Annotated in this window: 39 protein-coding genes; 29 read left to right on the top strand and 10 right to left on the bottom strand. The window is 66.3% G+C overall.

The window, feature by feature from the left end; genetic code table 11:
* Nucleotides 1–92 precede the first annotated feature (92 nt).
* From AC5JDC_RS00735 to AC5JDC_RS00720, 4 genes are all read left to right on the top strand, one after another.
* Nucleotides 93–3,188, top strand: coding sequence for a sarcosine oxidase subunit alpha (locus AC5JDC_RS00735; RefSeq protein WP_495838192.1), 3,096 nt, complete (start codon nt 93–95; stop codon nt 3,186–3,188).
* A complete protein-coding gene (locus AC5JDC_RS00730; RefSeq protein ID WP_106773118.1) occupies nt 3,181–3,750 on the top strand; it encodes a sarcosine oxidase subunit gamma in 570 nt (189 codons plus the stop codon). The genes AC5JDC_RS00735 and AC5JDC_RS00730 overlap by 8 nt, the downstream gene beginning before the upstream one ends.
* Nucleotides 3,751–3,904: 154 nt before the next feature.
* Nucleotides 3,905–4,507 carry a cupin domain-containing protein gene (locus AC5JDC_RS00725; RefSeq protein WP_495838190.1) on the top strand — a complete coding sequence of 201 codons (603 nt, stop codon included), beginning with the start codon at nt 3,905–3,907 and terminating at the stop codon, nt 4,505–4,507.
* A 30-nt stretch (nt 4,508–4,537) separates the two neighbouring features.
* Nucleotides 4,538–4,708: a hypothetical protein gene (locus tag AC5JDC_RS00720; protein ID WP_495838188.1), complete on the top strand. Its 171-nt coding sequence runs from the start codon at nt 4,538–4,540 to the stop codon at nt 4,706–4,708.
* A gap of 97 nt (nt 4,709–4,805) precedes the next feature.
* Here AC5JDC_RS00720 and AC5JDC_RS00715 read toward each other — a convergent pair whose 3' ends face one another.
* The 4 genes from AC5JDC_RS00715 to AC5JDC_RS00700 form a co-directional block, all read right to left on the bottom strand.
* A complete protein-coding gene (locus tag AC5JDC_RS00715; protein ID WP_495838186.1) occupies nt 4,806–5,279 on the bottom strand; it encodes a MaoC family dehydratase in 474 nt (157 codons plus the stop codon).
* Between the two features lie 417 nt (nt 5,280–5,696).
* The gene (locus AC5JDC_RS00710; protein WP_495838184.1) at nt 5,697–8,825 is read right to left on the bottom strand and encodes an efflux RND transporter permease subunit; all 3,129 of its coding nucleotides are present in this window, start codon (nt 8,823–8,825) and stop codon (nt 5,697–5,699) included.
* A gap of 12 nt (nt 8,826–8,837) precedes the next feature.
* Nucleotides 8,838–10,016: an efflux RND transporter periplasmic adaptor subunit gene (locus AC5JDC_RS00705; protein ID WP_495838182.1), complete on the bottom strand. Its 1,179-nt coding sequence runs from the start codon at nt 10,014–10,016 to the stop codon at nt 8,838–8,840.
* 185 nt (nt 10,017–10,201) lie between these two features.
* The gene (locus AC5JDC_RS00700) at nt 10,202–11,029 is read right to left on the bottom strand and encodes a MurR/RpiR family transcriptional regulator (RefSeq protein WP_495838180.1); all 828 of its coding nucleotides are present in this window, start codon (nt 11,027–11,029) and stop codon (nt 10,202–10,204) included.
* 151 nt (nt 11,030–11,180) lie between these two features.
* Between AC5JDC_RS00700 and AC5JDC_RS00695 the strand changes: the two genes are divergently transcribed.
* The 14 genes from AC5JDC_RS00695 (at nt 11,181) to AC5JDC_RS00630 (ending at nt 25,596) form a co-directional block, all read left to right on the top strand.
* Nucleotides 11,181–11,969 (top strand): N-formylglutamate amidohydrolase, encoded by a 789-nt coding sequence (locus tag AC5JDC_RS00695; RefSeq protein WP_495838178.1) that lies wholly within the window; start codon nt 11,181–11,183, stop codon nt 11,967–11,969.
* 80 nt (nt 11,970–12,049) lie between these two features.
* Nucleotides 12,050–12,589, top strand: a complete 540-nt coding sequence (locus AC5JDC_RS00690; protein ID WP_495838176.1) for a TRAP transporter small permease subunit — start codon at nt 12,050–12,052, stop codon at nt 12,587–12,589.
* Nucleotides 12,586–13,911 carry a TRAP transporter large permease gene (locus AC5JDC_RS00685; protein WP_106773126.1) on the top strand — a complete coding sequence of 442 codons (1,326 nt, stop codon included), beginning with the start codon at nt 12,586–12,588 and terminating at the stop codon, nt 13,909–13,911. Before AC5JDC_RS00690 ends, AC5JDC_RS00685 begins: the two co-directional genes overlap by 4 nt.
* Nucleotides 13,912–13,946: 35 nt before the next feature.
* Nucleotides 13,947–15,008, top strand: a complete 1,062-nt coding sequence (locus AC5JDC_RS00680; protein WP_495838174.1) for a TRAP transporter substrate-binding protein — start codon at nt 13,947–13,949, stop codon at nt 15,006–15,008.
* A gap of 116 nt (nt 15,009–15,124) precedes the next feature.
* On the top strand, nt 15,125–16,495 hold the full coding sequence (locus AC5JDC_RS00675) for a glutamine synthetase family protein (RefSeq protein ID WP_495838172.1): 1,371 nt from the start codon (nt 15,125–15,127) through the stop codon (nt 16,493–16,495).
* A 50-nt stretch (nt 16,496–16,545) separates the two neighbouring features.
* On the top strand, nt 16,546–17,055 hold the full coding sequence (locus AC5JDC_RS00670; protein ID WP_495838170.1) for a helix-turn-helix domain-containing protein: 510 nt from the start codon (nt 16,546–16,548) through the stop codon (nt 17,053–17,055).
* A gap of 19 nt (nt 17,056–17,074) precedes the next feature.
* A complete protein-coding gene (locus AC5JDC_RS00665; RefSeq protein ID WP_495838168.1) occupies nt 17,075–17,476 on the top strand; it encodes a type II toxin-antitoxin system VapC family toxin in 402 nt (133 codons plus the stop codon).
* 19 nt (nt 17,477–17,495) lie between these two features.
* Entirely contained in the window at nt 17,496–18,881 is a 1,386-nt protein-coding gene (locus tag AC5JDC_RS00660) for an aldehyde dehydrogenase family protein (RefSeq protein ID WP_495838166.1), read from the top strand.
* Nucleotides 18,882–18,969: 88 nt separating this feature from the next.
* Nucleotides 18,970–20,142 carry an iron-containing alcohol dehydrogenase gene (locus AC5JDC_RS00655; RefSeq protein ID WP_495838164.1) on the top strand — a complete coding sequence of 391 codons (1,173 nt, stop codon included), beginning with the start codon at nt 18,970–18,972 and terminating at the stop codon, nt 20,140–20,142.
* Between the two features lie 226 nt (nt 20,143–20,368).
* The gene (locus AC5JDC_RS00650) at nt 20,369–21,475 is read left to right on the top strand and encodes an ABC transporter substrate-binding protein (RefSeq protein ID WP_495838162.1); all 1,107 of its coding nucleotides are present in this window, start codon (nt 20,369–20,371) and stop codon (nt 21,473–21,475) included.
* Nucleotides 21,476–21,539: 64 nt separating this feature from the next.
* Nucleotides 21,540–22,412, top strand: a complete 873-nt coding sequence (locus tag AC5JDC_RS00645; RefSeq protein ID WP_106773132.1) for an ABC transporter permease — start codon at nt 21,540–21,542, stop codon at nt 22,410–22,412.
* A complete protein-coding gene (locus AC5JDC_RS00640) occupies nt 22,409–23,194 on the top strand; it encodes an ABC transporter permease (protein WP_106773133.1) in 786 nt (261 codons plus the stop codon). Before AC5JDC_RS00645 ends, AC5JDC_RS00640 begins: the two co-directional genes overlap by 4 nt.
* A 16-nt stretch (nt 23,195–23,210) precedes the next feature.
* Nucleotides 23,211–24,275: an ABC transporter ATP-binding protein gene (locus AC5JDC_RS00635; protein WP_495838159.1), complete on the top strand. Its 1,065-nt coding sequence runs from the start codon at nt 23,211–23,213 to the stop codon at nt 24,273–24,275.
* Between the two features lie 76 nt (nt 24,276–24,351).
* The gene (locus tag AC5JDC_RS00630; protein ID WP_106773135.1) at nt 24,352–25,596 is read left to right on the top strand and encodes an adenylate/guanylate cyclase domain-containing protein; all 1,245 of its coding nucleotides are present in this window, start codon (nt 24,352–24,354) and stop codon (nt 25,594–25,596) included.
* Nucleotides 25,597–25,634: 38 nt separating this feature from the next.
* Here AC5JDC_RS00630 and AC5JDC_RS00625 read toward each other — a convergent pair whose 3' ends face one another.
* Both AC5JDC_RS00625 and AC5JDC_RS00620 read right to left on the bottom strand, forming a co-directional pair.
* A complete protein-coding gene (locus AC5JDC_RS00625; protein ID WP_495838157.1) occupies nt 25,635–25,949 on the bottom strand; it encodes a type II toxin-antitoxin system RelE/ParE family toxin in 315 nt (104 codons plus the stop codon).
* Nucleotides 25,946–26,227: a type II toxin-antitoxin system ParD family antitoxin gene (locus AC5JDC_RS00620; RefSeq protein WP_495838155.1), complete on the bottom strand. Its 282-nt coding sequence runs from the start codon at nt 26,225–26,227 to the stop codon at nt 25,946–25,948. The genes AC5JDC_RS00625 and AC5JDC_RS00620 overlap by 4 nt, the downstream gene beginning before the upstream one ends.
* 347 nt (nt 26,228–26,574) lie before the next feature.
* On the opposite strand from AC5JDC_RS00620, the gene AC5JDC_RS00615 reads away from it, so the two are divergent.
* From AC5JDC_RS00615 to AC5JDC_RS00590, 6 genes are all read left to right on the top strand, one after another.
* Entirely contained in the window at nt 26,575–27,321 is a 747-nt protein-coding gene (locus AC5JDC_RS00615) for a FadR/GntR family transcriptional regulator (RefSeq protein WP_495838153.1), read from the top strand.
* Nucleotides 27,322–27,359: 38 nt separating this feature from the next.
* Complete coding sequence (locus tag AC5JDC_RS00610; protein ID WP_495838151.1) at nt 27,360–28,334, top strand: sialic acid TRAP transporter substrate-binding protein SiaP; 975 nt, start codon at nt 27,360–27,362, stop codon at nt 28,332–28,334.
* A gap of 82 nt (nt 28,335–28,416) precedes the next feature.
* Nucleotides 28,417–28,992: a TRAP transporter small permease gene (locus AC5JDC_RS00605; RefSeq protein ID WP_106773140.1), complete on the top strand. Its 576-nt coding sequence runs from the start codon at nt 28,417–28,419 to the stop codon at nt 28,990–28,992.
* A 4-nt stretch (nt 28,993–28,996) separates the two neighbouring features.
* The gene (locus tag AC5JDC_RS00600) at nt 28,997–30,403 is read left to right on the top strand and encodes a TRAP transporter large permease (RefSeq protein WP_106773141.1); all 1,407 of its coding nucleotides are present in this window, start codon (nt 28,997–28,999) and stop codon (nt 30,401–30,403) included.
* The gene (locus AC5JDC_RS00595; protein WP_495838148.1) at nt 30,400–31,452 is read left to right on the top strand and encodes an L-idonate 5-dehydrogenase; all 1,053 of its coding nucleotides are present in this window, start codon (nt 30,400–30,402) and stop codon (nt 31,450–31,452) included. Before AC5JDC_RS00600 ends, AC5JDC_RS00595 begins: the two co-directional genes overlap by 4 nt.
* A gap of 59 nt (nt 31,453–31,511) precedes the next feature.
* Nucleotides 31,512–32,363, top strand: coding sequence for a DMT family transporter (locus AC5JDC_RS00590; protein WP_495838215.1), 852 nt, complete (start codon nt 31,512–31,514; stop codon nt 32,361–32,363).
* Between the two features lie 30 nt (nt 32,364–32,393).
* Here AC5JDC_RS00590 and AC5JDC_RS00585 read toward each other — a convergent pair whose 3' ends face one another.
* Together AC5JDC_RS00585 and AC5JDC_RS00580 are read right to left on the bottom strand one after the other, a co-directional pair.
* Nucleotides 32,394–32,651, bottom strand: coding sequence for a type II toxin-antitoxin system Phd/YefM family antitoxin (locus AC5JDC_RS00585; protein ID WP_495838146.1), 258 nt, complete (start codon nt 32,649–32,651; stop codon nt 32,394–32,396).
* A gap of 65 nt (nt 32,652–32,716) precedes the next feature.
* Nucleotides 32,717–33,379, bottom strand: coding sequence for a YggS family pyridoxal phosphate-dependent enzyme (locus AC5JDC_RS00580; RefSeq protein WP_495838144.1), 663 nt, complete (start codon nt 33,377–33,379; stop codon nt 32,717–32,719).
* Between the two features lie 137 nt (nt 33,380–33,516).
* On the opposite strand from AC5JDC_RS00580, the gene leuS reads away from it, so the two are divergent.
* The 5 genes from leuS to AC5JDC_RS00555 all read left to right on the top strand — a co-directional run bounded on the left by leuS (nt 33,517) and on the right by AC5JDC_RS00555 (nt 40,690).
* Nucleotides 33,517–36,165 carry a leucine--tRNA ligase gene (gene leuS / locus AC5JDC_RS00575; protein ID WP_495838142.1) on the top strand — a complete coding sequence of 883 codons (2,649 nt, stop codon included), beginning with the start codon at nt 33,517–33,519 and terminating at the stop codon, nt 36,163–36,165.
* Nucleotides 36,152–36,712, top strand: coding sequence for an LPS assembly lipoprotein LptE (lptE, locus tag AC5JDC_RS00570; RefSeq protein WP_495838140.1), 561 nt, complete (start codon nt 36,152–36,154; stop codon nt 36,710–36,712). The genes leuS and lptE overlap by 14 nt, the downstream gene beginning before the upstream one ends.
* A 232-nt stretch (nt 36,713–36,944) precedes the next feature.
* Complete coding sequence (locus tag AC5JDC_RS00565; protein WP_495838138.1) at nt 36,945–39,125, top strand: primosomal protein N'; 2,181 nt, start codon at nt 36,945–36,947, stop codon at nt 39,123–39,125.
* A 333-nt stretch (nt 39,126–39,458) separates the two neighbouring features.
* Nucleotides 39,459–40,202, top strand: coding sequence for a DUF2272 domain-containing protein (locus AC5JDC_RS00560; RefSeq protein ID WP_495838136.1), 744 nt, complete (start codon nt 39,459–39,461; stop codon nt 40,200–40,202).
* A 17-nt stretch (nt 40,203–40,219) separates the two neighbouring features.
* Nucleotides 40,220–40,690, top strand: a complete 471-nt coding sequence (locus tag AC5JDC_RS00555; protein WP_495838134.1) for an SH3 domain-containing protein — start codon at nt 40,220–40,222, stop codon at nt 40,688–40,690.
* Between the two features lie 69 nt (nt 40,691–40,759).
* Here AC5JDC_RS00555 and AC5JDC_RS00550 read toward each other — a convergent pair whose 3' ends face one another.
* Both AC5JDC_RS00550 and urtE read right to left on the bottom strand, forming a co-directional pair.
* A complete protein-coding gene (locus tag AC5JDC_RS00550) occupies nt 40,760–41,173 on the bottom strand; it encodes a nuclear transport factor 2 family protein (RefSeq protein ID WP_495838132.1) in 414 nt (137 codons plus the stop codon).
* Nucleotides 41,174–41,580: 407 nt separating this feature from the next.
* Nucleotides 41,581–42,276 carry an urea ABC transporter ATP-binding subunit UrtE gene (gene urtE / locus AC5JDC_RS00545; protein WP_495838130.1) on the bottom strand — a complete coding sequence of 232 codons (696 nt, stop codon included), beginning with the start codon at nt 42,274–42,276 and terminating at the stop codon, nt 41,581–41,583.
* Nucleotides 42,277–42,302 lie beyond the last annotated feature (26 nt).

Here is a 42,302-nt window from a genome sequence, read left to right as displayed (position 1 = left end):
CTGCCAATCTCCCCCCTTGCGGGGGAGATGTCCGGCAGGACAGAGGGGGGTGCGACAGGGCGCCGTCCAAGCACGATTTTCACGGGTGCCGCATGACCCAGCCCTTCCGCATTCCCGGCGCCGGGCGCCTGACGCCGGCGCGCAGCCTGCGCTTCACCTTCGACGGCAAGCATTTTTCCGGCGTTTCCGGCGACACGCTGGCCTCGGCGCTGCTGGCCAACGGCGTGCACCTTACCGGCCGCTCGTTCAAGTACCACCGGCCGCGCGGCATCATGTCCGCGGGTGCGGAGGAGCCGAATGCGCTGGTCGGCGTCGAGCGCGATTCGGCGCGCAGGACGCCCAACGTGCGCGCCACCGTGCAGGAGCTCTACGACGGGCTGACGGCGGTCTCGCAGAACCGCTGGCCGTCGCTGTCCTTCGATGTCGGCGCGATGAACGATTTTGCTTCGCCGCTGCTCTCGGCTGGCTTCTACTACAAGACTTTCATGTGGCCGAAGGCGGCGTGGAAGAAGGTTTACGAGCCGAAGATCCGCGCGGCGGCAGGGCTGGGCGTGGCGCCGGACCAGCCGGACCCGGACCACTATGCCTCGCGCTTCGCCCATTGCGAGGTGCTGGTCATCGGCGGCGGCGCGGCGGGCATCGCGGCGGCACTCGCGGCGGCCGAGAGCGGGGTGGGGGTGATCCTCGCGGACGAGCAGGCGGAATTCGGCGGCGCGCTGCGCTACGAGGCGGGCGCGAAGATCGACGGCACGGACGGCTGGGCCTGGGCGCAGCAGAGCGCCGCCAAGCTGGCGGCAATGGACAACGTCCGGCTGCTGCCGCGCACCACTGCCTTCGGCTATTATGCGCAGAACTTCGTCGGGCTGGTCGAGCGCGTCACCGACCATGTCGCGAGGCCGGACAGGCATGCGCCGCGCGAGCAGCTGTGGCAGGTACGCGCCAAGCGCGTCGTGCTCGCCACCGGCGCGATCGAACGGCATATGGTGTTCGCCGACAACGACCGGCCGGGCGTCATGCTGGCGTCGGCGGCGCGTGCCTATCTCAACCATTACGGCGTCGCCGTCGGCAGGACGGTAGGCGTCTATACGGCGAACGATTCCGCCTATTACGCGGCGCTCGACCTGAAGAAGGCCGGCGTCAATGTCGCGGCGATCGTCGACCTGCGCGACAACCCGTCGGGTCCGGCGGTCGAGGAGGCGCGGGCGCTCGGCATCGAGGTCAATCACGGCCGTGCGGTGACGAAGGTCGGCGGCAAGCTGCGGGTGTCGTCGATGACCATCGAGCCGAAGGGCGGCGGTGGTGGGCGCACGGTGGCCATCGACGCGCTGCTGACTTCGTCGGGCTGGACGCCCTCGGTTCACCTGTTCTCGCAGTCGCGCGGGAAAGTGGCCTTCGACGAGGCGACGAAGCGCTTCCTGCCCGGCACCTATGCGCAGGACTGCGTGTCGGTCGGCGCCTGCAACGGCACGGACGGGCTGGAGGCGACGGTCGCCGAAGCGTTTGATGCCGGGGAGAAGGCGGCCAGGGAGGCCGGTAGAACTCGTGCAAAGGCACCCCCACCCCTTACCCCTCCCCTAAAGGGGGAGGGGGATTCTGAGGCGTTCACGCCCCCCTCCCCCTTTAGGGGAGGGGTAAGGGGTGGGGGTGCCTTGAGCAATCCTCCGAAGGTCGATGCCTCTGAATCCTGGGCCGGCGGCATGCTGGGCAGCGGACCCGGTGCCGGCGCCGGCACGACCGTAAAGGCGTTCATCGACTTCCAGAACGACGTGACGGCCAAGGACATCCGCCAGGCGGTGCATGAGGGCATGCGCTCGATCGAGCATGTGAAGCGCTTCACCACCAACGGCATGGCGACCGACCAGGGCAAGACGTCGAACATGCACGGGCTGGCGATCGCCGCCGAGACGCTGGGCAAGCCGATCCCCGCGGTCGGGCTCACCACGTTCCGCGCGCCCTATACGCCGGTGACCTTCGGCTCGATCGTCGGCCACGCCAAGGGCAAGCTGTTCGACCCGACGCGGCGCACGCCGATCCACCCCTGGGCCGAACGCCACGGCGCCGTGTTCGAGGATGTCGGCCAGTGGAAGCGCGCCTGGTATTTTCCACGCGCCGGCGAGGACATGCACGCCGCCGTCAACCGCGAATGCGTCACGGTGCGGCAGGCCGCCGGCCTGTTCGACGCCTCGACGCTCGGCAAGATCGAGGTGGTCGGGCCGGACGCGGCGAAATTCATGGAACTGCTCTACACCAACCCGTGGGAGAAGCTCGACGCCGGACGCTGCCGCTACGGCATCATGCTGCGCGAGGACGGGTTCATCTATGACGACGGCGTGGTGGGAAGGCTGGCGCCGGACCGCTTCCACGTGACGACGACCACCGGCGGCGCGGCGCGGGTCATGAACATGATGGAGGATTATCTCCAAACCGAGTTCCCGCATCTGAACGTCTGGCTCACCTCGATCTCCGAGCAGTGGGCGGTGATCGCGGTGCAGGGGCCGAAAAGCCGGGAGATCATCGCACCGCTGGTGGAAGGGATCGACCTTTCCGACACGGCATTCCCGCATATGTCGGTGCGCGAGGGAAAGATTTGCGGGCTGCCGACACGGCTGTTCCGCATGTCGTTCACCGGCGATCGCGGTTTCGAGGTAAACGTGCCGGCCGACTACGGCGAAGCCGTCTGGGAGGCGCTGTGGGCGGAGGGCCAGAAACACGGCGCCTGCGCCTACGGCACGGAGGCGATGCATGTGCTGCGCGCCGAAAAGGGCTACATCATCGTCGGCCAGGACACCGATGGCACGGTGACGCCGGCCGATGCCAGCGTCGACTGGGCGATCGGCAAGAAGAAGAAGGATTTCGTCGGCATACGCGGGCTGTCGCGGCCCGACCTCGTGGCAGCGGGCAGAAAACAGCTTGTCGGGCTGAAGACGCGCGACCCGAAGATCGTACTGGAGGAAGGCGCGCAGATCGTCGGCGATCCCAAGCAGCCGATCCCAATGAAGATGATCGGTCACGTCACCTCGAGCTACTGGTCGGAGAATTGCGGCCATTCGATCGCGCTGGCGCTGGTCGTCGACGGCAAGTCGCGTTTGGGCGACACGCTCCATGTGCCGATGCCGGACGGCACGGTCGAGGTCGAGGTGACGGGCATGGTGTTCTACGATCCGAAGGGAGAGCGCCTCAATGGCTAAGGCCGCCGCGAAGACCGCAACCACGGGAACCCTCCGCCGGCCGGCATTGGCCGGGCGCGAGGTGCTGGCGGGCGGCGCACGCCTGTCGGTGCTGCCGCCGGCCGAGCGCATGTCGCTGCGCGCGCCGGCCGCCTCGGTGGCGGCGCTGTCCAGGGCGCTCGGGCTCGACCTGCCGGTGAAGCCGAAGACGTCGGCGTCGTCGGGCGCGCGCACGGCGCTGTGGCTCGGGCCGGACGAATGGCTGGTGATCGACCAGACCGGCGATCCGCTCGCCGACTGCGCCAAGGTCAAGGCGCTGCATTCGGCCGTCGGCATCTCGCACCGCAACGTCGCCATCTCGGCGTCTGGGCCGGGTGCGGAGGCGACGCTCGCCGCCGGCTGCCCGCAGGATCTGTCGCTGCAAACCTTCCCGGTCGGCGCCTGCTCGCGCACCATTCTGGGCAAGGTCGAGATCGTGATTCTCAGGACCGCCGAGGATGCGTTCCGAGTCGAGTGCTGGCGGTCGTTTTCGGACTATGTGCTCGATTTCCTGACGGAAGCGGCGGGGGATGCGGCTGGCTAGCACCGTCAAGAACCGAACGGCTCAGCGAGTTGCGGCAGCTCGCGAGGGCTGACCTGCCAGCCATTCGACCGCGCCACATTCTTTGCTAAGATATGGCGACGGCGCCAAGCGGTGCCGCCGAATGCGTTCGCCCATGTGCCGCATGGATTTCGCAATGCAATCGCTCCCGCCCGCCGGTACGCGTATCCGCAACGATTTCAACGGTGAAACCTTCATCTTCACCCATATGGACGACGGGGCGGACGAGGTCCGGTTCGAGGTTTTCCTCGAGCGCGGCGGCATGCTGACGGGCACCGGGCGGCAGCATCTCCATCCAAATGCCGACGAGGAATTCATCGTGCACACCGGCATGCTGCGGATCATGGTCGATGGCTCCTGGCACACGCTCGGGCCGGGGGAGGGCCTGGTGGTGACGCGCGGCACGCCGCATCTGTTCCGCAACGGCCATGACGGCGAGACGCTGTTCACCGCCAAATTCCGGCCCGCCCACGATTTCCTGCGCCTGTTCCTGAACATGTCGATGAACATCGCCAACAACCCGTCCTGGTACGACGCCAAGGGCGAACCGCCACTGCTTCTGCAGGCCCTGGCGCTGCATGCCTTCCGTGGACATGCCTACGGACACGGCATCCCGATCTGGGTCCAGAAGCTGTTGTTCGCCGTGCTGGGGCCGGTCGCGTTGCTCAAGGGCTATCGGCTGGCGATGCCGCCGCGGAGCCGGCGGCAACCGCAGGCAAAGCCGCGGGCGAAATCTTGATGTTGCCGTTGGGCATGTCATAGTGCCGGGATGAGTGCGCCCAGACCACCCAAGGACGAACTGCCGCCGAAAGACCGGCCGGACGAAGACGAGACTCTTGAACAGGAACTCGACGAGGGCCTGGAGGATTCGTTCCCGGCGAGCGATCCGGTCTCGGTGACCTCGACGGCCATTCCCGGCGGGCCGGGCAAGAAGCGCTGAGCGCGGGAACTCCGGGGGGACAGTTTACGTTGTTTCCGCCCGCGCCACCCTTGAAGCGCATCTGCCTTTCCGCGGAAAAAGTAACTATCCCCAGCACTTATCCCTCCTCCGGCTGAATGAACGCCAGCGTCAGCCAGCGCGCCGTGAGCGCCGGTTTCTGCGATCCCTCGATCTCGATCGTCACGTCATGGGCGATCTCGATCCAGCCGGACGGGCGCGCCTTGAGCTTGGCCAGCACGAAGCGGGTGCGGATGCGCGATCCGGTCTTGACGGGGGCGACGAAGCGCAGCGTGTCGAAGCCGTGGTTGATGCCGATGTCGGCGCCCGCGATGCGCGGGATCGTCTCGAATGCCATCGCCGACAGCAGCGACACGGTGAGGAAGCCGTGGGCGATGGTGCCGCCGAACGCCGTCTCCCTGGCCGCCCGCTCGGGGTCGCAGTGGATGAACTGGTGGTCGTCGGTGGCGTCGGCGAACTGGTCGATCATATGCTGCGTCACGACGCGCCAGGGCGAGACGCCGGCTTCCTGGCCGACGCCGGCGATGGCCTGTTCGAGGGTGATGGTGTTCAATGGCGCTTCCTTCCGGATGCCGTCGGCAAGATGTCGAAGCCGGCAGTTTCGGCCGGGCAGTGATACTGAATAGGAAGGTGGATGTCACCGGGAGAGCCGACGCTCAAGATCTGCGCGAAAGGTCGCGCTCGTCCGCTTGGATCCCATCCGCCTCGCTTCGCCCGGCACCCTCCCCTCAATAGGGGGAGGGGAATCGCATATGGCAAACAGCGATGAATTTCGCTGCTTCGTACCCCCACCCCTAACCCCTCCCCACAAGGGGGAGGGGGACTTTGTGGCCGCCATGTCGCACGAAACCGTCGACGATTGGCGCCTGGCGGAGAGGCCAGCCAGTCCCCCTCCCCCTTGTGGGGAGGGGTTAGGGGTGGGGGTGAACCCATATGCGATAGCCCTGCCTCAATAGGGGAGAGCGGCCGCCTACTCCGCCGGCTCGACGCCGGTATAGGCGGCTTCCTGCAGCTCGCGCTTCAGCCGCGCCTGCTCGTCGGCATGCGGGGTGACGAAGCGGCCGAGCAGCAGATAGGCGACCGGGGTGAGGAACAAGGTGGACAGGGTCGCCAGCCCCAGCCCGCCGACGATGACCCAGCCGAGCGCGATGCGGGCCTCGGCGCCGGCGCCGGTGGCGAGGATCAGCGGCAGGCCGCCGAGCACGGTGCAGATCATGGTCATCATCACCGGCCGCAGGCGGATGAGCGAGGCCTGCTCGATCGCCTCGCGCACGCCGAGGCCCCGGTCGCGCAACTGGTTGGCGAATTCGACGATCAAAATGCCGTTCTTGGCCATGACGCCTACCAGCAGCACCAGGCCGATCTGGCTGTAGGCGTTGAGCGAGGTGCCGGTGATCAGCAGCGCATAGACGGCGCAGGCGAGGCCGAGCGGCACGGTCGCCATGATGATGATGGCGCTGATGAAGCTCTCGAACTGCGCGGCGAGCACCAGCAGGATGATCACCAGCGCGAAGCCGAAGATGGTGAGCATGCCGCTCGACGTCTCGGTGAGCGTCGCCGCCTCGGCCAGCGGGATGATGCGGCTGCCGGCCGGCAGCAGCGGTTTCGCCACCTGCTCGGCCGCCCGCAACGCGTCGCCGAGGGCGAAGCCGGGGGTAAGGCCGGCGGTGATGGCGACGGCGCGCAGCTGCTGCTCGCGCTGCAGCGACGGCGGCACGGCGCGTTCGGTCAGCGTCGCGAAGGTCGACACCGGCACGTAGCGGCCGTCGGTCGCCTTGGCGAAGACGTTTTCGAGGTCGGTCGGGTCGTTGACCGGATTGCTGGTGGAGATCAGCTTCACCGGATAGCTGCGGTCCTCGATGAAGACCTCAGCCACCTCGCGGCCGTCGAGCATGGCCTGGATGGTGTCGGACAGGCCGGTGATGTTGATGCCGAGGTCGGAGGCGCGCTCGCGGTCGATCTCCACCTGGAGCTGCGGCTGCGTGGCGTCGGTCGACAGCCGCGGCTGGTCGAAGCGCGGATCCTTCTCCAGCTCGGCGATGATCCGGTTCGCCACCTCGCCGAGCTCGGCATAGCTGTTGCCGACGACGGCGAATTGCAGGCCGCTGCCGGCACCGCGAATGCCGAGGCTGTTGGGCGAGAACGGGAAGGCGCGCACGCCCGGCACCTGCTTGGCCAGACGGTCGATGTCGGCGACGATCTGCTGGGCACCGCGCTCGCGCTCGTCCCACGGCGCCAGCGCCATGACCATGAAGCCGCTGTTGGTCGTGTTGTTCATGCCGGCATTGGCGAAGATGCTGACGATCTCGCCGCGGTCGCGCAGCGGCTGCACGAGCTCCTCGATGCGGCGTATCTGCTGGGTGGTGTAGTCGAGGCTGACCCCCTGCGGGGTGGTGATGCGCAGCATCGCCATCGAGCGGTCCTCGGGCGGCGTCAGTTCCTGGCGGATCATGCCGAAGACGCCCCAGGCGCCGGCGGCGAACAGCACCGAGACGAGAATGACGATCAGCGGTGCGTTGAGGCAGGAGATCAGGCAGCGCTTGTAGAGGGCGGCGAGCCCGCTGCCCAGCCGGCCGATCGGGCCGTGGTGATGCGCCTCGCCGCTGTGGGCTCTCAGCATGCGCGAGGCGAGCATGGGGCATAGCGACAGCGCCACCACCGACGACAGCAGCACCGCCATCGCCAGCACGAAACCGAACTCGCGGAACAGTCCGCCGGTCTGGCCGGGCAGGAAGGAGAGCGGGACGAAGACGGCGGCAAGCGTGGCGGTGGTGGCGACCACCGCGAAGAAGACTTCCTGCGTGCCGAGCACGGCGGCCGCACGCGGGCCCATGCCCTCGTTGCGGCGGCGCACGATGTTCTCCAGCACGACGATGGCGTCGTCGACCACCAGGCCGGTGGCGAGCACCAGCGCCAGCAGGGTGAGGATGTTGATCGAGAAGCCGGCGAGATAGATCGCCGCGATCGTGCCGATCAGCGCCACCGGCATGGCGAGGCCGGGGATGAGCGTCGCGCGCCAGTCGAGCAGGAAAAGGTAGATGACCAGCAGCACGATGGTGACCGACAGGCCGAGTGCGATCTCCACCTCGTGAATGGCGCCGTTGACGAAGATGGCGTCGTCGCTGTTGACGCGGATGTTCATCCCTTCCGGCAGCGTCTGCTGGATGCGCTGCGCGGCGGCGCGCACGCCGTCCGAAATGTCCAGCGTGTTCGACTGCGCCTGGCGGATGATGCCGAGCCCGATGCCGGTCTTGCCGTCGGAGCGCAGCGACGTCGTGTTGGGATCTCCGCCGAGCGTCACGGTGGCGACGTCGCGCAGCTTGGTGCGGCCGGCGATGACGATGTTCTCGAAAGCCTCGGGCGTGGTGACGTTGGCGGTGGCCCGGACGATGAGGTCCTGGTTGGTGGTTGTCAGCGAGCCGGCCGGCGTGTCGAAGGCGACGGAGGCCAGCGCGTCGCGGATGTCGACGACGGTCAGGCCGTAGCTGGCGATCTTGGCCTGGTTGATGTCGACGCGGAAGATCTTCTCGCGGTCGCCGTAGACCTGCACGTCGGCGACGCCGGGGACGGCGGCGAGCACGTCGGAAATCTCGTCCTCGACCAGGATCGTCATGTCCTCGACCGACATGGTGTCGGAGGTGATGGCGAGCCGCATCACCGCGTCGGCATTGGCGTCGGCCTTGACGATGCGCGGCGGGTCCATGTCGGTGGGGAGCTGGTTCTGGATGCGGCTCACCGCGTCGCGCGCGTCCGAGGCTGCGACGTCGAGGTCGACGCCGTCGTTGAACTCCATGGTGACGCGGCTGCGGCCATAGGAGGAGGTCGACGAGATCGCCTTGACGCCGGAGACGCGCGCCACGGCGCCCTCGATGACGGCGGTCACCTCGCGGTCGATGGTCTCGCCGGCGGCGCCCTCGAAATCGGCGTTGATGGTGATCACCGGCCGGTCGACGTCCGGCAGCTCGCGGATCTCGACGCCGTAGAAGGCGGCCAGGCCGGCGACGACGATCAGCGTGTTGAGCACGAAGGCGAGCACCGGGCGGCGCACGAACAGGGCGGTGATGCCCTTGCCGCCGGCTTCGCCCGTGGTCTCGCTCATCGGCCGCCGCTCCTACGACCCGCTGCGCCGCGTCGCCGGCGCGGCGGGGCCGCCGTCTCCGGCCGACTCGGCGCCGGCGATCAGCAGCTCGGCGCCCTCGCGGACGAGGTGGATGCCTTCGGTCACGACCTGGTCGCCGACGGCGAGACTGCCGGCGACCAGCACGTTCTCGGTGTTGCGCTGGACGATGCGCACGGGCACGCGCGTGCCGAGGCCGGCGCGCACCGTCCACACGAAGGCGCCGTCGGAACCCCATTGGATCGCCAGGGGGTTGACGGACGGGTAGCTGTCGCCGGGAAAGCGCATGGATACCTGGAACGACATGCCGGCGCGCAGCGTGTCGTCCTCGTTGGCGATGCGGGCGCGCACCAGCAAGGTGCGGCTCTGCTCGTCCAGCCGGTTGTCGACGGCGCTGACGACGCCCTCGAGCAGGTCGCTCGGGCGGGCGATCGAGGTCGCGGTGAGCGGCTCGCCGACTGCGATGAGGCCGGCATAGCGCTCCGGCACCCAGAAATCGACGATGATCGACGAGCGGTCGTCGACCATGGCGATCTGCGTCTCGGCGGTGACGTAGTTGCCGACCTCGACCGGCAGGATGCCGACGATGCCGGCGATCGGCGCGACGATGGCGCGCCTGTCGAGCGCGAGCTCGGCGTCGCGCAGGGCAAGGCGCGCGTTGTCCACGGCGAGCTGCGCCTCGGTGACCTGGACGGTGGAGGCGGCGTTGGACGAGCGCAGCGCGGTGACGCGCGTAACCCGTGCCTGCGCGTCCTCGAGGGCGATCCTGGCGCGGTCGACGGCGATCTCCTCGCCATCCGAGTCGAGCCGTGCCAGTACGTCGCCGCGCGCCACCCGGGCGCCGGGCTCGACCAGGAGCTCGGTCAGCCGGCCCGAGGAATAGGGTTTTATGGAAACGGAGGCGTTGGCGCGGCCGGTGCCGATCGCCGACAGCTTGTCGTTGATGGTCGCGGCCGTCACCGGCGCGGTGACGACGGTGGCCGGCCGGCGCGCGGCCTGGCCGGCCGCCTGACCGCCTGCCTCGTCCGATCCGGACGTGGCGGCGCGGGCCCAGTCGGCCTCGATGCCCCAGCCGGCAAGGATATCCGGCGCGCCCGGATAGTAGCGGACCCAGGCGAAGGCCGCCGCGGCGAGCAGCACGATCGCGATCACCAGTTGTTTCCAGGCCGCCATCGGCGCTCCGCAGGTTAGATGCTACCCGGTCGGCAGAACGGCAGACATTGTGCCGGCGTGCAGACAGCACCGCACGCATCATAGCCGATTTTGTCAGCGACGCTTATGTCGTTTTCCGGGCGCCTTGGCACCTAAATTATCCGTAAGGTAAGCGCCGACGCCTGGGGTCGGCGCGCCTTGCCCGATCAGCGCAGGCTTTCCATGTCGCGGATGCGGCGGCCCGCTTCCGGCTCCAGCGCCTGGGTGAGGCCGCCGATCAGCGTCTCGGCCACCACCATCAGCGCCGCCGAGGAATCCCAGGGCGACGGCATGCCGGTGCGGCCGGCGACCACGTGGCGGGCGAAGCGGGCGATCGGCGACAGCCACTGGTCGGTGAACAGCACGATCTGCACGCCGCGCCGGTTCGCCGTCTCGGCGAAACGCAGCAGACTGTCCTGGTAGCGGCGGATGTCGAAGACCAGCAGCACGTCGCGCCTGCCCATGTCGATGAGACGGTCGCGCCAGTTGCTTTCCTGGCCGGCGAGATGGAAGACGCCGGGCCGGACGATCGCCAGATGCGCCGCCATGTAGCGGGCGAGCGGGTCGGTGAAGCGCCCGCCGATCAGATAGATGCTCGACCGCCTGCCGGCGAGCAGCGCCACGATGTCGTCGAGCTGGCGGGCCGAGACGTGGCGGAAGGTCTCGCGGATGTTGTCGAGCGTCGCCTCCACGGCCGGCGAGGCGCCGCCGGCGTCGGTCCGCCTTGGTGCCGCGGCGCGCGATGCCGGCGACTGCAGCTGCTCGGCGAGCTCGTCCTGGAGGGCGGCCTGGAACTCCGGATAATTCTGGAAGCCGAGGCGCGAAACGAAGCGCAGGATCGTCGGCGAGCTGACGCCCGCGGCTACCGAGAAGTCGGCGACGGTCTTCAGGCCGATCAGCGGGTAGTTGGCGACCAGCGTCTGCGCGGCACGGCGCTCGCCCGCCGGCATGCCGTCCATCCGCTCGGCGATCCGCTCGGCGACGCTGGCTTCCAACTGCTTACCTCCCAAGGCTCGCCTCGACTTTCCCGCACGATGCCAAAAGCCGTTTGACAAACTCCGGCGAAGTGTATGAAATCATCCGCGATGGCGCAATGACAAGCTGGAACGTATCATTCGTTACAGCGCCGCGGGGAACGGGGAAGCAATGCACGATCGTCCGGCGGCCGTCGCGGGCCGCTTCGAACCCGTAAGTATCAGCAACGAAAGCGGTGCCAGCCGCTTCGTGCTGCTTTGCGATCACGCCTCGAATTTCCTGCCGCCGGAATTGGCGTCGCTCGGGCTTCCGGCCGCCGCGCTCGACTCCCATATCGCCTGGGATCCCGGAGCCCTGCCCGTTGCACGCCTGCTTTCGCGGAAACTGGACGCGGCGCTGGTCGAATCGCGGGTGTCGCGGCTCGCCATCGACTGCAATCGTGCGCTGGACGCACCCGACCTGGTCCCGACGATCAGCGAGACCACAGCCATTCCGGGAAACGAAAATCTTTCCCCTGCACAGCGGGAGGCGCGCATCGCGTTATCCTGGCAACCATTTCACCAGGCGGTGGGCGGCCTCGTCGATGAACGGCTCAAGGCCGGCCGGGAGACCTGGCTGGTTTCGCTGCATTCGTTCACGCCGGTCTACAAGGGGGTAGGCCGACCCTGGCAGATCGGCATATTGCACGACGACGACGTCCGGCTCTCCGCAGCGATGGCCGATGCTCTTCAACGGCGAGGCGACATCGTGGTCGGCGACAACCAGCCCTACTCACCGGCGGACCGCGTCTACTTCACGCTGGAGCGCCATGCGCGGTCGCGCGGGCTGCCGTGCGCCATGATCGAAATCCGCAACGACGAGATCCGGGACGAAGCCGGACAAAGGAAGTGGGGGGATCTGCTCGCGGGCATTCTTGCGCAGGTAGAGCCGACGATCGATGCCTTGCAGGTTGCCGGATGACCGGATGGAATGTCACCATCGGCCTCCGTCCGGCCTGTACGGCCGAGATGTCCGGCCTCAAGTTCCCCGGAGGCAGATGAATGCCGAATGCGGTAAAAACCTATGTCCGCGTCATCGACGCGCTGAGCCGGTACTCCGGCCTTTTTGCCATGTATCTCGTTTTCCTGATGATCGGCATCCTGTCCTACGCCTCGATCATGAAGGTGTTCTTCCTGCCATCCATCTGGACCGTCGAGATGGCGCAGTTCGTCATGGTCGCGTATTTCACGCTCGGCGGCGCCTATACGCTGAAGGAAGGCGAGCATGTGCGCATGGACCTGCTCTACAGCGGCTTCACCATGCGCGGGAAAGCGAAGATCGATCTGGTCACCTCCTTCGTGCTGATCGGCTTTCTGGTCATGCTGCTGATCGGGGGAATCTCCTCGCTGATCTACGCCGTACAGTATGGCGAGAAGAGCTTCTCGGCCTGGGCGCCTCTGATGTGGCCGATCAAGGTCGTGCTTAACATGGGGATCTTCCTGACGCTGCTGCAGGCGATCGCGATCTTCTTCAAGGACTGGGCGTTTCTCCGGGGCGAGTCGCTTGGAACCGAGTCGCTGAGAGAGGGGCCCCGGGTATGAGCTACGGCCTGATCGCGACCCTCCTTTTCTCGTCGATGATGCTCCTGCTGCTCACGGGGCAGCGCATCTTCGCGGTCATCGGTTTCGTAGGCGCGGCGGCGGCGGCGCTGCTGTGGGGCACCGGCGGCATCGAGATACCCTTCACGGCCATCATCAAGGTGATGAAGTGGTATCCGCTGCTGACGCTGCCGCTGTTCGTCTTCATGGGCTACATGCTGGCGGAATCGAAGATCGCCGACGACCTCTACAAGATGTTCCACGTCTGGATGGGCGGCCTGCACGGCGGTCTCGCGGTCGGGACGATCTTCATGATGGTCATCATCTCGGCCATCAACGGCCTGTCGGTGGCGGGCATGGCGGTCGGCTGCACGATCGCGCTGCCGGCGCTGCTCAGCCGCGGCTACGACAAGGTGATGGTGACCGGCGTGATCCAGGCCGGGTCGACGCTCGGCATCCTGATTCCGCCCAGCGTGGTGCTCGTGCTCTACGGCATGATCGCGCGCCAGCCGGTGGGCAACCTCTGGATGGCGGGGGTGTTCCCCGGCCTGCTCATGGCGTCGCTGTTCATCCTCTACGTGGTGGTCCGTTGCTGGTTGCAGCCGAACCTCGGACCGCCGCTGACGAAGGCGGAGCGGGACGAGTACACATTCGCCCAGAAACTCGCCCTGGCACGCGCGGGCGTGGTGCCGCTGGTGATCTTCATCACCATGACCGGGCTCTTCCTGACCGGCGTCACCAGCCTGGTGGAGAGTTCGGCGGTCGGCGCCGTGTCCTCGATCCTCGCGGCATGGTGGCGGGGCGGGCTCAACTGGAAGATCATGCACGATACGGTCAAGAAGACGCTCGGCATCTCCTGCATGTTCTTCTGGATCATCACGGCGGCGTTGTGCTTCGGCGCGGTTTTCGACGGGCTCGGGGCAGTGAAGTCGATCGAAGGACTTTTCCTCGGCGAACTGGGGCTGGAACCCTGGCAGGTGCTGGTGCTGATGCAGCTTACCTTCCTCGGGCTCGGCATGTTCCTCGACGACACGGCGATGCTGGTGATCGTCGCGCCGCTGTTCATCCCGCTGGCGGGCGCGCTCGGTTTCGACCTCGTATGGTACGGCGTTCTCTACACGATCACCTGCCAGATCGCCTATCTGACGCCGCCCTTCGGCTACAATCTGTTTCTGATGCGCGCCATGGCTCCGCCGGAGGTCACGCTTCCCGACATCTATCGGTCCGTGCTTCCGTTCGTCGGAATCATGCTGCTGACATTGCTGATCATCGGTATGTTCCCCGGGATCGCGACGTGGCTGCCGAACTACGTCTACTCGAAGTGACCTGCATGAAGTCCAAACCAGAGGGAAAAGAAGCGATGACGACGATCCACAGCAGACGCAATTTCCTGAAAAAGGCCGGCCTGGTGACCGCCGGAGCGGCAGGCGCGACGACGCTCGCCGCCCCCGCCGTGATCGCCCAGACACCGATCAAGTGGCGGCTCCAGACCTATGCCGGCGCGGCACTCGGCCCTCATGTCACCAAGCCGGCGGTCGACATGTTTAACAAGGCCGCCAAGGGCGAGATGGAAATCGAACTCTACTACGCCGACCAGATCGTCCCGACCGGCGAACTGTTCCGCGCCATGCAGGCCGGCACCATCAACGCAGTGCATTCGGACGACGATTCGATGGCGGCGCCGGTCGAGATCTCGCTGTTCGGCGGCTACTTTCCCTTCGCCACGAAGCACATTCTCGACGTGCCGGTGCTGTTCAGCCAGTATGGCCTGGCCGACATCTGGCGCGACGCCTACGCCAAGGCGGGCGGCGTGGTCTGGCTCTCGGCCGCGGGTCAGGACCCCTGCCACTTCAACACCAAGAAGGCGCTGAATTCGCTCGCCGACCTGCAGGGCCTGCGCCTCTACACGTTCCCGACGGCCGGCCGCTTCCTGGCGCAGTTCGGCGTGGTGCCGGTGTCGATCCCCTACGAGGACGTCCAGGTTGCCGTGCAGACCGGCGAGCTCGACGGCATGAGCTGGTCGGGCATCACCGAGGACTACACGGTCGGCTGGGCCGACGTGACCGACCACTTCACCACCAACAACATCTCTGGCGCCTGGATCGGCTCGTGGTTCGTCAACGAGAAGAGCTGGGCCGATATTCCGGACCACCTGAAGCAGCTATGGATGGCATGCGTCGACGCCGGACACACCTACCGCAACCAGTGGTACTGGGGCGGCGAGGCGAAACTGCGCGCCACCGGCGAAAAGCTGAAGCTGACCACCATCCCCGCCGCCGAATGGGCCGAGGTGGAGAATGCCGCCTTCAAGTTTTGGGACGAGGTCGCCGCCGAGGGCGAGCTGAAGGCGAAGGTGGTCGGCATCTTCAAGCAGTACAACGAGATCCTGAAGAAGGCCGGCGGCGTCTACACGCAGGGCTGACCCTTCAGGGGTGCACATGGGGCCCGGCCTATCCTGGGCCGGGCCTGGTGCGATCATCGGCATCGATGCATGACGGCGACGTGAAGCATGGCGCGATCGCGCCGGACGAGGGAAATATGGCTGGAAACCTGACTTTCGACGAATTGAAGCAAGCGGTCGCCGCGGGCGAGATCGACACGGTGCTCGCCGCCGCCGTCGACATGCAGGGCCGGCTGGTCGGCAAGCGGTTCCTGGCGAAGTATTTCGTCGAATCCGCCTATGACGAGACGCATGGCTGCAACTACCTGCTCGCCAACGACATCGATATGGAGCCGGTGCCCGGCTACAAGGCGGCGAGCTGGTCGAAGGGCTATGGCGACTTCATCATGAAGCCCGACCTTTCCACGCTGCGGAAGATACCGTGGCTGGAGAAGACGGCGCTGGTGCTGAACGACCTCAAGGACCACCATACGCATGAGGATCTGGCGCACTCGCCGCGCGCCATCCTGCGCAAGCAGGTCAAGCGGCTGCAGGAGCGCGGCTGGCTCGCCTATTTCGCCTCGGAACTCGAATTCTACCTGTTCTCCGAAAGCTACGATTCGGCGCGGGCGAAACACTGGCAGAACCTCGAGACCGCCTCGCCCTATATCGGCGACTATCTGATCGGCATCACCACCAAGGAAGAAGGCGTGATGCGCCGCCTGCGCAACGAGATGGAGGCGGCGGGCATCCCGATCGAGAACTCCAAGGGTGAGTGGGGGCCCGGCCAAGAGGAGATCAACGTCCGCTACGCCGAAGTGCTGGAGATGGCGGACCGCCACGTCATCCTGAAGAACGGCGCCAAGGAGATCGCGACCAGCGAGGGCAAGGCGATCTCCTTCATGGCCAAGTACAATTACGGGCTGGCCGGCAATTCCAGCCACATCCACAATTCGCTGTGGAGCGCCGACGGCAAGACGCCGCTGTTCTTCGACCGGGAAGGGCCCTACGGGCTGACCGAGCTCGGCGGCCAATGGTCGGCCGGGCAGCTCAAATACGCCAAGGAGTTCACCTGGTTCCTGGCGCCCTACATCAACTCCTACAAGCGCTTCCAGTCCGGCACCTTCGCGCCGACCAAGATCATGTGGAGCGAGGACAACCGCACCGCCGGCTTCCGCCTGTGCGGAGAGGGCACCAAGGGCGTGCGCATGGAGTGCCGCATCGGCGGCGCCGACCTCAATCCCTACCTCGCCTTCGCGGCGCTGATCGCCGCGGGTCTGGCCGGCATCGACGAGAAGCTTGAGCTAGAGGCGCCGTTCGTCGGCGACGCCTACCAGGCCGCGCAGCTGCCCGAGATTCCGAAGACCCTGCGCGAGGCGACCGAGACGCTCGCCGGCTCGGCCATGCTGAAGACGGCGCTCGGCGAGGAGGTGGTGGAGCACTACGTGCACACCGCCCGCTGGGAGCAGCTCGAATACGACCGGCGGATCACGGACTGGGAGCTGCACAGGGGGTTTGAGCGGTATTGAGAATTTTGCAACGTTGAGATATGTTGTGATTTCCGGAATAGGAGATCGCTATGGGTCAGAACCGGGGTAAGCAGTGGTTTATAGATCGGATGGATGCATTAGGCTTCAGTCAAAGTGAGATGGCCAAGCGGTTGGGCGTCGACAAAGGCGGATTGTCTCGTGCGCTGGGTGGCGAGCGTCAGTTCAAACTCTCGGAAATTGACAAAATCGCAACAATCTTGGGTGCGACGCTTGAGGAGGTGACCTTTCACGCGAAGAGCATTCCCGCAAAAAAAGTCGGCCCACCCAAAAAGGATCGCAAGGGAGGAGGCGCGTCAATGGACCCCATTGCAACATCGGGTCAGTCGGGAGCTGCATTACCGGAGGGGATTGGTTTCATGGAAGAACAGACCGAGTTCCATGGAGCAGTCAATCTCGGACGATCTGCGCACCCTCATCCTTTGTTCGGCTGCTTGAAGGGGGTGATCACCTTGCTCCCGGACGTCGATCTTACGGAGCCGGCTGATCCGGATTTGGCCGACTATCTCGACCGGAAATACGGCCCAGAGGTCAGAGACTGACCACATGCCTGGAAACATATTGCTCGACACCTGTGCGGCCATCTGGATCACCGAAGGAGCGAAGCTCAGTGCGGAAGCCCAGATGGCGCTCGACGAGAGCGCCGGGATGCGGACACCCGTAATGATTTCGCCAACAAGCGCCTGGGAGATGGGAATGCTAGTCGCAAGACGCAGGGTGTTGTCGGCAATGTCGGCAAAATCGTGGTTCGACAGCCTGATCATTCCTCCATTTTCGGAGCTGGCAGCGCTCACGTCCGAAATTCTGATCAATTCGTCATTTCTTCCTGGTGCGCCGCCCAGGGATCCCTTTGACAGGCTTTTCATCGCGACGGCACGCGAGCACGGCTACCGTGTCATGACGCGCGACAGCAAAATCCTCGACTATGCCGAACAGGGGCACGTGCAGGCGATACCCTGCTAGAATGAAGACTGGAAAATCCATGACCGAAACCATCAAACTCAAATCCCCCATCGACGGCTCGATCTATGCGGAGCGGCCGGTCGCGAGTGACCAGGCGGTGAACGCGGCGGTCGAGCGGGCGAAGGCGGCGCAGGTCGGCTGGGCACAGATCTCGGTCGCCGAGCGCAGCAACTACATGCTGAAGATGCTGGAGGCGCTTGTCGCCATGAGCGACGAGATCGTGCCCGAGCTCGCCTGGCAGATGGGCCGGCCGACCCGCTACGGCGGCGAGTTCGGCGGCGTCAGGGAACGCGTCGCCTACATGGTCGAGATCGCCGAGAAGGCGCTGGCGCCGGTGATGGCGTCCAATCCCAAGGACGGGTTCCGCCGCTATGTGAAAAAAGACCCGCTCGGTGTCGTCATGGTGATCGCGCCGTGGAACTATCCGTATCTGACGGCGGTCAATACCATCGTGCCGGCGCTGATCGCCGGCTCGACGGTGATCCTGAAGCATGCGGCGCAGACGCTGCTGGTCGGCGAGCGTTTTGCAAAAGCGTTCGAGGCGGCGGGGCTGCCCAAACACGTCTTCCAGAACCTCGTGCTGAACCACGGGCAGACGGAAAGGCTGCTCGCAAGCGGAAAGATCGACCACGTCAACTTCACCGGCTCGGTGGCCGGCGGGCGGGCGATCGAAAAGGCGGCGGCCGGCACCTTCATGACGCTCGGGCTGGAGCTCGGCGGCAAGGATCCGGCCTATGTGCTGCCCGACGCAAAACTCGACCATGCGGTGGCGAACCTCGTCGACGGCGCCTTCTACAATTCCGGCCAGTGCTGCTGCGGCATCGAGCGCGTCTACGTGCACGAGAAGGTCTATGACGAGTTCGTCGAAGGCTATATCGCCGAGACGAAGAACTATGTCGTCGGCAACCCGCTCGACGCCGGCACGACGCTCGGGCCGATGGCGCAGGCGCGCTTCGCCGACTTCATCCGCGAGCAGAAGGCGGAGGCGCTGCGCAAGGGCGCGACCGCGCATATCAACATGAAGGTCGACAAGGACGTGGTCGGCTCGCCCTATCTGGCGCCGGAGGTGCTGACCGATGTCGACCACCAGATGTCGGTCATGCGGGAGGAAAGTTTTGGGCCGATCGTCGGCATCATGAAGGTGCGCAACGACGAGGAGGCGATCGCGCTGATGAACGATTCTCCCTACGGCCTCACCGCCTCGATCTGGACCGGCGACACCGACCATGCAGCGGCCATCGGCGACCGCGTCGAGACCGGCACGGTGTTCATGAACCGCTGCGACTATCTCGACCCGGCGCTGGTGTGGACCGGCGTCAAGGACACCGGCAAGGGCGCGACGCTGTCGGCCATCGGGTACGACAACCTGACCAGGCCGAAGAGTTTTCACCTGCGGGAGGTGTGACTGTCGGTCGTGGTTCGTCGGTCGTCGGTCGTGACGCTCGTGAACCATTCGACCGACCACCCACGACCGACGAACAACGAAGGAACCCATGACCAACCTCGTCTCCAAATGGAACTACCCGACTACCGTCCGCTTCGGCGCCGGGCGCATCAGGGAACTGCCGGAGGTGCTGTCGGCCGCCGGCATCGAGAAGCCGCTGTTCGTCACCGATCCCGGCCTGGCGAAGCTGCCGGTGGTGGCTTCGACCTTGAAGCTGCTCGACGACGCGAAGGTGCCGTACGGCACCTTTTCCGACATAAAGCCCAACCCGGTGGAGGCGAACCTCAAGGCCGGCATCGCGGTGTTCAAGGCAGGCGCGCATGACGGCGTGATCGCCTTCGGCGGCGGCTCGGCGCTCGATCTCGGAAAACTGATCGCCTTCCAGGCCGGGCAGACGCGGCCGGTCTGGGATTTCGAGGACATCGGCGACTGGTGGACGCGCGCCAACTCGGATGCGATCGCCCCGATCGTGGCCGTGCCGACCACCGCCGGCACCGGCTCGGAAGTCGGCCGCGCCGGCGTGCTGACGGACGAGGTGACCCATACCAAGAAGATCATCTTCCATCCCAAGCTTTTGCCGGCGATCGTCATCGCCGACCCGGAGCTGACCACCGGAATGCCACCCTTCATCACGGTCGGCACCGGCATGGACGCGCTGGCGCACTGCCTGGAAGCCTATTGCGCACCGGGCTACCATCCGATGGCCGACGGCATCGCGCTGGAGGGCATGCGGCTGGTGCTGGAAAACCTGCCCAAGGCGTATGCCGACGGGACGGATATCACCGCGCGGGCGCACATGATGGCCGCGGCGGCGATGGGCGCCACCGCCTTCCAGAAGGGGCTGGGCGCCATCCATTCGCTGTCGCATCCGATCGGCGCGCTCTACGACACCCATCACGGCATGACCAACGGCGTGTTCATGCCTTACGTGCTGGCCTTCAACCGGCCGGCGGTGGAGGAGCGTATCGCCCGGCTTGCCGCCTATCTCGGCATTGCCGGCGGCTTCGACGGTTTCGCCAAGGCGATCCTGAACCTGCGTGAGCAGCTGAAGGTGCCGCACACGCTGCCGGAACTGATCAAGGGCCTGGACATGGATGCCGCGCGCAAGGACTTCATCGCGGTGTCGGCTGTGGCCGATCCGTCGACCGGCGGCAATCCGGTGGAGCTGACCAAGGAGGCGGCGCGGGCCATCCTGGACAGCGCGATAGAGGGCCGGCTCTGACGGCGCGTCGCAAGGCGACGCGTCGGCGGCGAGGAAAGAAAAGCGAGGGGAAAGGAAGGGTGATTGGTTAGCCGGAGAAATATTGTGGCGGCGATTGCTACGGCACTGTAAAATAGATAGATTTTTACGGCCTCAGAGGGGCTGACAGCCGGTTTCATTCGACTGTCACACGACAAGAATAACCGCAACAGGGGCGCCGATCGGCGTTAACCCAACGGAGACAACCATGTTCAGATTTACGGGAAAGGTCCTTTCCCTTGCCGCCGCGTCGCTGATGGTCACCACGGCGATCGCCGCCGCCCAGAGCGACGAGCTGATCGCCGCGGCCAAGGCGGAAGGCAAGCTGACCACGATCGCGCTGCCGCACAGCTGGTGCGGATATGGCGATGTGATCGCAGGCTTCAAGGCGAAATATCCGGAGATCGCCATCAACGAACTTAATCCCGACGCCGGCTCCGCCGACGAAGTGGAAGCAATTCGTGCCAACAAGGACAACAAGGGCCCGCAAGCTCCGGACGTCATCGACGTCGGCTTGTCGTTCGGTCCCGCCGCGCAGGCCGAGGGCCTGCTTCAGCCGCACAAGGTCGCCACGTGGGATTCCATTCCTGCCGACGCCAAGGACGCCGACGGCAATTGGTACGGCGATTATTACGGCGTGATGGCGTTCCTGGTGAACAAGGACCTGGTTCCGAATCCGCCGAAGTCCTTCGCCGATCTGCTGAAGCCGGAATATGCCGGCCAGATCGCACTCGCCGGCGATCCGCGGGCGTCGAACCAGGCCATCCTTGGCGTGCTCGCGGCCGGCATGGCGCAGGGCGCTGAGCCGGGCGCCGCGGCCGCACAGGCGGGCCTCGAGTTCTTCAAGAAGCTGAACGACGCCGGCAATTTCGTCCCGGTCATCGGCAAGGCGGGCACGCTCGCCCAGGGAACCACGCCCATCATTATCGCGTGGGACTACAATGCACTTTCGTGGCGGGACTCGCTCAACGGCAATCCGCCGGTCGACGTGATCGTACCGTCGGACTCGGTTCTCGCCGGTGTCTATGTCCAGGCGATCAGCGCCTACGCGCCGCAGCCGAACGCGGCGAAGCTCTGGATGGAATATCTCTACAGCGACGAAGGACAGCTCGGCTGGCTCAAGGGCTACTGCCACCCGATCCGGTTCAACGACCTGGTTTCCAAGGGCGCTGTTCCCAAGGAACTGCTCGACAAGCTGCCGCCGGCGGAAGCCTACGAGAAGGCCGTGTTCCCCAGCCTCGACGCGGTGAATGCCAACTCCGAAGCCGTGAAGGCTGGTTGGGACAAGGTTGTCGGCGCCAACGTGGTGCAGTGATCACTGACATGCGGATGCGGGCCAAGTGAGCCCGCATCCGCCCTCCGGCGGGGCCACGGAACGCATGTCGCAAACCTTATCTCTGTCGCGCCGCCTGCCAACGCAGTGGCTGGGGGTGGTGCCGTTCTTTCTGTTCGCGCTGCTGTTTCTCATCCTGCCGGCGCTTTCGATCGTGCTGGGCGCATTTCGCGGACCGGATGGCGGCTTCACCCTGGCCAACATCGTCGGTCTCAACACGCCCACGATCCGCGCCGCCTACTGGGTGTCCATTTATGTCAGCTTCTGGTCGGCGCTGCTCGGCTGCCTGATCGGTTTCGCCATGGCCGCCGCCACCGTGCTGGGCGGGCTTCCACGCTTCATACGCTCCCCGCTGCTCACCTTCTCCGGCGTCGCCTCCAATTTTGCCGGCCTGCCGCTCGCTTTCGCGTTCATCGCGACCATCGGGCCGGCCGGCCTCATCACCGTGTGGCTGCGGACGGAGTTCGGCGTCAACCTGCGGGCGGCGACCGGCTTCAACCTGTTCAGCACCACCGGGCTCATCGCCACCTACATGTTCTTCCAAGTGCCGCTGATGATCCTGATCATCACGCCGGCGCTCGACGCCCTGCGGCGTGAATGGCGCGAGGCGGCGGAGATCCTTGGCGCGACGGGTGCGCAGTACTGGCGCATGGTGGCATTTCCGATCCTGCTGCCATCTCTGCTCGGAACGTTCGCGCTGCTGTTCGCAAATTCCTTCGGTGCCGTCGCGACCGCCTTTGCGCTGGCGGGGCCGCAGCTCAACATCGCGCCGATCCTGCTGTTCTCGCAGATACGCGGCGACGTGCTCGGCAGCCCGGGGCTCGGATATGCGCTGGCATTCGGCATGATCGTGATCACCGGGCTCGCCAACGCACTGTATCTGTGGCTGCGCGCCCGCACCGAGAGGTGGCAGAAATGAAGCGCGCGATCGCATGGATCGCGTTCCTGCTGGGATCGCTCATCTTCATCCTGCCGCTGGTCGGCATGACCGAATTTTCGCTGTCCATGCGGCGGGGAGAATACTCCTTCGACGCCTATGCGTCGGTGCTTGCGGATCCGCAGTTCCGCCAGACCTTCACCTATTCGGTGGTCATGGCCCTGTTCACGATCGTGTTCGGCGTGCTGCTCGTCGTGCCGACGGCCTACTGGGTCCGGCTCAAGATGCCGGGCCTGCGGCCGGTGGTGGAGTTCATCACCCTGATGCCGCTGGTGATCCCGGCCATCGTCATCGTGTTCGGCTATATCCGGCTCTACAACACATCGAGCTGGCTGCCGCTCACGGGCAGTTCCATGGGGACCGATATCCTCCTCATGTTCGGCTACACGGCACTCGCCCTGCCCTACATGTACCGCGCAGTCGATACCGGCCTGCGGAGCATCGATGTCGCCACGCTGACGGAGGCTGCGCAGTCGCTCGGCGCAGGGTGGCCGACGATCTTCGGCCGCGTGATCCTGCCAAACGTCTTCGTGGCGGTGCTGTCCGGCGCCTTCCTTACCTTCGCGATCGTCATCGGGGAATTCACGCTCGCCGCACTGCTGAACCGGCCCGCTTTCGGTCCCTATCTCCAGCTTGTCGGCGCCAACAAGGCCTACGAGCCCTCGGCGCTGGCGGTGATCTCCTTCGGCATCACCTGGCTCTGCATGGGCCTCATCCAGATCGTTGCACGGCTGGCGCCCAAGCCTCCGACGCAACTGCACTGATTTACGGGGACCGACAATGGCAGATCCCTTTCTCCAGATCGAACACATCCGCAAGAGCTTCGGGCCGACGACCGTCGTCCAGGACTTCAACCTCGATGTCGGACGCGGCGAGTTCGTGTCCTTCCTCGGCCCCTCCGGCTGCGGCAAGACCACGGTGCTTCGGATGGTCGCGGGTTTCGAGGAGCCGAGTTCGGGCCGCATCGTAGTCGCGGGCAAGGACGTGACGCGTCTAAAACCCAACCAGCGCAATGTCGGCATGGTGTTCCAGGCCTATGCGCTGTTCCCCAACCTGACGGTCGCGCAGAACGTCGGGTTTGGCCTCAAGGTTGCCGGCATGCCGAAGGCCGATGCCGACAGACGCGTCGCCGAGATGCTCAACCTGATCAAGCTGCCGGAATTCGGCGACCGCTATCCCTACCAGCTTTCGGGCGGCCAGCAGCAGCGCGTTGCGCTGGCGCGCGCGCTGGCGCCGAAGCCGAAGCTGCTGCTGCTCGACGAGCCGCTGTCGGCGCTCGACGCCAAGGTGCGCGTGTCGCTGCGCGACGAGATCCGGATGATCCAGAAGGAACTGGGCATCACCACCATCTTCGTCACCCACGACCAGGAAGAGGCGCTGTCGATCTCCGACCGCATCGTGGTGATGTATGGCGGCAAGGCCGAGCAGGTCGGCACGCCGTTCGAGATCTACAACCGGCCGGCGACGAAATTCGTGGCCAATTTTGTCGGCACGCTCAACGTCCTGGAAGGGGTGGTCAGCGACGCCGCCGCCGGCAAGGTGCGCATCAGCAGCCAGGAGCTGTCGTTGAAGGGCAAGCTGAACGGCTCGAAGACCGGAGACCAGCTGTCGCTGGCGCTGAGGCCGGAGGCGATCGCGCTGGGGCCGAAACCCGGCCACGACGCCAGCCTGCAAGGGCAGATCGCCGACGTGCATTTCCTCGGCTCGGTCATCCGCGTGCGGGTCGGGCTGGGCAGCGGGATCGTCTCGCTCGACACCTTCAACAACTCGGCCACGCCGCCGCCGACGGTGGGCGACAAGACGGAGATCAGCTTCTCCTCCAACGACCTGCTCGTGCTGCACTGAAGGGCGGCCACGTCGAAGGGTAGGCCCTGCAGTCGTCCCGCTTGCGCGGTACCGCCCGGCTGTGCACTCTGTGGGCATGGACAAGCGCGACGTCGACGCCATAGCGGCCTGGCTCTCCGAAAAGGGTCTGGAGGGCGAGGGCGAGATCGCGCTGCTGCATGGCTTCTGCGAGCGCTGCCAGGCGGCCGGCCTGGCGCTCGGCCGCGCCATCGTCATCATCGACACGCTGCATCCGATCTATGAAGGCCGCGGCTTCCGCTGGCGCGAGGACGACAGCGACGAGCAGCCGCTTCTGGAGTTCACACGCGACATCGGCGGCTCGACCGAAGGCTGGCAGAGCAGCCCCTTCTATCATCTGATCCAGAAGGGCGGCGGGGAGCTGCGCTGCCGGCTGCATGCCGGCGAGACGGCGGGCTTCTCGGCCATCGAGGAACTGGGCGCGGAAGGGCAGACCGACTATTTCGCCAGCGTGCACCTGTTCGCGCCGGACGCCATTCTCGGCGAGATGGACAATCTGGCGAGCCGCTGGACGACGGCCCAGCCGGGTGGCTTCAGCGACGACGAGGTCGCGGCGCTGCGGTACCTCACACCGCTGCTCGGCCTGGCGATCAAGTCGGCGTCGCTGGCGCGCGTGCCGGCGGCGGTGGTCGAGACCTATCTCGGCCGCGACGCCGGCCGCCGCGTGCTGGCGGGACGCATGAGCCGCGGCATCGCCGAGACGCTGCACGCCGTGCTGTGGTTCTCCGACATGCGCGGCTACACCACGCTGTCGGAGACGATCGCCTCCGACCAGCTCATCCCGCTGCTCAACGACTATGCCGAGGCCGTCATCACGGCCGTGCACGGCGCCGGCGGCGACGTGCTGAAGCTGATGGGCGACGGCACGCTGGCGATCTTCACCGACTCCGATCCGGCCAAGGCCTGCGTGGCGGCGATGCGCGCCGAGGCCGACCTGCGCCTGCGGCTCGCTGCGCTCAACCAGCGCCGCAGCGACGCCGGCCAGCCGGTCAGCACCATCTATCTCGGGCTGCATGTCGGCGACGTGTTCTACGGCAATATCGGCAGCCCCGACCGGCTCGACTTCACCGTGGTCGGCCAGGCCGTCAACGAGGCCAGCCGCATCGCCTCCATGTGCCGCTCGGTCGACCGGCACGTGCTGTTCTCGCCGAGCTTTTACGAGCTGCTGCCGGCGGAGGAGCAGGCGAAGCTGGTGTCGGTCGGCCGCTTCGCGCTGCGCGGCGTCGGCCGGGCGCAGGAGCTGTTCACGCTCGATCCGGAGCTGGTGGCGGCGGGGGACGCGACCGAGGTTCGCGGCGGCTGAGTGATTCCGCCATCCGCCGGGGTACAGCAGAAAGGGCGTCAGTTCCTCGCCTCGGCGAACTCATCCTGCCAATTCGCCCCACCGTAGAAGACGCGCAGGATCACCACGCGGTCATCTTCCACAGTGAAGGCCACGGTAACGCGGCGCTCGAAACCGACGGTGCGAAGCCCCGGCCTCAACTCGTCGCGGCGGGTGCCGCGCTCGGATGCGTATTCAAGACGTTCGCAGAATGCTCGGATACGCTGGTCATAGCGATCGGCTACCACTGCGCTGCTGGCGTCAGCTATGGTGTCGTAGATCCAATCGAGGTCGTCGCCGGCCTCGGGCGCATAAATGACGGCCTTGCGGTTCACGCTTTCCTCTGCAAGCGGGCTTCGTGGCGCTTGCGGGCGTGCTCAGCCATTTCATCGATCGAAATGCCCCTGCTCGGGTCGGCCTTCCAGCGGTCATAGGTCGGCACGACCTCCTCGCGCAGCCAACGCTCCACCGCCGCGTCGCGCTCCTGCAGCGCGCGAAGACCGGCGCGGATGACTTCGCTGCTGGTGGCATAAGCTCCGGACTCGACGAGCTTGTCGATGAAGGCGGACTGCTCGGCCGGCAGGCTGAAGGTGCGTTTTTCAGTGGCGGACATGATTTTCTCCAGAACCGGTATGAAATTATCATACTCATGACGGAGCGCAATTCGTTCTTCAACGCGAGCTGCGACCTCGCGCGTATCAGGCGCCGACTTGTCGGCACCTTGGTGGCAACAGATGCGTGACTTCGAGGGGAATCCAAGACCGGTGGCGAGGACCGCCGGCAAGCGTGCTGCCGAACCCGATCCGGGCCGTCTGTAAGGGCAGCGGGTACACGGCCCGGGAGCAGGGCAGCGATCTTTCCGCTTGACGGAAGCCGCTTCGTCATGCAGTAAACTGGCCAAGCGGTCAGACCAATTTACCGGAGAGGAGCCGGGTCTGGCCAGAGGAGGAGCCGGCAGCCATGCCGATCGAAACCATCGTGCCGCGCCGTCTCTACAGGCAAGTCGCCGAGCAGCTGCGCCAGCTGTTCGACGGCGGCGAGTTCGCCGTCGGCGACCGGCTGCCGCCCGAGCGCGAGCTGGCCGAGCGCATGGGCATCTCGCGGCCGACCATCCGCGAAGCGCTGATCGCGCTCGAGGTCGAGGGTCGCGTGCGCATCCGTGTCGGCTCCGGCATCTACGTCACCGAACCGCCGCGCATGCCGCCCAATCCGACCACGGACGAAGGGCCGTTCGAGCTTCTCAGGGCCCGCGAGTTCATCGAGAGCGCCGTCGCCGAGGAGGCCGCACGGCTGGCGAGGCCGGCCGATGTCGAAGCGCTCGACGACATCCTGGCGCGGATGGAAGGCAAGCAGCATCCGAACCACACGACCATCGGCCTCGACCGCGCCTTCCACACCGCGATCGCCGGCATTCTCGGCAACGCCGTGCTGGCGCGCGTCGTCGGCGAACTGTTCGACCAGCGCATGAATCCGTTCTTCGAACGGCTCTCCAGCTATTTCGAGGATCCGAGCACCTGGGACGCGGCGCTGCAGGAGCACCGCCTCGTCCGCGACGCCATCGCGGCCGGCGACGCGGCAGGCGCCAGGGCCGCCATGCAGGAGCATCTGCGCAAATCGCAGGAGCGCTTCTCGATCAGCTTCAGGGAGCCCGCCAAGGCGAGAGCCGTGGCGGAACGCAAGCAGGCGGCACCCGGCCACGCCATTTGACCGGCCGGCAGTTCACGCAACCTTCGGGAGGAAAGAGAATGAAGTTCCATCTGGCAGCAACCCTCGGCGCGGTCGCCGCGCTGGCACTGACGGCGTCGGCGGCGATGGCGCAGGAGACGCTGAAATGGGCGCATGTGTATGAGACGTCCGAGCCGTTCCATACCGAATCGGTGTGGGCGGCCGAGGAGATCGCCAAGCGCACCGACGGCCGCTACAAGATCGACGTCTTCCCGGCCTCGCAGCTCGGCAAGGAGGCCGACATCAACCAGGGCCTGACGCTGGGCACGGTCGACATCATCATTTCCGGCTCGAGCTTCGCGGCGCGCGAATATGCGCCGATCGGCGTCACCTATTTCCCCTTCATCTTCCGCGACGCCGACCACCTGCTGAAATACACCAAGAGCGACACCTACAAGGCTTTGACCGGCGGCTACGAGGAAAAGTCGGGCCACCACATCACCGCCACCACCTACTATGGCACGCGCCACACCACCTCGAACCGCCCGATCGAGAAGTGCGCCGACATGCAGGGCCTGAAGATGCGCGTCCCCGACGTGCCGGCCTATCTCGCCATGCCGCGCGCCTGCGGCGCCAACACCGCGCCGATCGCCTTCGCCGAGGTCTACCTGGCGCTGCAGAACGGCACGGTGGAGGCGCAGGAGAACCCGCTGACCACCATCGAGGCGAAAAAATTCTTCGAGGTGCAGAAGCACATCGTTCTGACCGGCCACATCGTCGACCACCTCAACACCATCGTCTCGCAGACGCGCTGGGCCTCGCTGTCGGACGAGGACAAGCAGATATTCACCGAGGTGACGCAGGAGGCGGCGGCGCGCGCCACCGCCAAGATCGTCGAACGCGAGAAGGAGCTGGTGCAGGTGTTCAAGGACCGCGGCCTCACCGTCACCGAGATCGACCGCGCCGATTTCGAGAAGAACGTCATGGAAAAGGTGACGTTCGAGGAGTTCGGCTACAACAAGGCCGACTGGGAAGCCATCCGCGCCATCCAGTAAGCTCGCATCCGGTTCCGGCCCGGCCCATTGCGGCCGGGCCAGTTCCCTCACCCCTGTCCAGGAAGATCCGCGGAGCCGCGCCATGTCGGGCGAAGTCCACAACACGCAGCTATCGGTCGAGGAGCTCGCGCATGCGTTCGAGGAGGAGGCCGGCCCGGTCGACCTGTCCCCCTACGCGGCGGAGGACTGGCTGAACCTCGCCATCTACTGGTGCATGGCGTTCTGCGTGTTCCTGCAGTTCTTCACGCGTTACGTGCTCAACAACAGCTATGCCTGGACCGAGGAGATCGCGATCAACTGCCTGATCGTCGTGGTGTTCCTCGGCGCGGCGATGTGCACGCGGCTGTCCCGGCACATCCGGGTCGACTTCATCTACCGCCTCCTTCCTTCGAAGCCGGCGCGCTGGCTGGCGCTCGCCGTCGATCTGCTGTCCATCGGTTTCTACGGCTACATGACCTGGCTGATGTGGCGCTACGTCTCCATCGTCGGGCGCGAGCGGATGGTCACGGTCGACCTGCCGCGCGGCATCGTCTTCTACGCCGTGCTCGCGGCCTTCGTGCTCATGCTGGCGCGCGCCGTCCAGGTCTTCGTCGGCGACATCCGGCACAAAAGATCCATCCTCGAGAGAGAGGCCGCTGCCGGCCCGAGCGGAGTCTGACCCCATGTTGCTGCTGATCGGCTCCTTCCTGCTGCTCATGCTCATCGGCGCTCCGGTCGCGGTGTCGATGGCGACCGCTTCGCTGCTCTACCTCGTCTTCTACGGCGTTGCGCCCGACATCATCACCGCGCAGCGCATGATCGCGGGCGTCGAGAGCTTCCCGCTGCTGGCCGTGCCCTTCTTCATCATGGCCGGCAATCTGATGAACATCGCCGGCGTCACCGGCCGCATCTACCACTTCGCGCTGTCGCTGGTGGGCTGGATGAAGGGCGGGCTGGCGCAGGTCAACATCATCGGCTCGGTGGTGTTCTCCGGCATGTCCGGCACGGCGCTGGCCGATGCCGCCGGCATCGGCACCATCGAGATCAAGGCGATGAAGGACCACGGCTATCCGGTCGAGGCCGCCGTCGGCGTGACCGCCGCCTCGGCGACGGTCGGGCCGATCTTCCCGCCGTCGCTGCCTTTCGTCATCTACGGCATGATGGCCAACGTCTCGATCGGCGCCCTGTTCATGGCCGGCATCCTGCCGGGCATCGTCATGACCGTGTTGATGATGATCACGGTCGCGGTCTTCGCCTACCGCAAGGGCTGGGGCTCGGACACGCCGTTCGAGCTGCGCCGGCTGGCCGGCGCGTCCCTCGAAATCGTCGTCGTGCTGTGCTTCCCGCTGGCGGTCTACATCCTCGTGCTGGCGGGTCTGTCGATCAACCTCGCCGTCCTCGTCGGGCTGGCGGCGCTGGTGGCGCTGGACTGGTATTTCGACTTCTCGGCTGTCATGGCGCTGATGACGCCGGTGCTGTTGATCGGCGGCATGACCATGGGCTGGTTCACGCCGACGGAGGCCGCCGTCGCCGCCGTCATCTGGTCGCTGTTCCTCGGCCTGGTGCGCTACCGCACCATGACGCTGAGGACGCTGGCCAAGGCGAGCTTCGACACGATCGAGACGACCGCCTCGGTGCTGTTCATCGTCACCGCCGCATCGATCTTCGCCTGGCTGCTGACGGTGAGCCAGGCGGCGGCGCTGTTCTCCGACTTCATGTTCTCGCTCACCGACAACTGGTGGACGTTCCTGATCCTGGTGAACGTGCTGCTGCTGATCGTCGGCGCCTTCCTCGACACCATCGCCGCGATCTCCATCCTCGTGCCGATCCTCATGCCGATCGCCGCGCGCTACGGCGTCGATCCGGTGCATCTCGGCCTGATCATCACGCTCAACCTGATGATCGGGCTGCTGACGCCGCCGGTCGGCATGATCCTGTTCGTGCTGTCGCGCATATCGAAGCTGTCGGTCGAGCGCACGACGATGGCGATCCTGCCCTGGCTGACGCCGCTGTTCATCGCGCTGATGATCATCACCTTCATTCCGGCCGTCACGCTGTGGCTGCCCACCCAACTCGGACTCATCAGATGACCGCCACCCTCTCCACCGCCGCGACGCTGTTCGCGCCGGAAGACCTCCGCCTCGTCGAGCGCGACCTCGGCCCGCTTGCGCCGGGCATGGTGCGCATCCGGTTCGGGGCGGGCGGCATCTGCGGCTCCGACCTGCACTACTTCCGCCATGCCCGCACCGGCGACTTCGTCGTGACCTCGCCGCTCATCCTCGGCCACGAGGTCGCCGGCGAGATCGTCGAGATCGCCGGCGAGGCGAAGGGACTTGCGGTCGGCGACCACGTCGCCGTCAACCCGTCGCGCTGGTGCGGCACCTGCCGGCACTGCCGCGACGGCCGCCCGAACCTCTGCGACAACATCCATTTCATGGGCTCGGCGTCGAGGACGCCGCACATGCAGGGCGGCTTCGCCAGCCTGTTCGACGCCATCCCGGCGCAATGCGTGAAGGTGCCGAAGGGGCTGCCGCTGGCCTCGGCGGCGCTGGCCGAGCCCTTCGCCGTCGGGCTGCACGCAGTGGCGCGCGCCGGCTCGGTCGAGGGCAGGCACGTCGCCCTGTTCGGCGCCGGGCCAATCGGCCTGCTGTGCATGCTGGCGGCGCGGCTGGCCGGCGCGGAGCAGGTGACGATGATCGACATCGCGGCGGCACCGCTCGCCTTCGCCAGGGCGCTCGGCGCCGACCGCGCCGTCGATGTCGCTGCCAATGGCGCCATGCTTGCCGAGATCGCGGCCGACTCGCCGATCGACGTCGCCCTGGAAACCTCGGGCACCGCGGCCGGGCTGGCTTCGGCCATCCGCACAGTGCGGCGGGGCGGCACGGTGGTGCAGGTGGGCAATCTTCCGGGCGGCGACATGCCGGTACCGGCCAACGCCATCATGGCCAAGGAGCTCGACGTCAGAGGCACCTTCCGCTTCGGCGAGGAGTTCTCGCAGGCGGTCGACCTCATCGTCTCGGGCGCCGTCGATGTCGGGCGGCTGGTTACGGCCCACAGGCCGCTACGTGATGCACCAGACGCTTTCCGGCTGGCGCTCGATCGCAGCCGCAGCGTAAAGGTCGTGCTGACGGCGGACTGACACGGCGGACGGGATTGACCACAGGAAACACCGGCAACGCGGCGCGGCTCGGCATCGCCATGATGCTCGCCGGCGTCCTGCTATTCTCGCTCAACGACGTGCTCGGCAAATGGCTGGTCGCCACCTATTCGGTCGGCCAGGTGCTGCTCATCCGCAGCGCCGCCGCGCTTGCCGTGCTGCTGCCCTTCCTGTGGCAGGCCGGCTGGCGGCCGCTGGTGCGGGTCGAGCGGCCGGGCCTGCAGGCGGCGCGTGTCGTTCTCTCCTCCGCCGAGGTCTACGCCTTCTATTTCGCCGTCGCCTACATGCCGCTCGCCGACGCCATGACCTACTGGCTGGCGGCGCCCATCTATGTCGCGGCGCTGTCGCCCTTCCTGCTCGGCGAAAAGGTCGGCTGGCGGCGCTGGACGGCGATCTTCCTCGGCTTCTGCGGCGTGGTGGTGGCGCTGGAACCGTCGGCCGCGACGCTGACCGCGCCGGCGCTGATCGCCATCCTCGGCAGCTTCTCCTTCGCCTTCATGATGCTGTCGGGCCGGGCTTTGCGCGGCACCCCCGACCTCGCGCTGGTGTTCTGGCAGATGGCCGGGGCCGGCCTGCTCGGCCTGGCGACCGCCTGGTTCGGCTGGGTGACGCCCAGCGGCTTCGACCTGTTCCTTCTCGCCTTCCTCGGCGCGGTGGCGATGGTGGCGCATGTCTGCATCAACCGGGCGCTGAAGCTCGCCGACGCGGCGACCGTGGTGCCGTTCCAGTACACGCTGCTGTTCTGGGCGATCCTGTTCGGCTGGCTGGTGTTCGGCGACGTGCCGCGCTTCAACATGCTTGTCGGCGCGGCGATCATCGTCGCGGCGGGGCTGTTCATCTTCTTCCGCGAGCAGAAGCTGAAAAGGACTGCGGCGGAGGTGATGGAGGTTTAGGCGTTCGTCGAGCTAAATTAGAAAGATGCGTCAGAAGTCGACATCCCGGCCGGGCGACTTGTTGCGCCGGTTGACGTCCTCAACGAACTCATCGTCCCAAATCGGTCCATCAGCCAGCAGAAACTCTGCCAACGACGGCTTGCCGGAGGTGAGCTTTTCATATTCTTCCGCCGACAGAACCACCGCGATTGGCTTGCCGCGTAGCGTGACGGTCTGCGGCCCTTCCGTTTGCGCCTTCTGGACCACTTTGGAGAAATTGTTCTTCGCGTCCCGCAGATGCCAGTTCATCGGGAGATACCTAGTCTAGCTGGCTAGGTAGATAGCATTTCCTTCTGTCAACTGCATCAGCGGGCTCACCGCGCTCCGAAGATCGCCGAGCCGACCCGCACTCCGGTGGCGCCGAAGGCGACCGCCAGCTCGTAGTCGCCGGACATGCCCATCGACAGCTTTTCCAAGCCGGCCTGCCGCGCCAGCTTGTCCAGCAGCGCGAAATGCGGTCCCGGATTCTCGTCGATCGGCGGGATGCACATCAGGCCTTCGATCGCCAGGCCATGCACCTCGTGGCAGCGCTTGACGAAGGCGATGGCCTCGCGCGGCTCGATGCCGGCCTTTTGCGGCTCCGAGCCGGTGTTCACCTGGACGTAGAGTTTCGGCGCCTTGCCCTGCCTGGCGATTTCCCTGGTGAGCTCGGCGGCGATCTTCTCGCGGTCGACCGTCTCGATGACGTCGAACAAAGCCACAGCCTCCTTCGCCTTGTTGGACTGCAGCGGGCCGATCAGGTGAAGCTCAATGTCCGGGAACTCCGCCTTCAGCGCCGGCCATTTGCCCTGTGCTTCCTGCACGCGGTTCTCGCCGAACGCGCGCTGGCCGGCTTCGATGACCGGGCGGATGTCGGCGGCATCGAATGTCTTCGACACGGCGACCAGCGTGACGCTGCCGGCCGCGCGCCTTGCCTCGCGCTCCGCCGCGGCGATTTTCGCTTTCACTTCCGCCAGCCGGGAAACTGCGTCGCTCATGCCTCACCCAAAGGAGAAATGGCCTCAAGTTAAACGTGACTTCCGCGTTTGAAGGGGAAAAAATTTGACGCCCCCGGCAAACCATGGTGAAGGTCCGCCGAACCATTTTGCCCGTCTTATCCAGCGAAATCCCGACAATGGCAACCGAACGCTACAATCCGCGCGCATCCGAGCCCAAATGGCAGAAGGCCTGGGACGCGGCAAAGCTCTTCGAGACGAAGAACGACGACCCGCGCGAGAAATACTACGTGCTGGAGATGTTCCCCTATCCGTCGGGGCGCATCCATATGGGCCATGTGCGCAATTATACGATGGGCGACGTGGTTGCCCGCTTCCAGCGGGCCCGCGGCAAGAACGTGCTGCACCCGATGGGCTGGGACGCCTTCGGCCTGCCGGCGGAGAACGCGGCGCGCGACAACAAGGTGAACCCGCGCGACTGGACCTACGCCAACATCGAGACGATGAAGGGCCAGCTGAAGACCATGGGCCTGTCGCTGGACTGGGCGCGCGAGATCGCCACCTGCGATCCCTCCTACTACAAGCACCAGCAGAAACTGTTCCTGGACTTCTGGAAGGCGGGACTGGTCGAGCGCCGGTCGGCCAAGGTCAACTGGGACCCGGTCGACATGACGGTGCTCGCCAACGAGCAGGTGATCGACGGCAAGGGCTGGCGCTCGGGCGCGCCGGTCGAGCAGCGCGACCTGACGCAGTGGTTCTTCAAGATCACGGCGATGAGCCAGGATCTGCTGGACAGCCTGGAAACGCTGGAGCGCTGGCCGGAGAAGGTCAAGCTGATGCAGGCCAACTGGATTGGCCGTTCCGAGGGCCTGCTGATCCGCTGGCCGCTGGCGGCGGACACCGCGCCGGCCGGCGAAAGCGAGCTGGAGGTCTACACCACCCGTCCGGACACCATCTTCGGCGCCTCCTTCATGGCGATCGCCGCCGACCATCCGCTGGCCAGGAAGGCGGCGGAGGGCAATCCGCAGCTCGCCGCCTTCATCGACGAGATCCGGCATCGCGGCACCTCGGCCGCCGAGCTGGAGACCGCCGAGAAGAAGGGCTTCGATACCGGCATCCGCGTCGTGCATCCGTTCGATCCGAGCTGGCGGCTTCCCGTCTACGTCGCCAATTTCGTGCTGATGGACTACGGCACGGGGGCGATCTTCGGCTGCCCGTCCGGCGACCAGCGCGACCTCGACTTCGCCAACAAATACGGCCTGCCGGTGGTGCCGGTTGTGATGCCGGAGGACGCCGACGAAAAGACCTTCGCCATCACCGAGGAGGCCTATGTCGACGACGGCGTTATGATCAATTCGCGCTTCCTCGACGGCATGAAGCCGAAAGCGGCGTTCGATGAAGTGGCGGACCGGCTGGCAGCCGTGTCTATCGGCAACCGGCCGATGGGCGAGCGAAAAGTGCAGTTCCGGCTGCGCGACTGGCTGATCTCGCGCCAGCGCTACTGGGGCTGCCCTATCCCGGTCATCCATTGCGACGCCTGCGGCTCGCTGCCGGTGCCCGACAGCGCGCTGCCGATCGAACTGCCGGCCGACGTCTCCTTCGACAAGCCCGGCAACCCGCTCGATCACCATCCGAGCTGGAAGCATGCCGACTGCCCGAATTGCGGCAAGCCGGCGCGGCGCGACACCGACACGATGGACACGTTCGTCGATTCGTCCTGGTATTTCGCGCGCTTCACCGATCCGTGGAACGAGGCGGCGCCGACCACTCTGCCGGCGGTCGACGGCAAAAAGGGCTGGCTGCCGGTCAACCAGTATATCGGCGGCATCGAGCACGCGATCCTGCACCTGCTCTATTCGCGCTTCTATATGCGGGCCATGAAGGCGACCGGCCATGTCAGCGACGTCGAGGAGCCGTTCGAGGGCCTGTTCACGCAAGGCATGGTCGTGCACGAGACCTACCGCCTGCCGGAAGGCTGGATCACGCCGGCCGAGGTGAAGGTCGAGGAGGTCGACGGCGTTCGCCGCGCTACGCTGATCAAGGACGGCGCGCCCGTCGAGATCGGCGCGATCGAGAAGATGTCGAAGTCGCGCAAGAACGTGGTCGACCCGGACGACATCATCGCCAGCTACGGCGCCGACACGGCGCGCTGGTTCATGCTGTCGGATTCGCCGCCCGAGCGCGACGTGATCTGGACGGAAGCCGGGGTCGAGGGCGCGTTTCGCTTCGTCCAGCGCGTCTGGCGGCTGGTGTCGGAGGCCGCGCCGGTCGTTGCCGGGGTGAGCCCTGCCGGCGCCTCGGAAGGCGAGGCCGGCGCCTTGTCCAAGGTCGCGCACAAGACGCTGAAGGCGGTCGGCGAGGACATCGACCGGCTCGGCTTCAACAAGGCGGTGGCGCGCATCTACGACCTGACCAACAAGATCAGTGCCTTTCTGGGTTCGTCGTCGGACGGGACGGACGGAGCGGCGAAGCTGGCTTCCGCCGATGCCGCGGCGCTGCGCCAGGCAATGGAGTTCCTGCTGTCGATGATCGCGCCGATGATGCCGCACCTGGCCGAGGAGTGCTGGGCGGTGCTGGGCGGCGAGGGGCTGATCGCCGAGCGGCCGTGGCCGGCCTTCGACCCGGCGCTGACGGTGGACAACGAGATCGTCTACCCCGTGCAGATCAACGGCAAGAAGCGCGGCGACTTGACGATCGCACGCGACGCAGATCAAGCTGCGGTGGAGAAGGCAGCACTTGCGCTCGAGGTCGTGCAGAAGGCACTCGAGGGCAAGGTGCCGCGCAAGGTGATCGTGGTGCCGCAAAGGATCGTCAATGTCGTTGCCTGATCGCCGGACTGCCCGCCCCTCTTTCCGCCGCACCGGCATCGTCGCGCTGCTCGCAGCGCTGGCGCTGGCGTCCGCCTGCACGGTGCGGCCGCTCTATTCGGACGCGAGCCTGGAGACGGGCGCGGTCCCGGGAGCCCAGGAGGGGCTGAGGCAGATCGCCATCGATCCGGTCAATACGCGCTACGGCCAGCGGCTTCGCAACGACCTGATCTTCCTGCTCAACGGCGGCGCCGGCCAGCCGGATCAGCCGAAATACAAGATGACGCTGAACGCCACCGTGCTGGTGCTCAACGAGGCGGTGATCTCGGTCGGCGACGAGAACCGGCCGTCGGCCGCCTCGCTGCACATGACCGGCAGCTATGTGCTGACCGATCTCGCCACGGGCAAGCCCGTCGCCAGCGGCTCGCGCACCATTCCCGCCTCCTACGACCAGCCGACACAGGAATTCGCGAACCTGCGCGCCCGGCGCGACGCCGAGGACCGCGCCGCCCGCGAGCTGGCCGAGCTGCTCAGGCTCGACATCGCCCAGAAACTGGCGAAGCTCTGACGAACCGAGGGCAGTGACGGCGCGAGTGCCGGGGACAGTTTACTTTTTCGGCCCGCTCGACCTCTGAACCGCTTCAGCCTTTCTGCCGAAAGAAAGTAAACTGTCCCCTGCGGCTCCTCCCGCACGCGTCGGCGCACTAATTTCATGTTATCGGATAGACAGAGTGAAACTGTCCCGGCGGTCATCACTGCCGCCTTCCCCTGACGAACAAGTCGGGGCAAGGTCGCTCATCATGAAACGAGATTCGCAGACCGGCGCGGTGCCCGTGATGGTGCCGGTGCCGGCGGAAGCGCCTTACACCTATGCGGTGCCGGCCGGCATGACGGTCGAGCCCGGCTCGATCGTGCGGGTGCCGCTCGGCCCGCGCCTGGTCGCCGGCATCGTCTGGGACGGCGACGGTGGCGCGGTCGACGCGAAGAAGCTGCGGCCGATCGACCACGTGTTCGACTGCCCGCCGGTGCCCGAGCCGATGCGCCGGTTCATCGACTGGGTCGCGACCTACACGCTGTCGGCGCCCGGCATGGTGGCGCGCATGATCCTGCGCGCGCCGGAAGCCTTCGATCCGGAACCCTGGATCGAAGGGCTGAAGCGCACCGGTGCCGTGCCGGATCGTCTTACCGATGCCCGTATGCGCGTCCTGGAGCTTGCCGGCGACGGCCTTGCCTGGACCCGCTCGGGCCTGGCGCATGCGGCCGGCGTCTCCTCCTCGGTGATCGACGGGCTGAAGGCGCAGGGCGTGCTCGCCAACGAGATGATCCCGCCGCGGCCGGTCGTGGCACCTCCAGACCCGACCTATGGCGGCGGCAGGCTGAGCCCCGAGCAGGCGGACGGCGCGACCGAGCTGTGCCGGACCGTCGCCGAGGATCGCTTCAGCGTCACGCTGATCGACGGCGTCACCGGCTCCGGCAAGACCGAGGTGTATTTCGAGGCGGTGGCGGCCGCGCTCGCGCAGGACCGCCAAGTGCTCATCCTGCTGCCCGAGATCGCGCTGACCCAGGCCTTCCTCGAGCGTTTCCAGGACCGCTTCGGCGCCAAGCCGGCCGAGTGGCACTCGGACCTGCCGCCGCGCATGCGCGAGCGCGTCTGGCGGCAGGTGGCGGAAGGCCAGACCCGCGTCGTGGCCGGCGCGCGCTCGGCGCTCTACCTGCCTTTCCCGAAGCTCGGCCTGATCGTCGTCGACGAGGAGCACGACCCGGCCTTCAAGCAGGAGGACCGCGTCTTCTACAGCGCCCGCGACATGGCCGTGGTGCGCGCCCATATCGGCGGGTTCCCGGCGATCCTCGCCTCGGCGACGCCGTCGGTTGAAAGCCGGGTCAATGCCGACCAGGGTCGCTACCGGCGCATCGCCCTGCCGTCGCGCTTCGCCGATGCGGCGCTGCCCGACATCCGTGCGGTCGATCTGCGCCGCGCACCGCCGGCGCGGGGCGGGTTCCTGTCGCCGGTGCTGGTCGAGCAGGTGCGGCGGACGGTGGAGCGCGGCGAGCAGGCGCTGCTCTTCCTCAACCGGCGCGGCTATGCGCCGCTGACGCTCTGCCGCGTCTGCGGACACCGATTCCAGTGCCCGTCCTGCTCGGCCTGGCTGGTGGAGCACCGGTTCCGCGGCCAACTGCTCTGCCACCATTGCGGCCATCACGAGCCGCGGCCGGAGGCCTGTCCGGAATGCGGCACCTTCGACCATCTCGCGGCCTGCGGGCCCGGCATCGAGCGCATCGCCGAGGAGGTGGTGGGGCATTTTCCGGAGGCGCGCACCATCGTGCTGTCCTCCGACATGCTGGGCGGGGTGAAGCGGCTGCGGCTCGAGCTCGACGCCATCGCCAAGGGCGAGGCCGACATCGTCATCGGCACGCAGCTCGTGGCCAAGGGCCACAATTTCCCGAACATGACGCTGGTCGGCGTGGTCGATGCCGACCTCAGCCTTGCCAATGGCGACCCGCGCGCCGCCGAGCGTACCTTCCAATTGCTCAGCCAGGTCACCGGGCGGGCCGGGCGCACCGGCAAGAAGAGCCTCGGCCTGCTGCAGACCTTCCAGCCCGACCATCCGGTGATGCGGGCGCTGGTGTCGGGCGACGCCGCCGCTTTCTACGAACGCGAGATCGCCGAGCGCGAGCGCTCCGGCCTGCCGCCCTTCGGCCGGCTGGCCGGCATCGTCGTCAGCGCCGAGACGCGGGCCGAGGCGGACGGCCATGCGCGCGGCCTGCGCCGCGCCGCGCCGCCCGCCAACGACATCAGCGTGCTCGGCCCGGCGGAAGCGCCGCTGGCGCTGATCGCCGGCCGCCACCGCTTCCGCCTGCTCGTCCATGGCGAGCGGCGATCCGACATGCAGGGATTTCTGCGCACGCTTCTCGCCAACGGGCCGAAGCCGCGCGGTTCTATCCGCGTGCAGGTCGACATCGATCCGCAGAGCTTTCTGTGAACAACGGCCTGCAGCGGCCGTTGGGCAAATGAGGCCTGTCCAGAGCACGGCATGCAACTTCCGCGCGATCTGGGGGGTTTAAATATATCCTTTTACAAATCAGAAGATGAAAAACTGAGAAACCAAGGGATATGCTTCACAGGGTCAGGAGATAAATATAAAAGCGGAAGGACATTCTCTAAATTGTTTCTCATTCGATATTGAAATATAAAAGTATTTCTTGTATATTGCTTCTTGTGTACGCGCCGACGCTCAAAACATGCGGCGCATGCCAGAGATTTACCCGAAAATTGAATGGTAACCTTTGAGAGGTTCATCATGCCGGAAATGCGCGTGAATCTTGATATGCTGAATCTGCGGGCTGCGCCCGTCAACGGCACCATCCTGGCCGCGCTGCCGCGCGGCCATGCAGTGGCCACGGCCGGTCCGTCGGGAACCGACGGATGGGTGAAGGTCGGAACGAAGGTCAATGGGCACGAGGTGGAAGGCGTCGTCGCCGAACGCCGCCTGCGCGCGCCGGTCAGCGCGGCCAAGGAAAGCCTGATGTCGGCGGCCGTGGCCGAATGGCTGCAGTTCGACCGGGGATCCGGCAAGGAGAACGAGGAACCCTACTTCCGCTTCGTCGGCAAGATGTGGGACGCGATCGGCCTCAATCTCGACGGCAGGGACCGCGACCAGCCGTGGTCGGCGGCCTTCATCTCCTGGTGCGTGCGCACCGCGGGATACAACGGGTTCAAGTTCGCTGCCGCGCACGCCCGCTACATCCACGATTCCATCAAGAAGAAGCTGGCCGGCGAGGAGTCGCCGTTCTGGGGCTGGCGCATCGGCGAGCAGAAGGCAGAATTGGGCGACATGGTCTGCCAGTGGCGCAACACGCCGCGCACCTACGACCAGGCGGCCGCGGCCGACGGCTTCTTCAGCCATTGCGACATCATCGTCGAGGTCGGCGACGGCTTCGTCAGGGCGCTCGGCGGCAACAACAGCGACACGGTGAACTACAAGCGCTACAACCTCACCGCCGCCGGGAATCTCCTCTCCGAGCGCAAGGTCTTTGCGATCCTGAAGAACCGGAACTGAGGCACTTGCGCAGCGCGATGGCAAACCCGATCCGCGGTCTTCCGCGGCAAGTGCTCGAAGGACGTGGCGGACGCGGCCGGCGTCGATGGCCGGGCGTCTCGTTTCCGGCCGCGATCCTGCTGTGCGCGGTCCTGGCGGCCACGCATGCGTCGGGCCAGAATGCTCCCGTCGCCGTCATGGTCGGCGGCGACGCGGAGTCCGACGCATGCGGCGCCAGCGCGGCTGTCGCCGCCATCGCCACGCGGCTCAATGTACGCAGCGGGCCAGGGCCTCGCCATCCGGTCGTCGACAAGCTGGCGGCTGGCAGCGGGATAACCATCTGCGAGGAAAAGGCCGATGGGCCCGACGGCCGCTGGTTCGGCATCGTCTACGGCAAGGCAGGCCAGGACTGCGGCACGGGAACGCCCGCCGCCGTCAGATCCTCCTACAAGGGTCCCTGCCGGAGCGGCTGGGTCTCCGCGGCTTTCGTCACGGGCTTCCGGGAATAGCTCGCCCCGGCACCGCGCCGCCGACGCTATCCCTCACGACTTGCGGGATTCGCGGGAGATCGCGGTCGGCTATGCCGCCGACGGCAACGATCCTTGCTCGACGGCGGCGATCAGCGCCGTGTCGTAATATTCGAGCAGTTCGGTCGCGCGGCCGTCCAGGACGGTCCAGAAATGCGCCGAGCGCATCTGGAAGCGCCGGCCCGACCCGCGATGCGTCAGCTCCACCTCGATCTGCGCGGCCACCCGGTCGCCGTCCGCCAGGAAGGCGGCCGGACGGAAGGCGTGATAGTCATAAGTCCGGTGCAACTCGGCCAGCCGGGCACGGAATGCATCCCGCCCTTTGCAGTGTCCGCCGAACCGGACCAGTGTCTGGTCGACCGGCCAGTCGAAGCACACATCCTCGTCGCAGTACTTCAGGGCACCGTCCATATCCCCGGCGCCATAGAGCTCGTATATCGTCTTGACGGTATCAAGCGCGGTCATGCAATGCCCTCCCTCTTCTCCGAAGCGATCGGCCACCTTCCCTAAGGTAAACTGCGCTATAGCAGAATCACACGGCCGCCGCCACGGGCTCCTGAAAACCAGCCGATGTGCCATGTAAATTCTGGTTGATCGCAGGCTTTGTTCGAGCCCCACCTGCCGACTGCTTGTTTCTTTCTTGAGGGTCTACCATTCATTGTCTCTTGCCCGCGTCGCAGGTGCGGTCATTGATTTTCGGCATCTGGAATAGATATGGCGGCTGTTCGCAATGGTGATCCGGTGGTCACGGACGGAATCCGTCCGGCCTCATTCGCCGGGGATCGGCGGCGCGAGTCACGGAGGGCTCACCGTCGGCCTCAGCCGGAGCAACGGCCACGCGGCCTCCACGGAAATGCGGCTGGGCCTTCGCGTCACACGGTCAGGAATTTCCGCACGTCCGGCCTGTCGAGGTCGGCAGCCGGGCCGGTATGCACGATCCGGCCGCGGTCCATGATGTTGACCTCGTCGGCGAGCTCGCGGCAGAAGTCGAGATACTGCTCGACCAGCAGGATGGCGATGCCGGCGCTGTCGCGCAGGTAGCGGATGGCGCGGCCGATATCCTTAATGATCGAGGGCTGGATGCCCTCGGTCGGCTCGTCGAGGACGAGCAGCTTCGGCCGCATGACCAGGGCGCGGCCGATGGCGAGCTGCTGCTGCTGGCCGCCGGAGAGATCGCCGCCGCGGCGCGCCAGCATCTGCCTAAGCACCGGGAACAGTTCGAACACATGCGGTGGGATGTTGCGTTCCGACCGCTTCAGTGGCGCGAAGCCGGTCTCGAGATTCTCCTTGACCGTCAGCAGCGGGAACACCTCCCGCCCCTGCGGCACGAATGCGATGCCCGACCGGGCGCGATCATACGCCGCGCTCCGGTCGAGCGCCTTCCCCTCGAAGGCTACCTTGCCGCTCGTCAGCCGGTGGTGGCCGACGATCGATCTCATCAAACTGGTTTTTCCCACGCCGTTGCGGCCGAGCACGCAGGTGATCTTTCGCGCGTCCGCCTTCAGCGAGACGTCGCGCAGCGCCTCGGCGGCGCCGTAGTGGAGGACGGCGTTCTCGACCTCAAGCATGGTACGTCTCCGCGCGCTGCGGGTCG

Source organism: Kumtagia sp. (assembly GCF_059502445.1).
Note: the sequence above shows the minus strand (reverse complement) of the source record. Positions and strands in the feature narration are given on the sequence as shown.

What these genes read in the sequence shown, in the direction of transcription:
- AC5JDC_RS00725 (WP_495838190.1), top strand. Translation starts at nt 3,905, where the DNA reads ATGCAATCGCTCCCGCCCGCCGGTACGCGTATCCGCAACGATTTCAAC.
- AC5JDC_RS00680 (WP_495838174.1), top strand. Translation starts at nt 13,947, where the DNA reads ATGACGACGATCCACAGCAGACGCAATTTCCTGAAAAAGGCCGGCCTG.
- AC5JDC_RS00670 (WP_495838170.1), top strand. Translation starts at nt 16,546, where the DNA reads ATGGGTCAGAACCGGGGTAAGCAGTGGTTTATAGATCGGATGGATGCA.
- AC5JDC_RS00590 (WP_495838215.1), top strand. Translation starts at nt 31,512, where the DNA reads ATGATGCTCGCCGGCGTCCTGCTATTCTCGCTCAACGACGTGCTCGGC.
- AC5JDC_RS00585 (WP_495838146.1), bottom strand. Translation starts at nt 32,651, where the DNA reads ATGAACTGGCATCTGCGGGACGCGAAGAACAATTTCTCCAAAGTGGTC.
- AC5JDC_RS00550 (WP_495838132.1), bottom strand. Translation starts at nt 41,173, where the DNA reads ATGACCGCGCTTGATACCGTCAAGACGATATACGAGCTCTATGGCGCC.
- AC5JDC_RS00650 (WP_495838162.1), top strand. Translation starts at nt 20,369, where the DNA reads ATGTTCAGATTTACGGGAAAGGTCCTTTCCCTTGCCGCCGCGTCGCTG.
- AC5JDC_RS00580 (WP_495838144.1), bottom strand. Translation starts at nt 33,379, where the DNA reads ATGAGCGACGCAGTTTCCCGGCTGGCGGAAGTGAAAGCGAAAATCGCC.
- AC5JDC_RS00655 (WP_495838164.1), top strand. Translation starts at nt 18,970, where the DNA reads ATGACCAACCTCGTCTCCAAATGGAACTACCCGACTACCGTCCGCTTC.
- AC5JDC_RS00705 (WP_495838182.1), bottom strand. Translation starts at nt 10,016, where the DNA reads ATGGCGGCCTGGAAACAACTGGTGATCGCGATCGTGCTGCTCGCCGCG.
- AC5JDC_RS00735 (WP_495838192.1), top strand. Translation starts at nt 93, where the DNA reads ATGACCCAGCCCTTCCGCATTCCCGGCGCCGGGCGCCTGACGCCGGCG.
- AC5JDC_RS00675 (WP_495838172.1), top strand. Translation starts at nt 15,125, where the DNA reads ATGGCTGGAAACCTGACTTTCGACGAATTGAAGCAAGCGGTCGCCGCG.
- AC5JDC_RS00615 (WP_495838153.1), top strand. Translation starts at nt 26,575, where the DNA reads ATGCCGATCGAAACCATCGTGCCGCGCCGTCTCTACAGGCAAGTCGCC.
- leuS (WP_495838142.1), top strand. Translation starts at nt 33,517, where the DNA reads ATGGCAACCGAACGCTACAATCCGCGCGCATCCGAGCCCAAATGGCAG.
- AC5JDC_RS00685 (WP_106773126.1), top strand. Translation starts at nt 12,586, where the DNA reads ATGAGCTACGGCCTGATCGCGACCCTCCTTTTCTCGTCGATGATGCTC.
- AC5JDC_RS00635 (WP_495838159.1), top strand. Translation starts at nt 23,211, where the DNA reads ATGGCAGATCCCTTTCTCCAGATCGAACACATCCGCAAGAGCTTCGGG.
- AC5JDC_RS00660 (WP_495838166.1), top strand. Translation starts at nt 17,496, where the DNA reads ATGACCGAAACCATCAAACTCAAATCCCCCATCGACGGCTCGATCTAT.
- urtE (WP_495838130.1), bottom strand. Translation starts at nt 42,276, where the DNA reads ATGCTTGAGGTCGAGAACGCCGTCCTCCACTACGGCGCCGCCGAGGCG.
- AC5JDC_RS00620 (WP_495838155.1), bottom strand. Translation starts at nt 26,227, where the DNA reads ATGTCCGCCACTGAAAAACGCACCTTCAGCCTGCCGGCCGAGCAGTCC.
- AC5JDC_RS00645 (WP_106773132.1), top strand. Translation starts at nt 21,540, where the DNA reads ATGTCGCAAACCTTATCTCTGTCGCGCCGCCTGCCAACGCAGTGGCTG.
- AC5JDC_RS00600 (WP_106773141.1), top strand. Translation starts at nt 28,997, where the DNA reads ATGTTGCTGCTGATCGGCTCCTTCCTGCTGCTCATGCTCATCGGCGCT.
- AC5JDC_RS00710 (WP_495838184.1), bottom strand. Translation starts at nt 8,825, where the DNA reads ATGAGCGAGACCACGGGCGAAGCCGGCGGCAAGGGCATCACCGCCCTG.
- AC5JDC_RS00730 (WP_106773118.1), top strand. Translation starts at nt 3,181, where the DNA reads ATGGCTAAGGCCGCCGCGAAGACCGCAACCACGGGAACCCTCCGCCGG.
- AC5JDC_RS00630 (WP_106773135.1), top strand. Translation starts at nt 24,352, where the DNA reads ATGGACAAGCGCGACGTCGACGCCATAGCGGCCTGGCTCTCCGAAAAG.
- AC5JDC_RS00610 (WP_495838151.1), top strand. Translation starts at nt 27,360, where the DNA reads ATGAAGTTCCATCTGGCAGCAACCCTCGGCGCGGTCGCCGCGCTGGCA.
- AC5JDC_RS00605 (WP_106773140.1), top strand. Translation starts at nt 28,417, where the DNA reads ATGTCGGGCGAAGTCCACAACACGCAGCTATCGGTCGAGGAGCTCGCG.
- AC5JDC_RS00640 (WP_106773133.1), top strand. Translation starts at nt 22,409, where the DNA reads ATGAAGCGCGCGATCGCATGGATCGCGTTCCTGCTGGGATCGCTCATC.
- AC5JDC_RS00555 (WP_495838134.1), top strand. Translation starts at nt 40,220, where the DNA reads ATGGCAAACCCGATCCGCGGTCTTCCGCGGCAAGTGCTCGAAGGACGT.
- AC5JDC_RS00695 (WP_495838178.1), top strand. Translation starts at nt 11,181, where the DNA reads ATGCACGATCGTCCGGCGGCCGTCGCGGGCCGCTTCGAACCCGTAAGT.
- AC5JDC_RS00595 (WP_495838148.1), top strand. Translation starts at nt 30,400, where the DNA reads ATGACCGCCACCCTCTCCACCGCCGCGACGCTGTTCGCGCCGGAAGAC.
- AC5JDC_RS00565 (WP_495838138.1), top strand. Translation starts at nt 36,945, where the DNA reads ATGAAACGAGATTCGCAGACCGGCGCGGTGCCCGTGATGGTGCCGGTG.
- AC5JDC_RS00690 (WP_495838176.1), top strand. Translation starts at nt 12,050, where the DNA reads ATGCCGAATGCGGTAAAAACCTATGTCCGCGTCATCGACGCGCTGAGC.
- lptE (WP_495838140.1), top strand. Translation starts at nt 36,152, where the DNA reads ATGTCGTTGCCTGATCGCCGGACTGCCCGCCCCTCTTTCCGCCGCACC.
- AC5JDC_RS00720 (WP_495838188.1), top strand. Translation starts at nt 4,538, where the DNA reads ATGAGTGCGCCCAGACCACCCAAGGACGAACTGCCGCCGAAAGACCGG.